Origin of the sequence: Streptomyces lincolnensis (genome assembly GCF_021173675.1) — a bacterium.
GTDB lineage: Bacteria > Actinomycetota > Actinomycetes > Streptomycetales > Streptomycetaceae > Streptomyces > Streptomyces lincolnensis_B.
On record NZ_JAIHON010000015.1, the window covers coordinates 109,017 to 166,687 of the forward strand.

At 72.0% G+C, this 57,671-nt stretch carries 45 protein-coding genes and 1 riboswitch (2 of these 46 cut by a window edge); of the genes, 27 read left to right on the forward strand and 18 right to left on the reverse strand.

The window, feature by feature from the left end:
* Positions 1-836, forward strand: partial view of a tetratricopeptide repeat protein gene (locus tag K4B79_RS37500; RefSeq protein ID WP_232031878.1) — the final stretch only. The gene continues 2,761 nt to the left of window position 1, outside the view; only the last 836 of its 3,597 coding nucleotides appear in the window; its start codon lies off the left edge, out of view; it ends in the stop codon at positions 834-836.
* On the opposite strand, the gene K4B79_RS37505 is transcribed toward K4B79_RS37500, so the two are convergent.
* Positions 799-1,572 carry an SDR family NAD(P)-dependent oxidoreductase gene (locus tag K4B79_RS37505; protein ID WP_232031879.1) on the reverse strand — a complete coding sequence of 258 codons (774 nt, stop codon included), beginning with the start codon at positions 1,570-1,572 and terminating at the stop codon, positions 799-801. The genes K4B79_RS37500 and K4B79_RS37505 overlap by 38 nt on opposite strands.
* A 107-nt stretch (positions 1,573-1,679) precedes the next feature.
* Positions 1,680-2,348 carry an MOSC domain-containing protein gene (locus tag K4B79_RS37510; RefSeq protein ID WP_232031880.1) on the reverse strand — a complete coding sequence of 223 codons (669 nt, stop codon included), beginning with the start codon at positions 2,346-2,348 and terminating at the stop codon, positions 1,680-1,682.
* A gap of 81 nt (positions 2,349-2,429) precedes the next feature.
* Between K4B79_RS37510 and K4B79_RS37515 the strand changes: the two genes are divergently transcribed.
* On the forward strand, positions 2,430-3,332 hold the full coding sequence (locus K4B79_RS37515; RefSeq protein ID WP_232031881.1) for a LysR family transcriptional regulator: 903 nt from the start codon (positions 2,430-2,432) through the stop codon (positions 3,330-3,332).
* 85 nt (positions 3,333-3,417) lie between these two features.
* Here K4B79_RS37515 and K4B79_RS37520 read toward each other — a convergent pair whose 3' ends face one another.
* Positions 3,418-3,747, reverse strand: a complete 330-nt coding sequence (locus K4B79_RS37520) for a WhiB family transcriptional regulator (protein WP_232031882.1) — start codon at positions 3,745-3,747, stop codon at positions 3,418-3,420.
* A gap of 381 nt (positions 3,748-4,128) precedes the next feature.
* Here K4B79_RS37520 and K4B79_RS37525 point away from each other — a divergent pair, with 381 nt between their 5' ends.
* The 4 genes from K4B79_RS37525 to K4B79_RS37540 all read left to right on the forward strand — a co-directional run bounded on the left by K4B79_RS37525 (position 4,129) and on the right by K4B79_RS37540 (position 8,487).
* Positions 4,129-4,740 carry a response regulator transcription factor gene (locus tag K4B79_RS37525; protein WP_003948568.1) on the forward strand — a complete coding sequence of 204 codons (612 nt, stop codon included), beginning with the start codon at positions 4,129-4,131 and terminating at the stop codon, positions 4,738-4,740.
* 285 nt (positions 4,741-5,025) lie between these two features.
* The gene (locus K4B79_RS37530) at positions 5,026-5,613 is read left to right on the forward strand and encodes a sigma-70 family RNA polymerase sigma factor (RefSeq protein ID WP_067438054.1); all 588 of its coding nucleotides are present in this window, start codon (positions 5,026-5,028) and stop codon (positions 5,611-5,613) included.
* A 141-nt stretch (positions 5,614-5,754) separates the two neighbouring features.
* Entirely contained in the window at positions 5,755-7,257 is a 1,503-nt protein-coding gene (gene guaB / locus K4B79_RS37535) for an IMP dehydrogenase (RefSeq protein ID WP_232031883.1), read from the forward strand.
* 105 nt (positions 7,258-7,362) lie between these two features.
* Positions 7,363-8,487, forward strand: a complete 1,125-nt coding sequence (locus tag K4B79_RS37540; protein WP_232031884.1) for a GuaB3 family IMP dehydrogenase-related protein — start codon at positions 7,363-7,365, stop codon at positions 8,485-8,487.
* Between the two features lie 66 nt (positions 8,488-8,553).
* Here K4B79_RS37540 and K4B79_RS37545 read toward each other — a convergent pair whose 3' ends face one another.
* Positions 8,554-9,108 (reverse strand): hypothetical protein, encoded by a 555-nt coding sequence (locus K4B79_RS37545; protein WP_232031885.1) that lies wholly within the window; start codon positions 9,106-9,108, stop codon positions 8,554-8,556.
* Positions 9,109-9,298: 190 nt separating this feature from the next.
* The gene (locus K4B79_RS37550; RefSeq protein ID WP_232031886.1) at positions 9,299-10,507 is read right to left on the reverse strand and encodes a nucleotide sugar dehydrogenase; all 1,209 of its coding nucleotides are present in this window, start codon (positions 10,505-10,507) and stop codon (positions 9,299-9,301) included.
* A gap of 312 nt (positions 10,508-10,819) precedes the next feature.
* On the opposite strand from K4B79_RS37550, the gene K4B79_RS37555 reads away from it, so the two are divergent.
* Positions 10,820-12,526 (forward strand): glycerol-3-phosphate dehydrogenase/oxidase, encoded by a 1,707-nt coding sequence (locus tag K4B79_RS37555; RefSeq protein ID WP_232031986.1) that lies wholly within the window; start codon positions 10,820-10,822, stop codon positions 12,524-12,526.
* 59 nt (positions 12,527-12,585) lie between these two features.
* Here K4B79_RS37555 and K4B79_RS37560 read toward each other — a convergent pair whose 3' ends face one another.
* Positions 12,586-12,807: a hypothetical protein gene (locus tag K4B79_RS37560; RefSeq protein WP_232031887.1), complete on the reverse strand. Its 222-nt coding sequence runs from the start codon at positions 12,805-12,807 to the stop codon at positions 12,586-12,588.
* Positions 12,808-13,003: 196 nt separating this feature from the next.
* On the opposite strand from K4B79_RS37560, the gene K4B79_RS37565 reads away from it, so the two are divergent.
* The 8 genes from K4B79_RS37565 (at position 13,004) to K4B79_RS37600 (ending at position 28,934) form a co-directional block, all read left to right on the forward strand.
* On the forward strand, positions 13,004-15,439 hold the full coding sequence (locus tag K4B79_RS37565; RefSeq protein WP_232031888.1) for a serine/threonine-protein kinase: 2,436 nt from the start codon (positions 13,004-13,006) through the stop codon (positions 15,437-15,439).
* Between the two features lie 185 nt (positions 15,440-15,624).
* Positions 15,625-18,378, forward strand: a complete 2,754-nt coding sequence (locus K4B79_RS37570; protein WP_232031889.1) for a protein kinase — start codon at positions 15,625-15,627, stop codon at positions 18,376-18,378.
* Positions 18,379-18,549: 171 nt separating this feature from the next.
* Positions 18,550-20,340, forward strand: coding sequence for a serine/threonine-protein kinase (locus K4B79_RS37575; RefSeq protein ID WP_232031890.1), 1,791 nt, complete (start codon positions 18,550-18,552; stop codon positions 20,338-20,340).
* Positions 20,341-20,435: 95 nt separating this feature from the next.
* Positions 20,436-22,058, forward strand: coding sequence for a serine/threonine-protein kinase (locus K4B79_RS37580; RefSeq protein ID WP_232031891.1), 1,623 nt, complete (start codon positions 20,436-20,438; stop codon positions 22,056-22,058).
* Between the two features lie 100 nt (positions 22,059-22,158).
* Complete coding sequence (locus K4B79_RS37585) at positions 22,159-23,769, forward strand: serine/threonine-protein kinase (protein ID WP_232031892.1); 1,611 nt, start codon at positions 22,159-22,161, stop codon at positions 23,767-23,769.
* A gap of 32 nt (positions 23,770-23,801) precedes the next feature.
* Positions 23,802-25,358 carry a serine/threonine-protein kinase gene (locus tag K4B79_RS37590; RefSeq protein WP_232031893.1) on the forward strand — a complete coding sequence of 519 codons (1,557 nt, stop codon included), beginning with the start codon at positions 23,802-23,804 and terminating at the stop codon, positions 25,356-25,358.
* A gap of 136 nt (positions 25,359-25,494) precedes the next feature.
* A complete protein-coding gene (locus tag K4B79_RS37595) occupies positions 25,495-27,108 on the forward strand; it encodes a succinic semialdehyde dehydrogenase (RefSeq protein ID WP_232031894.1) in 1,614 nt (537 codons plus the stop codon).
* Positions 27,109-27,152: 44 nt separating this feature from the next.
* On the forward strand, positions 27,153-28,934 hold the full coding sequence (locus tag K4B79_RS37600) for a GMC oxidoreductase (protein ID WP_232031895.1): 1,782 nt from the start codon (positions 27,153-27,155) through the stop codon (positions 28,932-28,934).
* Positions 28,935-29,039: 105 nt separating this feature from the next.
* On the opposite strand, the gene K4B79_RS37605 is transcribed toward K4B79_RS37600, so the two are convergent.
* On the reverse strand, positions 29,040-29,699 hold the full coding sequence (locus tag K4B79_RS37605; protein WP_308280580.1) for an LAETG motif-containing sortase-dependent surface protein: 660 nt from the start codon (positions 29,697-29,699) through the stop codon (positions 29,040-29,042).
* Here K4B79_RS37605 and K4B79_RS48405 point away from each other — a divergent pair.
* Both K4B79_RS48405 and K4B79_RS37610 read left to right on the forward strand, forming a co-directional pair.
* Positions 29,668-29,943, forward strand: coding sequence for a hypothetical protein (locus K4B79_RS48405; RefSeq protein ID WP_308280581.1), 276 nt, complete (start codon positions 29,668-29,670; stop codon positions 29,941-29,943). The two genes, K4B79_RS37605 and K4B79_RS48405, sit on opposite strands and share 32 nt — an antisense overlap.
* 299 nt (positions 29,944-30,242) lie before the next feature.
* Entirely contained in the window at positions 30,243-31,385 is a 1,143-nt protein-coding gene (locus tag K4B79_RS37610; protein ID WP_232031897.1) for a hypothetical protein, read from the forward strand.
* A gap of 464 nt (positions 31,386-31,849) precedes the next feature.
* Here K4B79_RS37610 and K4B79_RS37615 read toward each other — a convergent pair whose 3' ends face one another.
* Positions 31,850-32,173: a chorismate mutase gene (locus K4B79_RS37615; RefSeq protein ID WP_269464442.1), complete on the reverse strand. Its 324-nt coding sequence runs from the start codon at positions 32,171-32,173 to the stop codon at positions 31,850-31,852.
* A 277-nt stretch (positions 32,174-32,450) separates the two neighbouring features.
* Here K4B79_RS37615 and guaA point away from each other — a divergent pair, with 277 nt between their 5' ends.
* The gene (gene guaA, locus K4B79_RS37620) at positions 32,451-34,028 is read left to right on the forward strand and encodes a glutamine-hydrolyzing GMP synthase (RefSeq protein ID WP_232031899.1); all 1,578 of its coding nucleotides are present in this window, start codon (positions 32,451-32,453) and stop codon (positions 34,026-34,028) included.
* Positions 34,029-34,061: 33 nt separating this feature from the next.
* Here the strand turns inward: guaA and K4B79_RS37625 are convergent, their stop codons facing one another.
* Entirely contained in the window at positions 34,062-34,529 is a 468-nt protein-coding gene (locus tag K4B79_RS37625; protein ID WP_232031900.1) for a pyridoxamine 5'-phosphate oxidase family protein, read from the reverse strand.
* Positions 34,530-34,682: 153 nt separating this feature from the next.
* Between K4B79_RS37625 and K4B79_RS37630 the strand changes: the two genes are divergently transcribed.
* Complete coding sequence (locus K4B79_RS37630) at positions 34,683-35,492, forward strand: class II aldolase/adducin family protein (protein WP_232031901.1); 810 nt, start codon at positions 34,683-34,685, stop codon at positions 35,490-35,492.
* A gap of 45 nt (positions 35,493-35,537) precedes the next feature.
* Here K4B79_RS37630 and K4B79_RS37635 read toward each other — a convergent pair whose 3' ends face one another.
* Positions 35,538-36,449: a DUF4429 domain-containing protein gene (locus tag K4B79_RS37635; protein ID WP_232031902.1), complete on the reverse strand. Its 912-nt coding sequence runs from the start codon at positions 36,447-36,449 to the stop codon at positions 35,538-35,540.
* Positions 36,450-36,625: 176 nt separating this feature from the next.
* Here K4B79_RS37635 and K4B79_RS37640 point away from each other — a divergent pair, with 176 nt between their 5' ends.
* Both K4B79_RS37640 and K4B79_RS37645 read left to right on the forward strand, forming a co-directional pair.
* A complete protein-coding gene (locus K4B79_RS37640) occupies positions 36,626-37,933 on the forward strand; it encodes a hypothetical protein (protein ID WP_374208561.1) in 1,308 nt (435 codons plus the stop codon).
* Between the two features lie 436 nt (positions 37,934-38,369).
* Entirely contained in the window at positions 38,370-38,903 is a 534-nt protein-coding gene (locus K4B79_RS37645; protein WP_232031903.1) for a DoxX family protein, read from the forward strand.
* On the opposite strand, the gene K4B79_RS37650 is transcribed toward K4B79_RS37645, so the two are convergent.
* Positions 38,900-39,145 carry a hypothetical protein gene (locus K4B79_RS37650; protein ID WP_232031904.1) on the reverse strand — a complete coding sequence of 82 codons (246 nt, stop codon included), beginning with the start codon at positions 39,143-39,145 and terminating at the stop codon, positions 38,900-38,902. The genes K4B79_RS37645 and K4B79_RS37650 overlap by 4 nt on opposite strands.
* Positions 39,132-40,562 (reverse strand): PspC domain-containing protein, encoded by a 1,431-nt coding sequence (locus K4B79_RS37655; RefSeq protein WP_232031905.1) that lies wholly within the window; start codon positions 40,560-40,562, stop codon positions 39,132-39,134. The genes K4B79_RS37650 and K4B79_RS37655 overlap by 14 nt, the downstream gene beginning before the upstream one ends.
* 143 nt (positions 40,563-40,705) lie before the next feature.
* Between K4B79_RS37655 and K4B79_RS37660 the strand changes: the two genes are divergently transcribed.
* Together K4B79_RS37660 and K4B79_RS37665 are read left to right on the forward strand one after the other, a co-directional pair.
* Positions 40,706-42,031: an ATP-binding protein gene (locus tag K4B79_RS37660; protein ID WP_232031906.1), complete on the forward strand. Its 1,326-nt coding sequence runs from the start codon at positions 40,706-40,708 to the stop codon at positions 42,029-42,031.
* The gene (locus tag K4B79_RS37665; RefSeq protein ID WP_232031907.1) at positions 42,031-42,750 is read left to right on the forward strand and encodes a LuxR C-terminal-related transcriptional regulator; all 720 of its coding nucleotides are present in this window, start codon (positions 42,031-42,033) and stop codon (positions 42,748-42,750) included. The genes K4B79_RS37660 and K4B79_RS37665 overlap by 1 nt, the downstream gene beginning before the upstream one ends.
* Before the next feature lie 45 nt (positions 42,751-42,795).
* On the opposite strand, the gene K4B79_RS37670 is transcribed toward K4B79_RS37665, so the two are convergent.
* On the reverse strand, positions 42,796-43,860 hold the full coding sequence (locus K4B79_RS37670) for a C40 family peptidase (protein ID WP_232031908.1): 1,065 nt from the start codon (positions 43,858-43,860) through the stop codon (positions 42,796-42,798).
* A gap of 451 nt (positions 43,861-44,311) precedes the next feature.
* On the opposite strand from K4B79_RS37670, the gene K4B79_RS37675 reads away from it, so the two are divergent.
* On the forward strand, positions 44,312-44,665 hold the full coding sequence (locus K4B79_RS37675) for a hypothetical protein (RefSeq protein WP_232031909.1): 354 nt from the start codon (positions 44,312-44,314) through the stop codon (positions 44,663-44,665).
* Between the two features lie 7 nt (positions 44,666-44,672).
* On the opposite strand, the gene K4B79_RS37680 is transcribed toward K4B79_RS37675, so the two are convergent.
* Complete coding sequence (locus K4B79_RS37680; protein WP_232031910.1) at positions 44,673-45,824, reverse strand: C40 family peptidase; 1,152 nt, start codon at positions 45,822-45,824, stop codon at positions 44,673-44,675.
* A gap of 8 nt (positions 45,825-45,832) precedes the next feature.
* Positions 45,833-46,001, reverse strand: a riboswitch (cyclic di-AMP (ydaO/yuaA leader).
* A 289-nt stretch (positions 46,002-46,290) separates the two neighbouring features.
* Between K4B79_RS37680 and K4B79_RS37685 the strand changes: the two genes are divergently transcribed.
* On the forward strand, positions 46,291-47,409 hold the full coding sequence (locus K4B79_RS37685; protein WP_232031911.1) for a ScyD/ScyE family protein: 1,119 nt from the start codon (positions 46,291-46,293) through the stop codon (positions 47,407-47,409).
* Between the two features lie 1,066 nt (positions 47,410-48,475).
* Complete coding sequence (gene pcrA, locus K4B79_RS37690; RefSeq protein WP_232031912.1) at positions 48,476-50,977, forward strand: DNA helicase PcrA; 2,502 nt, start codon at positions 48,476-48,478, stop codon at positions 50,975-50,977.
* Positions 50,978-51,039: 62 nt separating this feature from the next.
* Here the strand turns inward: pcrA and K4B79_RS37695 are convergent, their stop codons facing one another.
* Together K4B79_RS37695 and K4B79_RS37700 are read right to left on the reverse strand one after the other, a co-directional pair.
* Positions 51,040-52,524 (reverse strand): M23 family metallopeptidase, encoded by a 1,485-nt coding sequence (locus tag K4B79_RS37695; protein WP_232031988.1) that lies wholly within the window; start codon positions 52,522-52,524, stop codon positions 51,040-51,042.
* 260 nt (positions 52,525-52,784) lie between these two features.
* A complete protein-coding gene (locus tag K4B79_RS37700; RefSeq protein ID WP_232031913.1) occupies positions 52,785-53,654 on the reverse strand; it encodes a lipase family alpha/beta hydrolase in 870 nt (289 codons plus the stop codon).
* Positions 53,655-54,184: 530 nt separating this feature from the next.
* Here K4B79_RS37700 and K4B79_RS37705 point away from each other — a divergent pair.
* Positions 54,185-54,601, forward strand: coding sequence for a cobalamin B12-binding domain-containing protein (locus tag K4B79_RS37705; RefSeq protein WP_232031914.1), 417 nt, complete (start codon positions 54,185-54,187; stop codon positions 54,599-54,601).
* Between the two features lie 29 nt (positions 54,602-54,630).
* Here K4B79_RS37705 and K4B79_RS37710 read toward each other — a convergent pair whose 3' ends face one another.
* Both K4B79_RS37710 and K4B79_RS37715 read right to left on the reverse strand, forming a co-directional pair.
* A complete protein-coding gene (locus K4B79_RS37710) occupies positions 54,631-56,253 on the reverse strand; it encodes a DUF5691 domain-containing protein (RefSeq protein WP_232031915.1) in 1,623 nt (540 codons plus the stop codon).
* Positions 56,254-56,476: 223 nt separating this feature from the next.
* Positions 56,477-57,671 carry the 3' portion of an SWIM zinc finger family protein gene (locus K4B79_RS37715; RefSeq protein WP_232031916.1) on the reverse strand. Its footprint extends 161 nt past the window's final position, so the window shows 1,195 of its 1,356 coding nt (coding positions 162-1,356); the start codon falls outside the window, past its right edge; the stop codon is at positions 56,477-56,479.

Below are 57,671 nucleotides of genomic sequence, written 5' to 3' on the forward strand. Positions count from 1 at the left end.
TGAGCGGCCACCACACCAGGGCGAAGGCCCTCGCGGAGTCCTACGTCCGCAAGAGGGCGGACGACCTCCTCATGGCGTACGAGGTGCGCGGCGCGCTGGTGGACGGCCTCGCGCGGGCCGGCGACTTCGACCGCGCCGAGAAGGTGCTCCGGGAGACGACGGACGGCCATGCCCGCTCCACCTACCGCGCCGCCCTGGCCCTGGCGATGGCCAGGGCGGGCCTGCACACGGTGGCGAGGGCGCATGTCACCCTGCTGGCCAGGACCGCGCCGTTCGTCGACACCGACACCGTGGCCAGGACCCTGATCGAGATCGGCGAGCACGACCGGGCCCTGGCCCTGGCCGCCGAGGCAGAGTCGCACGACGAGGGGAGGGCCGAGGACCACGAGGAACGCCACTGGACCTCGGTGATCAGGATCGCCGAGACCCTGGTCGCGGTCGGCCGCCACGAGGACGCCGTCGACCGCGTCGAGCGGCTCCTGCCCGACGTCGACGAGCACTCCGCGCGCGGGGTGGTGCGGCTCGTGCGGTCGCTCGCCGAGGCGGGTGCCCTCGACCCCGCCGAACGGCTCATCCGTCTCCTGGTCGCCCCCGCCCATGCCGCCCGGGCCCACGCCGCCGTCGCCGGGGCCACCGCGGATCCGGTGCGCGCCCGCCGGTCGATCGCCCACGCCCTGAGGACGGGCGGCTGGGCACCGGCCCTCCCCGCCCTGCTCCGGCACGCTCCCGAGACGGTGCCCCTGGTGATCGAGGCGGCGAACGAGATCAGGTCGGCCTGCCGCCGCCACATCGGACCACCTACTGAGGCCCGTACTTCCGCCCCGTCTTCGACGTGATCCCGCCCAGCAGCGACCGCGGCGCCACCTTCGCCAGGCCCATCAGGGTCTTGTAGCGCGGGTCGGGGATGGAGAGGGACTTGCCGCGGGCGAGGTCGGTCAGTGCCGCGGCCACCAGCTTGTCCGCGTCGAGCCACATCCACCCCGGGATGTTGTCCGTGCCCATCCCGGCCCGCTGGTGGAACTCGGTGCGGACGAAGCCGGGGCACAGGGCCATCAGCCGTACGCCGCTGCCCGCGAGGTCGCGTGCCGCGCCCTGGGTGAACTGCACGACCCACGCCTTGGAGGCGCCGTAGGTGCCACGGGGGACGAAGGCCGCGACCGAGGCGACGTTGACGACACCGCCCCGGCCCCGCGCGCGCATCGCCTCGGTCGCCGCCGAGGTCAGCCGCAGCACCGCCTCGCAGTGCACCTTGAGCATCGCCAGCTCGTCGGCCATGGCCACGTCGAGATAGCGGCCCTTGTTGCCGAAGCCCGCGTTGTTGATCAGCAGGTCGACGGGGTTCTTGCGGTCGCCGAGCCGGGCGGCCACCGCCTCGATGCCGTCGTCGGTGGCGAGGTCCGCGGTGAGGACCTCCGCCTCGATGCCGTGCCGGTCGTGCAGCTCGGTCGCCTGTTCGCGCAGCCGCTTGGTGTCGCGGGCGACCAGGACGAGGTTGTGCCCGTCCGCCGCCAGCCGCCGCGCGAACGCGGCGCCGATGCCCGCGGTCGATCCCGTGATGAGAGCCGTTGTCATGGCGCAAGGTTAATGACCCGGACCGGGCCCGTCCGCTCCCTGCACAGGGCCTCCTCATGAGTCCTCATGAGGAAGAACGGACCGACCGCGGGCCTGCTGACGAGGTGTCAGGAACCGTGCTTCTCCACGTACTCCAGCGCCCACTTGCGCACCTCCGGATGCAGCGCCTCGCCCGCCGCCAGCAGCCGCGGCTGGAGCTCGCGCCCGGTGGTCATCGCGCGGAACGCCAGGGCGACCGTCACGTCGTGGTCGGGGCGGTGGACGATCTCGACCGGGTCCCCGGCCTGGATCTCCCCCGGCTCGATCACCCGGAGATACGCCCCCGGCGCGCCCTTCTGAGTGAACCGCTTCACCCACCGCTTCTCACCCATGTGGCCCTGGAACGTGCCACAGGGGATGCGTCCGCTGCTGATCTCCAGCACCACCTCGGACCCGATGCGCCAGCGCTCGCCGATCAGCGCGCCGGAGACGTCCAGTCCCTCGGTCGTGAGGTTCTCCCCGAAGGCGCCGTTGGCCAGCGCGCGCCCCAGCTCGCCCTCCCAGTCGTCCAGATCCTCGCGGGCCATCACGTACACGGCCTGGTCGTCGCCGCCGTGGTGCTGCTTCTTGCACACCGCGTCCCCGGCCAGCCCGCTCCCGCCGATCCCCTTGGGGCCGGGAGCCGCCACCCGCACCGGCCCCTCGACCGGTTGCTTGTCGATGCCCGTCACGCCTTCGGGGTTGTCCGTGTAGGGCACGGCCGTCGCGCGGCCCAGGTTCACTGACAGAAGCCTCATGTCCCGCACGGTAGGCGACCGGCCATCAAAGCGTCGACGGATTTTTCGGCGACCGCCCCAAGGTGCACTTATGCTCGAAGGGTGATCGAGGCCCGTCATCTCCGTGTGCTGCGCGCCGTCGCCACCACCGGTTCCTTCTCGGCGGCGGGGCGCGAACTGGGCTGCACCCAGCCCGCCGTCAGTCAGCAGATGAAGGCCCTGGAGGCCTCCGTCGGCACTCCTCTGCTGGTCCGCAGCGGCCGCGAGATGCGGCTGACCCAGGCCGGCCAGACCCTCGTACGGCACGCGGCGGGCATCCTCGCCGGACTCACCGCCGCCGAGGAGGAGGTCGCCGCGATCGCCGGTCTGCGCGCGGGCCGCGTCCGCCTGGTCTCCTTCCCCAGCGGCAGCTCCACCCTGGTCCCCACCGCCCTGGCCGCCCTGCGCGCCGAACACCCCGGCACCCGCGTCTCGTTGGAGGAGGCCGAGCCGCCGCAGTCGGTCCGGCTGCTGCGCGAGGGCGACTGCGACCTGGCCCTCGCCTTCCGGTACGAAGGCGCGAGGGGCGGCCAGGAGGGGGAGTGGGACGACCTCGTCGTACGGCCCCTGCTGAGCGACCGGCTCGTGGCGCTCGTACCGGAACGGCACCGGCTCGCGCACGCGCCGTCCGTGGCCATCGGCGACCTCGCGCGCGAGCCGTGGATCGCCGGCTGCCCGCGCTGCCGCGGCCAGCTCGTCGAGGTCTGCGAGAGCGCCGGCTTCACCCCGCGCATCGACTTCGCCACCGACGACTACCCGGCGGTGGTCGGCCTGGTGGGCGCGGGCCTGGGCGTCGCCGTCCTGCCCCAGCTCGCGATCGAGTCCGTACGGCCACGGGGCGCGCGCACGGTGACCCTGGAACCGGCGGTCCGGCGCGAGATCGTCGCGCTCACCCTGCCCGACCTCGCCCAGGTCCCGGCGGTGGCGGCGACGCTGGACCAACTCGCCCGCGCGGCCACGCGATAGGCGCTCGTACAGGCACCCACACACATGGGGAAGGGCACGCGCGCGTGCCCTTCCCCATGTGAGACGTTCCCGCAGAAACGTTCCTTCAATTGTTCGAGGAGCTGCCTCCGGCGCCGGCCGACGCCGACACCAGCCGGTGCCGCGCCCGCCCCATGAGCTCCTCGCGCTCGTCCTCGGTCAGCCCGCCCCACACGCCGTACGGCTCTCTCACCGCCAACGCGTGCGCCGCGCACTGCGCGCGCACCGGGCACCTCATGCAGACCTCCTTGGCCGAGTTCTCGCGAGCACTCCGGGCCGCACCGCGCTCGCCCTCCGGATGGAAGAAGAGCGAGCTGTCCACGCCGCGACAGGCAGCCAGGAGCTGCCAGTCCCACAGGTCCGCGTTCGGTCCGGGAAGGCGGGAGAAATCTGCCATTACGTGACCCCTTGTAGCCGTTCTGTGGCGGATCCGGTGTCCACGACCGCATATCTACGATCTAAGGAGATGAAAATATGACTCATTGCGAATCTAGCCTTAGACACCAGGAAAAGGGAAGAAAAGGGTCTGAATGGGGCATGGGTTGTGATGAAACGTTGTGGGTCCGCAGCTCATGTCTGCACCGTGTCCGCACCCTCACGTAGAGTGCCGAAGATGGCACACGGCCCCGTAACTCTTTCGAGTGACCGTCGTTGAGAGTGCGAGGCGGTTGAAACAACAAGTGCTCGGGCAGGCGTCCGAGACGGTCGACCGCACAGGTGACGATTTCGTACCAGCCTGGAGGCTCAAGGTGACGTGCATCAGCTGCGGAGGGCGGCCATGACATCCGTCCTCGTCTGCGACGACTCCCCGCTTGCCCGAGAGGCGCTCCGCCGCGCGGTCGCGACCGTGCCCGGCGTCGAGCGTGTGACGACGGCGGCCAACGGCGAGGAAGTCCTCCGCCGCTGGGGTGCCGACCGCTCGGACCTGATTCTGATGGACGTACGCATGCCCGGTCTGGGCGGCGTCGAGACCGTCCGGCGGCTGCTGTCCGCCGACCCCGGGGCGCGCATCATCATGCTCACCGTCGCCGAGGACCTCGACGGGGTCGCTCTCGCGGTGGCGGCGGGGGCACGCGGGTACCTCCACAAGGACGCCTCCCGGGCCGAGTTGCGCGCCACCGTCACGCAGGCGCTCGCCGACCCGACCTGGCGGCTCGCCCCGCGGCGGCTGCGGTCCGCCGAGATGGGCGCGGCGCCGACGCTCACGGCGCGTGAGATCCAGGTGCTCGAAGGGATGAGCCACGGGCGGTCCAACGCGGAGATCGGGCGTGAGCTGTTCCTGTCCGAGGACACGGTGAAGACGCATGCTCGGCGGTTGTTCAAGAAGCTGGGTGCGTCTGACCGGGCGCATGCTGTCGCTCTCGGGTTCCGGTGGGGTCTGGTTCGCTGAGAGCTCGGTCGTCGTAGGTCGTCGTTCTGGTGCGGGCTGTTTGTGGCTGGTCGCGCCCCGCGGCGGCAGCCGCATATGGACGCAGCCCCGCGCCCCTTTGGGGCGCGGGCGCTTGTTTCGCGGCGGATGCCGCATCCTTGAGGTGTGGAGTTCCTCGGGGACGAGTCGGTCGAGCGGAAGGGGAGGGCGCAAGGGATGAGTTCCGGCGCACCTGCTCATAACGCTTCGGTGCACAACGACCAGGGCGATGCCGCGCATCCGATGCCGTCAGGGCACCATGGACCGATGCGCGACGACGAGGCGGGCACTGCCCCAGGGGCGATCGGTGCGCTCGTCCACCGCGCCGTCGACGGGGACGAGCAGGCCACGCACGACCTGCTCGCCCATGTCCACCCCCTGGCGCTGCGCTACTGCCGCACCCGTCTGTCCCGCCTGCCCGGCGACGCCCGGCACTTCGTGGAGGACCTGGCCCAGGAGGTCTGCGTGGCCGTCCTCCTCGCCCTGCCGCGCTACAAGGACACCGGACGGCCCTTCGAGGCGTTCGTCTTCGCCATCGCCGCGCACAAGGTCGCCGACCTCCAGCGGGCGGCGATGCGGCACCCCGGCTCCACGGCCGTCCCCTCGGACGAGATGCCGGAGCGGCCCGACGACTCGCTCGGCCCGGAGGAGCGCGCCCTGCTCAGCAGCGACGCCGCCTGGGCCAAGAAACTGCTGGCCAACCTCCCCGAGAACCAGCGCGAACTGTTGCTGCTGCGCATCGCGGTGGGGTTGACGGCGGAGGAGACGGGTCAGATGTTGGGAATGTCACCCGGTGCGGTCCGAGTGGCCCAGCACAGGGCGCTGAGCAGGCTGCGGGCGCTGGCCGAGCAGTAGGCCGCGTTCCCTGAACGGACGCGGCACCGATTCCGTATGAACATACGAAGCCCGGAGTGGGTCCGAACCGTGGAATGTGAGCCCCTCGCTTCCCGTTAGCATGGACATCCGCACCGATCAAGGCCATTTGGGGAAGGTGTCATGACTGCGAACGTCGACGGAGTGCCCGGAAAATTCGCGACACTCGGGCTGACCTACGACGACGTGCTGCTGCTGCCGGGAGCCTCCGAGGTGCTCCCCAACGCGGTCGACACCTCGTCCCGCATCTCCCGCAACGTCCGGGTGAACATCCCGCTGCTCTCGGCGGCCATGGACAAGGTGACCGAGTCCCGCATGGCCATCGCGATGGCCCGCCTGGGCGGCGTCGGCGTGCTGCACCGCAACCTCTCCGTCGAGGACCAGGTCAACCAGGTCGACCTGGTGAAGCGGTCCGAGTCCGGCATGGTCACCGACCCCATCACGGTGCACCCGGAGGCGACCCTCGCCGAGGCCGACGCGCTGTGCGCCAAGTTCCGCATCAGCGGTGTCCCGGTCACCGACCCGGCCGGCAAGCTGCTCGGCATCGTCACCAACCGCGACATGGCCTTCGAGACGGACCGCAGCCGTCAGGTGCGCGAGGTCATGACGCCGATGCCGCTGGTCACCGGCCAGGTCGGCATCTCCGGCAGCGAGGCGATGGAACTGCTGCGCCGCCACAAGATCGAGAAGCTTCCCCTGGTCGACGGGGCGGGCGTCCTCAAGGGCCTCATCACGGTCAAGGACTTCGTCAAGGCGGAGAAGTACCCCAACGCCGCCAAGGACTCCGAGGGCCGGCTCCTGGTCGGTGCCGCCGTCGGCGCCAGCCCCGAGGCCCTGGAACGCGCCCAGGCGCTCGCCGAGGCCGGCGTGGACTTCCTGGTCGTCGACACCTCGCACGGCCACAACAGCAACGCCCTCAGCTGGATGTCGAAGATCAAGTCGAGCGTCGGCGTCGACGTGATCGGCGGCAATGTCGCCACCCGCGACGGCGCCCAGGCGCTCATCGACGCCGGTGTCGACGGCATCAAGGTCGGGGTCGGGCCGGGCTCCATCTGCACCACCCGCGTGGTCGCCGGCATCGGCGTCCCGCAGGTCACCGCCATCTACGAGGCCTCCCTCGCCGCCCGCCCCGCCGGCATCCCGCTGATCGGCGACGGCGGCCTGCAGTACTCCGGCGACATCGGCAAGGCGCTCGCCGCCGGTGCCGACACCGTGATGTTGGGCTCGCTGCTCGCGGGCTGCGAGGAGTCGCCCGGCGAGCTGCAGTTCATCAACGGCAAGCAGTTCAAGTCGTACCGCGGCATGGGCTCGCTCGGCGCCATGCAGTCCCGGGGCCAGGGCAAGTCGTACTCCAAGGACCGCTACTTCCAGGCCGAGGTCTCCGCGGACGACAAGCTCGTGCCCGAGGGCATCGAGGGGCAGGTGCCCTACCGGGGCCCGCTGTCCAGCGTCCTGCACCAGCTCGTCGGCGGGCTGCGCCAGACCATGGGCTACGTGGGCGCGGCCACCATCGACGAGATGGAGTCCAAGGGCCGCTTCGTGCGGATCACCTCGGCGGGTCTGAAGGAGTCGCACCCGCACGACATCCAGATGACGGTGGAGGCCCCGAACTACAGCCGCAAGTGACGGCCACGCGCGCGTGAGGGCGGCCCCGGGGCATCCGGGGCCGCCCTTGTCGTACCCGTCGGGGATACTGGAAGACGCTGAAACGCATCACGAAAGGCCACCCACGTGACTGAGATCGAGATCGGGCGCGGCAAGCGCGGCCGCCGGGCGTACGCCTTCGACGACATCGCCGTCGTCCCCAGCCGTCGTACGCGCGACCCGAAGGAGGTCTCGATCGCCTGGCAGATCGACGCCTACCGGTTCGAGCTGCCCTTCTTGGCCGCCCCCATGGACTCGGTCGTCTCGCCGGCCACCGCGATCCGCATCGGCGAGCTCGGCGGCCTCGGCGTGCTCAACCTCGAAGGCCTGTGGACGCGGTACGAGGACCCGCAGCCGCTGCTGGACGAGATCGTCGGCCTGCCCGTCGAGGCGGCCACCCGCCGGCTCCAGGAGATCTACGCCGCTCCCATCAAGGAGGAGCTCATCGGGCAGCGCCTGAAGGAGGTGCGCGACTCGGGCGTGGTCACCGCCGCCGCGCTCTCCCCGCAGCGCACCGCCGAGTTCTCCAAGGTGGTCGTGGACGCGGGCGTGGACATCTTCGTCATCCGCGGTACGACGGTCTCGGCGGAGCACGTCTCCGGCTCGCACGAACCGCTGAACCTGAAGCAGTTCATCTACGAGCTCGACGTCCCGGTGATCGTCGGCGGCTGCGCCACCTACACCGCGGCCCTGCATCTGATGCGCACCGGCGCCGCGGGCGTCCTGGTCGGCTTCGGCGGCGGCGCCGCGCACACCACGCGCAACGTCCTGGGCATCCAGGTCCCGATGGCGACCGCGGTGGCCGATGTGGCCGCCGCCCGCCGCGACTACATGGACGAGTCCGGCGGCCGGTACGTGCACGTCATCGCGGACGGCGGCGTCGGCTGGTCCGGCGACCTGCCCAAGGCGATCGCCTGCGGCGCCGACGCGGTCATGATGGGCTCCCCGCTGGCCCGCGCCACGGACGCGCCCGGCAAGGGCAACCACTGGGGCATGGAGGCCGTCAACGAGGAGCTGCCGCGCGGCAAGAAGGTCGACCTCGGCACGGTCGGCACCATCGAGGAGGTCCTCACCGGCCCGTCCCACACCCCGGACGGCTCGATGAACCTCTTCGGCGCCCTGCGCCGCGCCATGGCCACCACCGGCTACAGCGAGCTCAAGGAGTTCCAGCGCGTCGAGGTGACGGTCGCGGACTCCCAGCACCGCCGCTAGGCCGTACGACGTCGAAGGGGCCGCTCACCATCGGGTGGGCGGCCCCTTCCTGCTGGGTGTGCGCTCTTACGACGCGGCCTTCTTCGCGCCCGAGAACGCGGCGAAGGCGCCGATGGCGAAGAAGAGGAAGGTCATCGCGTCGACCGTCTCCTTCCAGCCCTTGGCGAGGTCGCCGAAGTGGTCCATGAGGACGGTGGTGACGGACATGTCGAACTCGTCGGCGAAGATCGCGGCGATGCCGATCAGCTGGCCGAGGTAGATGGCGCCCAGGGCCAGCAGCGCGCTCACCACGGGCACCACCGGGTTGGGGCCGCCGATCTTGCCGGCCGCGAGGCCGACGAGGAAGCCGACGCCGATGGCCGCGTAGCCGATCTCGCGCTCGGTGGCGCCGATGATCGCGCCGTAGATCCCGGCGGTGACCAGCGCCGCCACGACGGCGGCGACGATGCCGAGGGCGAGGTTGCCGCGGGCGGGGGCCGGGGTCGTGACGTAGGCCGGGGGCGGGGGTACGGCGCCGGGCTGCTGGGCGAAGGGGTTGCCGCCGGTGGGCTGGGGAGCGGTGCCGGGCTGCGGGGCGTACGGGTTGCCCTCGGCGGGCTGCGGCGGAGTTGGCTGGGTCATGACAGGAAATCCCCCCGAGTCCCTCGCGGGACCGATGCATGAAATGAGCGGTGTGGGCACGCGCACGTGGGTGCGGCAGGATTCGCGCACGTTTGTGCGACGAGTCGCCGAAGAGTAGCAGGCGCCCCCGAGCGGTCCACCAGTGATTTCGTGTCTCGATTTCGCCGCTGTTCGCCGCTGTTCGGCGGGGTCAGAGCCGGTGGGCCGCGCCCGTCGGTGTGGCTCCGCGTGTGTCCAGGAGCAACTGGGCCTTCACGGACAGGCCTTGGAGGTCGTACGTGCGGTGCTGCTGGAGCAGGATCGTCAGGTCGGCGTCGGCGGCGGCCTCGTAGAGCGAGTCGGCGCGCGGCACCGGGCGGTCCAGGACGTTCCAGGACGGGATGTGCGGGTCGTGGTAGCTGACGGAGGCGCCGAGTTGCATCAGCCGGACGGCGATCTCCTGGGCGGGGGTGGCCTGCTGGTCGGCGAGGTCGGGCTTGTAGGTGACGCCGAGGAGCAGCACCCGGGCGCCGCGCGCGGACTTGCCGTGCTCGTTGAGGAGGGCCGCGGCGCGCTGGATGACGTAGCGCGGCATCTGGTGGTTGACCTGTTGGGCGAGCTCGACCATGCGCAGGCTGCGGCCGGTGTGGCCGGTCAGGTCCCGCGCGGTGGCGTGGCCGCCGACGCCGGGGCCGGGGCGGAAGGCCTGGAAGCCGAACGGCTTGGTCTCGGCGCAGCGGATGACGTCCCACAGGTCGACGCCCAACTCGTGGCACAGCACGGCCATCTCGTTGACCAGGGCGATGTTGACGTGCCGGTAGTTGGTCTCCAGGAGCTGGACCGTCTCCGCCTCTCGCGGTCCACGCGCGCGTACGACCTTGTCGGTGAGCCTCGAGTAGAAGGCCGCGGCCGACTCGGTGCACGCCGGAGTCAGGCCGCCGATCACCTTGGGGGTGTTGGCGGGGGTGAAGTCGCGGTTGCCGGGGTCGACCCGGCTGGGGGAGTAGGCGAGGTGGAAGTCGCGGCCCGCGCGCAGGCCCGAGCCCTCTTCGAGGAGCGGGCGCAGGAAGTCCTCGGTGGTGCCCGGGTGCACCGGCGACTCCAGGATCACCGTGGTGTGCGGGCGCAGGCGCGCGGCCAGGGTGCGGGCGGCCGCCTCCACCTGGCCCAGGTCGGGGCCGCCGTCCGCGCCGGGTGGCGTGGGGGCGCAGATGACGGCGGTGCGCACCCGGCCGAGTTCGGCCGGGCTGGTGGCGTGCCGGAAGCCCCCCGAGAGCATCCGGCGCAGTTCGGCGGGGCTGAGCGAGCCGGCCTCGGGTCCCGTGCGGTAACCGAGCGTGGGGATGCCGGCGGTGACGGCGGCCTGGGCCAGCGGCAGTCCGTAGGGGCCGAGTCCGATGACGGCGAGATCTGCGGGCATGGCGTGGGCCGTCCTTCCCAGTAACCGAAGCGGGACAGGTGCGCAAGCCCTGTGGACAGGATGGGCGAGCGCAATGTCAGACTAGGAGTAAATATGACCGAAATACGGGATTGATTCCGTGTGTCTTTCTGCGGGTGTGTGAGCGTGGGACCACGCGTCCGTGAAAGTTGTCCACAGGCTGGGGGTGACTGGTGGCTGAAGTCGGGCAAGCCGGTCAGAATTTGGGCATGGGGGAAACGGACCGGGCCACTCCCCAGGAGTGAGCCGGTGCGACAGGAGCGCGACCGGCGCGCCCTACAGCGGGAGGCAGCGGTGAGGACAGCGACACTGGGACCGGCGCAACGCGCCGAGTCACTCGCATCAATGGCCGAGCGTGAGCTGGACGTGCTGGTGGTGGGAGCGGGTGTGGTCGGTGCGGGCACCGCCCTCGACGCCGTCACCCGAGGGCTGTCCGTGGGCCTGGTCGAGGCGCGTGACTGGGCGTCCGGCACCTCCAGCCGCTCCAGCAAACTGATCCACGGCGGCCTGCGCTATCTGGAGATGCTCGACTTCGCGCTCGTCCGCGAGGCGTTGAAGGAGCGCGGCCTGCTCCTGGAGCGGCTCGCACCCCACCTGGTGAAACCCGTGCCGTTCCTGTACCCCCTTCAGCACAAGGGCTGGGAGCGGCTCTACGCCGGCTCGGGCGTCGCGCTCTACGACGCCATGTCGATGGCCCGCGGCCACGGCCGGGGCCTGCCCGTGCACCGGCACCTGAGCCGCCGTCACGCCCTGCGGGTCGCGCCCGCCCTGAAGAAGGACGCGCTGGTCGGCGCCCTGCAGTACTACGACGCCCAGATGGACGACGCCCGCTTCGTGGCGACCCTCGTGCGCACCGCGGCGGCCTACGGCGCGAAGACCGCCAACCGCGCGCGGGTCACCGGCTTCCTGCGCGAGGGGGAGCGGGTGGTCGGCGCCCGGGTGCAGGACGTCGAGGCCGGCGGGGAGTACGAGATCCGTGCCAAACAGGTCGTCAACGCCACCGGTGTGTGGACCGACGACACCCAGGCGATGGTCGGGGAGCGCGGCCAGTTCCACGTCCGGGCGTCCAAGGGCATCCACCTCGTCGTCCCCAAGGACCGCATCACCTCCTCGTCCGGCCTGATCCTGCGCACCGAGAAGTCCGTCCTCTTCGTCATCCCCTGGGGCCGGCACTGGATCATCGGGACCACGGACACCGACTGGGACCTCGACAAGGCGCACCCGGCCGCGTCCAGCGCCGACATCGACTATCTGCTGGAGCACGTGAACTCCGTGCTCGCGGTGCCGCTGACCCGCGACGACGTCCAGGGCGTGTACGCCGGACTGCGGCCGCTGCTCGCCGGTGAGTCGGACGCCACCAGCAAGCTCTCGCGCGAGCACACCGTGGCGCATCCCGCGCCGGGGCTCGTGGTCGTGGCGGGTGGCAAGTACACGACCTACCGGGTGATGGCCAAGGACGCGGTGGACGAGGCGGTGCACGGACTCGACATGCGGGTCGCCGAGTGCGTCACGGAGGACGTCCCGCTGCTGGGCGCCGAGGGATACCGGGCGCTGTGGAACGCGCGGGCGCGGATCGCCGCCCGCACCGGCCTGCACGTGGTGCGCGTCGAGCATCTGCTGAATCGGTACGGCGCCCTGGCGGAGGAGGTGCTCGACCTCGTCGCCGCGGACACCTCGCTGGGCGAGCCGCTGCACGCGGCCGACGACTATCTGCGGGCCGAGATCGTCTACGCCGCCTCGCACGAGGGGGCCCGGCATCTGGACGACGTACTGACCCGGCGTACCCGTATCTCCATCGAGACCTTCGACCGCGGCACCCGCAGCGCCCGCGAGGCCGCGGAGCTGATGGCGCCGGTGCTCGGCTGGGACAAGGACCAGATCGAGCGCGAGGTCGAGCACTACGAGAAGCGGGTCGAGGCGGAGCGGGAGTCGCAGCGGCAGCCGGACGACCTGACGGCGGACGCGGCGCGGTTGGGGGCGCCGGACATCGTGCCGCTGTAGGAACCGGCCCCGCCCGGCCCCGCCCGGCCCCGCCCGGCCCCGCCCGGCCCCGCCCGGCCTCAGCCGGCCTCCGCCGGATGGAAGTAGACGGTCCCCGACCGCCAGGGGCCGTGCTCGGTGATCTCCGACTCGATGACGAGGTGCTGGACCTCGACCGGGCCCAATGCCTCGATGGAATCCGCCAGCCGGCGCAGGAGATCCGGCACGCTGTCGCAGCCCGGGCCGGAGGGATTGGCCTGCGAGAAATGGTGCACGGTCCAGTGCGAGGGCGTCTCGGACATGGGTAGATCGTAGAGCTCACTCGAACGGGTGTCGTAGGCCGGGATCTTTGAGCGGGGCCCGGCCGTTGGGTGGGGTGCGGGGCGGAACACGACGAAGAGCAGGGCCGACATGCTCCCAGGGGCACCCTGGGCGCTGGGCACTTGTCGGGTGAGGGACAATGGAGGCTCTGTCAGGGCGGGTTGCATGAGGGGACGCATGTCGGAGGCGGAGCGGGCGGGGACATCCCGTCAGGACACTCGTCAGGACGACGGCGAGCGTCTTCTCGCCGGGCGGTACCGCCTGGGAGGGGTGCTCGGTCGCGGAGGCATGGGCACGGTGTGGCGTGCCGAGGACGAGACCCTGGGCCGGACGGTCGCCGTCAAGGAACTGCGGTTCCCGTCCAACATCGACGAGGACGAGAAGCGCCGGCTGATCACGCGCACACTGCGCGAGGCCAAGGCGATCGCACGGATCCGCAACAACAGCGCGGTGACCGTCTACGACGTGGTCGACGAGGACGACCGGCCGTGGATCGTGATGGAGCTCGTCGAGGGCAAGTCGCTCGCCGAGGTCATCCGCGAGGACGGCCTGCTGGAGCCGAAGCGCGCGGCGGAGGTCGGCCTCGCCGTCCTCGACGTCCTGCGCTCCGCGCACCGCGAGGGCATCCTGCACCGCGACGTGAAGCCGTCCAACGTGCTGATCTCCGAGGACGGCCGGGTCGTGCTCACCGACTTCGGCATCGCCCAGGTGGAGGGCGACCCCTCCATCACCTCCACCGGCATGCTCGTCGGCGCGCCCTCCTACATCTCCCCGGAGCGGGCCCGCGGTCACAAGCCCGGTCCCGCCGCCGACCTGTGGTCGCTGGGCGGCCTGCTGTACGCCGCGGTCGAGGGCGCGCCGCCCTACGACAAGGGGTCCGCGATCGCGACCCTGACCGCGGTGATGACGGAGCCGCTGGAGGATCCGAAGAACGCCGGTCCGCTGAAGGACGTCATCTACGGCCTGCTGACCAAGGATCCCGCCAAGCGGCTCGACGACACGGGCGCGCGGACGATGCTCAACGCCGTGATCCACGCGCCGGAACCGAAGGCCGAACCGGAACCGGCCATGGACGCCACGAAGGTGGTGCCGCTGCCCCCGCAGCCCGACGAGCGCGCGGGCAGGAGGAGTTCGGGGGACAAGAGGAGTTCCGGGAGCACCGGAGGCAAGCGCGGCGAGGAGGCGGGCGACCGGCTGCGCGGCGCGTTCCGCTCCGTGCGGAAGGCCGCAGGGGCCGCGGCCACGTCCGCGGCCGCGTCCCGTACCAAGTCCGGCGGGACCGGGGCCGGTTCGGGCTCGGGCTCGGGCTCGGACGAGGGCTCGTCCGGCTCGGGGTCCGGTGGCGGGGCGACGGCTCCCTCGGGTACCGCGGCCGGCCGGGGGACGGCCGAGGCCGGGGCCGCCGGTGCGGCGGGTCCGGGAGCGGTCGGTGCGTCGGGTGCGCGCGGTGGCGCGGCCGGTTCGGGTGCGGGCGGTGCGGAGCCCTCCGGGAAGACGACGAAGACCGCGCAAGCCGCGCAGACCCCGAAGACGGCGAAGGCGGCCGAGACGGCGAAGACGGCGGCGGGTTCGTCCGCCGCGGCCTCGTCCGCCACCGCCGCTGCGGCCTCACCTTCGTCTTCGGTCTCGTCCAAGTCCTCGCCCGCCTCGACTTCTTCGCCTGCCTCCGCCGCTTCCGGATCCCCCTCCGCCACGGCTTCGGGCTCGGCGGCGGCCGGTGTGCCCGGTCCCCGCGACGGCTCCGCGCAGGGTGCGAGCGGTGGGTCCGCGGGCCGGAGTTCCGGGTGGCCCGTGATGACGCCGCCGGACCTGCCGCCGCGGCCCGTGCCCAGGGCGCCGCTCACCGACGTGGTGCCGAAGCGGACCCTGGTGATCATCGCGGTGGTCGTGGTGCTCGCCGTGCTCGGCACCGTGCTGGCACTGACGCTCGGCGGTGACGACAACCCCGAGGGGGCCAAGGGCGGCGGGACCAAGGTGACCGCAGGTCCCAGCGCGAGCGCCGACACCAAGGACGACGACAACGGCGGCGCCCACACGGACGGCTCGGAGAGCAAGTCGCCGACGGCCGGATCGGGTTCGCAGGTCACGCCGAGCGGCGGGGCGAGCGCGTCCGACGGCAGCGGTGCGGGCGCGGGATCCGGCTCGGGCTCGGGCGACTCCGGTACCGGCTCCGGCGACAGCACGGCGCAGTCGACGCACAAGGGAAGCCAGGGCTACTCGATCGGGCTGCCCGCGGGGTGGAAGTACAGCTCCTCGGGTGGCGCGGGGGACCGTTTCTCCGGGCCCGACGGGCAGCGGCTGCTCGTCGCCTGGACGTCCACGCCCAAGGGCGACCCGGTCACGGACTGGAAGAACCAGGAGTCCGGCATGCGGCGCGCTCAGTACGAGCGGATCCGAATAGAGGCGGTGAGCTACCGCGGCTGGAACACGGCCGACTGGGAGTTCACCTACTCGGAGGGCGGGACGACGTACCGGGTGATCGACCGGGGATTCGTCGTCAACGACAGCCTCGGATACGCGCTGATGTACACGGCGAAGGCCGCGAACTGGGACACGGGCCTGCGCGAGAGCACCTGGAAGACGCTGACGGAGACCTTCACGCCGAAGTCCTGAGGGACCGCGCGATGATCGACTACGTGTTCGATACCGGGTTTGCCGCGTGAGATCTGGCATCCCCTCTCTGCGGGTTGCCTCCGGCACGTATCGTGAATGATTGCGGACCGTACGCATCCGGGAACGGGTACGAACGGGTCGCAAGGCGAACGGAATTGACCAACCGGGCGGCCGGGGGAGGCAACGTGGACGACTATGCGGGACGGGTACTCGCCGACCGCTACCGCCTGCCGCTGCCGCCCTCCGACGAGTACGAACTCACCGACACCCGGGCCTTCGACACCTACAGCGGGCAGGAAGTCCTGGTCCGGCAGGTGCCGTTGCCGGAGGTGGTCGAGGCGGAGGTCCTCGACGCCGAGGGGCTGCCGGACGGTTTCACGGCGCGTGACCCCCGAGGAGCGCGGCGCTCCCCGGCGGGCTCGGGCGCGCGACGGCCGGCGGATCCCGCCGTACGCCGGGCCGTGGAGGCCGCGCAGGCCGCCGCCCGGATACCCGATCATCCACGGCTCGACCAGGTCTTCGACGTGTTCGCCGAGGGCGGTTCGCTGTGGGTCGTCAGCGAGTTCGTGGCCGCGCGTCCACTGGCCGCGCTGCTCGCCGAGAAGCCGCTGACGCCCTACCGGGCGGCCGAGGTCGCCGCCGACGTCCTCATGGCCCTGCGCGTCCTGCACGCCCACGGCTGGGTGCACCGCAATGTCACCGCGCGCACGGTGATGGTCTGCGACGACGGCCGGGTGATGCTGACCGGTCTCGCGGTGGGCGCGGCGGAGGAAGCGCTGTGCGGGTACGACCCGGTCCCGGCCGAGGACGGGGACTGGGGCCATGGGAGCGACGGCTCCGGCGCGGCCGGGGGAGGCGGAGAGCCGGGCCCGCACGCCGGTTCCGGCGCGCCCCAGCCCCACGGCCCGGGTGCGATGGGCACGCAGCGTGCGCAGGGTGGCCCTGGCGCGCTCAGTGGTTCCGGGGTGGTCGGCAGGCCCGGCGGCGGTGCCCCTGCGGGTGGCGGTGGCGTCACGTTCGGCGGGGGTGACCCCGAGGCCGCCCGGCGGGCCGCCATCGAGGCCCGGGAGAACGGCGCGCTGCCGGCGGTCGGGGCGGACCAGGCGAACGGGGCGTCGGCCGCGATCGCGCGCAACCCCGTCGACACCGGTACGGACATCAGGGCGGCGCGGGCCGGTGCCATCGCCGCGTATCGCGCGGGTGCGCGGGCCGCGGCCCGGGTCCAGGAGGCGCAGAACGGACGGGCGGCCCTGCCGGGAGCGCGTCCCGCCCCCGAGGACGACCCGGGCTCGCAGGCCGACGGCTCGGCACAGCAGCCCCCGCTGGGCCCCGCCGCCCCCCACGGCGTCCAGCACGTCCAGCAGTCGCCGTACCCCACGGCGAACGGTGTGCAGCACGCGCCCGGGACCGTGCCTCCGGGGCAGATAGCCGACCCCTACGGCGTGCGGGGCCCCGCCTGGCACGGAGCCGCTCCGCGGAACGCGCCCGGGGGGACGCTGCCGCCGGCCGGGAACACCCACGCGGACGCGACCGGCCGTACGGCGACGGCACTTCCGCAGCCTCAGTATCCTCAGCCTCCGCATCCTCCGCAGGGCGGCAACGGCGTCGCGCCGGCCGTCCAGGACGCGGCGGGCCCGCGGCCGAGCCGTTGGGACGAACTCGCCGCCGAGGCGCCGGTGCGCCGGGGGCCGACCACCGCGCTGGCCGCCGAGCGGGCGCGGCAGGCCCGGATGGCCGTGGTGGGACCGGTGACCGAGCGCTGGGCACCGGAGCAGGCCGGGCCCGTGCACGAGAACTGGCAGCTGGCGGCGCCCATCGGGCCCGCGACCGACCTGTGGGCGCTCGGCGCGCTGCTCTTCCGTGCCGTGCAGGGGCACGCGCCCTACCCCGAGGAGTCGACCGCCGAGCTGGTGCAGCTGGTGTGCGCGGAGCCGCCCGCCTTCGCCGAGGAGTGCGGGCCGCTCAGGCCGGTCGTGGAGTCACTGCTGCGGCAGGACCCGACCGAGCGCCTGGACTTCGAGGAACTGCGCGGCTGGCTGCGCTCGTTGGTGCGGTCGGCGCCCGAGCCGGACGCCGGGGTGCATGTCGTCGCGGCGCCGCCCGCGGACACCAGCCGGCTGCCGATCGTGCGGCGGCGGGGCGAACTGGTGCGCAGGCGGCGCGCCGGGCTGCCCGCGCACCAGGGACGGCACAAGCGGGCTCGGGAGGAGGTCCGTTCGCCCAGGCGGCTCGGGCGGACCCTGCTTCTGCTGATCCTGCTCCTGCTGGCCGGCGCGATCGCGTACGCGATGCTGTTCATGCCGAAGTCGGGGGCCGACGGGGAGGACGCCTCGCAGTCCACCGGTTCCGGCTCGGTCGGCACGGCGCCCGAGCGGTCCGCGGAGCCGAGCAGCGAGCCCCGCCCCGACCAGACCTCGCCGGGACCCCAGGACAGCAGCCCGTCCTCCGCCCCGTCCACCGAGACGCAGACCAGCGGACCCGAGGTCGCCGACGGCTTCACGCTGCGCAAGGACCCCGGGGGCTTCCAGGTCGCCGTGGCCAACGGCTGGGACCGCACCGCGGTCAACGGCCGCGGGCAGATCGTGTACACGCACGGGAACTTCGAGCTCATCGTCGTACCGGGCCGGGACAGCGCGGCCCAGGACGGCGGCGACCCGATGGTGTACCAGCGGGAGAAGGAGCCCGAGCTCCAGCCGTACCGGGACTCCAGCTGGGCCACCGCGACCGGGCTGAAGTCGATCCAGGTCGGTGAGCGCTCGATGGCCGAGGGGCAGTTCACCTGGACCGACGGTGACGGGCGCGAGCTTTTCGTGCGCAACCTGGCGCTGCTGATCGACGGCAAGTACCACGTGGTGCAGGTGCGCGGCCCGGAGGCCGAGCGGGACGAGGTGACCCGGCTGTACGAGCAGGCGTCGGCGACGTATCAGGTCACCGGGTAGCAAACCGGACGGCGCTCGTCCGGACGCGGTTCGGGTGCGGCGGGTTCACTCGCGTTCCCGAAAGCGACAACCGTCACAGTGAGGTCTCCTTGACGCCCCCAAGGTTCCTTTAGGTGACCGCCGGTCCTTAGGCTGACTCCGTCAAGAGCATTGCGGGGCAACGTGAATCAGATGCAGGGCCAGCTCCTCGCGGGCCGTTACCGGCTCGCCGACCCGATCGGCAAGGGCGGCATGGGGCGGGTGTGGCGTGCCCACGACGAGGTGCTGCACCGGGCCGTCGCGATCAAGGAACTGACCGCCGCGCTCTACGTCTCCGAGAGCGATCAGGCCGTCCTCCTCGCCCGCACCCGGGCCGAGGCGCGTGCCGCCGCCCGGATCAACCACTCCGCCGTCGTCACCGTGCACGACGTGCTCGACCACGACGGCCGACCGTGGATCGTGATGGAACTGGTCGAGGGCCACTCGCTGGCCGACGCGGTCAAGGAACAGGGCCGGGTCGAGGCGCGGGAGGCCGCCCGCATCGGGATGTGGGTACTGCGGGCCCTGCGTGCCGCGCACACCGCCGGAGTGCTGCACCGCGACGTCAAGCCCGGCAACGTCCTCCTCGGCCGGGACGGCCGCGTCCTGCTCACCGACTTCGGCATCGCCCAGATCGAGGGCGACACGACCATCACCCGCACCGGCGAGGTCGTCGGCTCGGTCGACTACCTCGCCCCCGAGCGGATCCGCGGCCACGACCCGGGTCCGTCCTCCGACCTGTGGGCGCTGGGCGCCACCCTCTACACGGCCGTCGAGGGCAGATCGCCGTTCCGCCGTACGACACCGCTGACCACCATGCAGGCCGTCGTCGACGAGGAACCCGCCGAGCTGCGCAACGGCGGCGCGCTCGCACCCGTCATCGCCGCGCTGCTGCACAAGGACCCCGCCGTGCGGCCCGACGCGGCCGCCGCCGAGCAGATGCTCGCCGAGGCGGCCGAGGGCCGGCGGTCGAGCGCGGCCCAGGCGTACGTCACGACGCGGCACATCGGCCACGGTGGTCAGGGCGGCTACGGCAACCAGGGCGGCCACGGCGGTCACGGTGAGCCGGAGGCCCGTACCGGCTCGGAGACGGGGGGCGGGACGCCGTATCCGTCGAGCCCGACGCCGTACGCGAGCGGGGGAACGCCGTATCCGGGGAGCGGTACGTCGTATCCGAGCGGGGGCACGTCCTATCCGTCGAGTCCGTCGGGTGGTGTGCCGTATCCGCCGGGGACCGCGGCGACGACGATCGGCCGGGCGGGGGCGCACACCGGCGCCGTCGAGGCGCCGCCGAAGCGCCGACGGCTGCGGTCGCTCGTGCTCGTGGTCGTCCTGGCGGCGATCGTCGGCGGCGGTACGGCCGTAGCGTTCCAGAAGTGGGACGAGGGGCGCGGGACCCCCGCGGCCGCCGCGCCCACCCCCACGGAGACGGGCGGAAGCAGCACGCAGAGCGCCGAGGACGGGACCGTTCCGGCCACCTGGGTGCGCTACGACGATCCTCTCGGCTTCACGCTCTACCTGCCCAAGGGCTGGAAGCGGTCGGTCTTCGGCATCGAGGGCGACCTCTCGCAGATCGACTACTCGCCCGACGGCGGCAAGCACTTCGTCCGTATCGCCGTCGACACCTCACCGGACTTCAGCGACCCGTACGCCCACCAGATCGATCTGGAGCAGCAGCTCCTGCGGCTGCGCGGCTACGAGCGGGTGAGCCTGGAGCGGAACACCTACCGGGACCGCAGCAGCGCCCGGTGGGAGTACACCTGGACCGCGCTGCCCAAGGACACGAAGTTCCCCGGGCCGCGCCGGGCCGTCGAGGAGACGTACATGTCCCGGGAGGGCACCGAGTACGCGATCTACATGTCGGCGCCGGCCAAGAGCTGGGGCACGACGGCCAAGCAGTTCAAGGCGGTTCTCCAGGGCTGGCAGGAGAAGACCTCCTCCTGACGGCGGCGCGAACGGCCTGAACGGCCCGGTGGCCGTGCCGTTTTGGCCGGTCGCCGCCCCGGAGGGGGTCCGTCCGGTGCGGCATGATGAGGCGCATGGGGACCGAGGGGGCGAACGTCCGTGTGATCGCGGGCCGTTACCGGCTGGAGGCGCGCCTCGGCCGCGGCGGCATGGGAGTGGTCTGGCGGGCGACCGACCGGCTGCTCGGACGGCAGGTCGCCGTCAAGGAACTCCCCCTCGACGAGACCCTCTCCGCGGACGAGGCCCGACGGCGGCGGGACCGCACCCTGCGCGAGGCGCGCGCGGTCGCCCAGCTGCGCCACCCGCACATCATCGTCGTCCACGACATCGTCGAGCACGACGAACGCCCTTACATCGTCATGGAGTTGATCGAGGGCGGCTCCCTCGCCGACCGGATCGCCGCGCACGGCCCGGTCGACGCCGCCGAGGCTGCCCGGATCGGCATCGCCCTGCTGGGGGCGCTTCGGGCGGCCCACGCGGCGGGGGTGCTGCACCGGGACATCAAACCGGCGAACGTCCTGATGGAGGAGAGCGGTGACGGGGGCGGCGCCGGCCGGGTCGTCCTCACCGACTTCGGCATCGCCCAGGTCTCGGGCGCCACCACCCTCACCGAGACCGGGTCCTTCGTCGGCTCGCCCGAGTACACCGCCCCCGAGCGGATGTCCGGGTCCAGGACCGGTCCGGCCTCCGACCTGTGGTCGCTGGGGGCGCTGCTGTGCACCGCGCTCAGCGGCGAATCACCGTTCCGGCGCGACTCATTGGGCGGCATCCTGCACGCGGTGGTCTCCGCGGAGATACGGCCGCCCGCGCAGGCCGGGCCGATCCTCCCCGTCGTACGGGGACTCCTCGAACGGGATCCGGAGCGGCGCCTCGACGCGGCACGGGCCGAGCGGATGCTGCGGGCGTTCCGGGAGACGGGCCGCACGCCGAATCCGCCGGAGGACCACGTGCCGGAGGGGTACGCGCCGGAGGGATACGCACAGCCGGGGTACACGCCGACGCGGGCCGACCTGTCCGGGCGGCCGCCGGCGGGGCGTGCCACGGGGCGTTCCACGCGAGGTGTGCTGGTGAGCGCGCTGCTGGTCGCCGCGATGGCGGGTGCGGGGGTGTCCGCGGCGGCGCTGCTGATGGACCGGGACGGTACTCCGGGCGTCGCGCCGACGAGTTCGGCGCCGGGTTCGCCCAGTCCTCCGGTGAGCCCCTCGCGCGAGGAGACCCCGGCTCCCTCCGGATCCCTGCCGTCCGCCCCGTCCGGCTACCGTCTCGCCGAGGACCCGGCCGGCTTCGCGCTCGCCGTACCGGACGGCTTCACCCGCGAGGCGCAGGGGGAGCGGGTCTTCTACACGTCCCGGGGACGGACCTTCCGGCTCGGCGTCAAGGTCACCGACGCCGGAGCCGAACAGGGCGGCCCGCTCGGGGCGCTGCGCCGCTCGGCCGCCGAGGGGGCCACCAGCAACCCCGGTTACCGCGACGACCGGATCACCGCGACCCGGCACCGCGGACATCCCGCCGCCCTCTGGGAGTTCACCTGGGACGGCTTCACCGCGGCGGAGGGCCCCCGGCACACCTACGACCTGTGCTGGGAGGCGGACGGCCGGCTGTACGACGTGTGGGTGTCGGCGCCGGTCGGGAAGGTGCGGGAGGCGCGGGAGTACTTCGACGTGGCGGTCGACACGTTCGTGGACACGAGCACCTAGCCGCACAAAGGGCGCGTACGTGACGATCCGAGTCACGGCTCTGTGACCGGTTCACGTTCCCTGTGGCTGCGGAGGCGCATGGCGCGATATGGATGGAGCCATGAGCAGCAACGGGGGCGTCGGCCACGAGCCCGACGAGACGACGAGTTTTGTTCTGCAACCACCAAACCCGAACGGGGTTCCCACCCAGGTGGCCCCGCAGGCAACCACGCCCCAGGAGCCCGGCATCGGACGCCTCATCGCGGGCCGCTACCGGCTGCTCGCCAAGCTCGGGCACGGCGGCATGGGGACGGTCTGGCGGGCCAAGGATGAGACCGTGGACCGCGAGGTCGCCGTCAAGGAGCCCCGCGTACCGGACCATCTTCCCGAACGCGAACGTGCCAATGCCTTCGAGCGGATGCGTCGCGAGGCGCGCGCCGCGGCCCGGCTCGACCACCCCGCTGTCGTGAATGTCCATGATGTGGCGGTCGTCGACGGCCAGCCGTGGATCGTGATGGAGCTGGTACAGGGCCGTTCCCTGGGCGCCGCGCTCCAGGAGGGCACCCTCGCGGCGAGAGAGGCGGCGAGAATCGGCCTCGACGTGCTGGGCGCCCTCGAGGCCGCGCACGCGGCCGGCATCCTGCACCGTGACGTCAAGCCGGACAACGTGCTCCTCGGCCGCCACGACCGGGTCGTCCTCACCGACTTCGGCATCGCGCAGATCGAGGGCGAGACGAACCTGACCGACACCGGCGGCTTCGTCGGCTCACCCGAGTACATCGCGCCGGAGCGGGTGCTCGGCCAGCGGCCCGGCCCCGCCTCCGACCTGTGGTCGCTCGGGGTCGTCCTGTACGCGGTGACGGAGGGCGTCTCCCCGTTCCGCCGCAGCAACACCCCGGCCACCCTCCAGTCCGTCCTCAACGCCACCCCCGCCCCGCCCGCCGCGGCGACCGGGCCCCTCGCCGAGGCCATCAACGGCCTCCTGCAGAAGGACCCGGCCCGCCGTCCGAATGCGGCCCAGGTCCGAGCCCTCCTGGAACACACCGCGAACCCGCCGGCCCCCGCCCCCACCCAGGTCGTCCAGCACGTCACGGCCCCGCCGAAGGGCCTGCGACTCGGCCGCAAGAGCCTCCTCGGCCTCGGCGCGGCGGTCGTCGCGGCAGCGGCGGTCGGGTACCTGCTGGTCGCCGACCCGTTCGCGGGCCCGCTGCCGGACGGCTGGAAGAAGCACGACCTCGACGCGAGGATCGGGATGAGCGTCGCCGCGCCGGCCGCGTTCAAGCAGGAGAAGCTGGACCCCGACACCACGGACGGCACCGACGCGGCCTTCAGCGATCCGAGCGGGATGATCCGGATCCACGTCGACCGCGACATCAAGAAGGACGACACGGCCAAGGAGATCCCCGCCACCGCCCTGGCCAAGGCCTTCGCCGACTGGGAGACCCTCAAGGACGGCGAGTACACCTTCGACATCGGCACCGAGCCCGCCCCCACCGGCGATCCGCGGGAGGCCAAGTACCAGGGCCGGGACGCCGCCACGAACACCCTCGTCTACAGCACCACGGACTCGGAGAACCCGCGCCCGCGCGAGTCCCAGCTCTTCTACTACCGCGCCACCAACGGCGACATGTGCCGCATCTGGGTCGACTACCCGGGCAAGGGCTACTTCACGGAACAGGGGCGGGAGATCGCGAAGACGGCCATCGCGAACTGGGAGATCAAGGAGAGCTGACAAGAACCCGTCCCGCAGGGTACTGATGGGACATGAGTTACGACGGGGGCGACACAGACCCCAAGGGCCTTCTGCTCGGCGGGCGTTACCGCTTGGTCGAGCGGGTGGGGGCCGGGGGGACGGACACCGTCTGGCGGGCGCGTGACGAGGTCGCGGAGCGCGAAGTCGCCGTCAAGCAGCCGGGGTTGCCGGGTGATCCGGAGGACGAGGAGTACCGGCGGGCCGTTCACCGGCTGCAGCACGAGGCGCGGGCCGTCGCGCGGGTCGGGCATCCCGCCGCCGTCTCCATCCACGACGTCGTCGTGGAGGAGGAGGACGGACTGCCCTGGATCGTCATGGAGTTGATCCGCGGCGAGTCGCTCCACGAGGTGCTCGGACGCGGCCCGGTGCCGCCCGTCGAGGCCGCCCGTATCGGCCTCGCCGTCCTCGGCGCCCTGCGCGCCGCGCACTCCGTCGGGATCGTGCACCGGGACGTGAAGCCGGCCAACGTCCTGCTCGGCCCGGACCGCCGTGTCGTCCTCACCGACTTCGGCCTCGCCCACGTGCACGGCGAGGAAGCCCACCCGGAGGGCGGCAAGCCCGCCGGAACCCTCGACTTCGTCGCCCCCGAGCGCATGTCCGGCGCGATCGCCGGACCCGCCTCCGACCTGTGGTCCCTGGGCGCCCTGCTCCACACCGCCGTCGACGGCCGCTCCCCCTTCGGCCGTACGACGCCGGAGGCCACCCTCGCCGCGATCCTCACCGAGGACCCGCCCCCGCTGAGGGACGAGGCCGGGGGACTGGGACCGCTGATCCAGGGACTGCTGGCCAAGGATCCCGAGCGGAGGCCGGACGCGGAGGAGGTCGCCCGGGTACTGGCGGGGGTGGCGGGAGAGCCCGAACCCGAGCCGGAGCCGGAGCACGACGCCGAACCGGAACCGGAACCAGAGGCAGAGGCGGGCGCAGAGGCCGCCGTACCTCCGCCCCCCGCCCCCGAGACACCGGCCCAGTCCGCGGCTCCTCCCCGCCACCGCACCCTCAGCCGAATATCCGCGGCCCTCCTCGGCGCCCTGCTCGCCGGAGGCATCTGGCTCGGGACGTCCTTCGCCGACGGGACGCACCCCACGGCAGCGGAGAAGAGCGGGAGTGGGAACGAGTGGGTGGCCCACCGTGTGCGGGGTATGGACGCCCGGCTGAGCCTGCCTCCGCAGTTCGAGCCGGACAAGACCAGTGACGCGGACGCCGACCCCCAACAGGCCCTCTACAGCGACAACCGCGCGATCTCGGTCCGATTCACCGAGTGGGACAGGACATCGAGCTCCCTCATGGACCAGGCGCGGGCCCAGGAGAACAAAGGCGCCACGGCGGGCCGCGAGCCCACCGTCAGGGTCTTCACCTCCACCACCCTCCACGGCCGCGAGGCCTTGCTCACCGATCTGACCTACGACGCCCCGGGCGCCCCGACCCACGTGCTGCGCCTGCTCGTCCGCGCCGACCCCGACCGTATGTACGAACTCGCCGTCACCATGCCCAGGGGAACCCCGGACGAGAAGAAGGGCACCGCGCTCTTCGAGGGCGCCCGGGACCGGCTGGAGATCGGGGAAAAGTAAGAGGAGGGTGATCGTCGTCACACAACGCCCTGATCAGCGTATCCTTGCCAGTGATCGCTGGCGTCGTGTGCGTACTCGGTGAATCCGCGTTACTGACGGGTACCCAAAGCCTCCGCGCGGGCATACCCTGCGGCTCATGACGGACGCGCAGGCCCCGGCCCAGACCGGCACGAACCCTCTCGCCCCCGCCCCGGCGGGCGCCCGTACCGCCGCCGACGTGGTGACCCCGGAGCTGATAGCCCAGCTCACCAAGGGGGTGACCGGCTCCGGCCGGACGGCCAACCACACGCCGTTCACCGGCGAGAGGCTGGCGGACCTGCCCGAGTCGACGCCCGAGGACGTACTGAAGGCGTTCGAGGCGGCCCGCAAGGCCCAGGACGTCTGGGCGCGGACGCCGGTACGGCAGCGCGCCGCCGTGCTCCTGCGCTTCCACGACCTGCTCCTCGAACGCCAGGCCGAGGTCCTCGACCTGGTCCAGCTGGAGACCGGCAAGGCGCGCCTGCACGCCCACGAGGAGGTCCAGGCGGTCGCCGTCGCGGCCCGCCACTACGGCCGCCGGGCCGGCGCCTACCTCAAGCCGAAGCGGCACGCGGGCGCCATGCCCACGCTCACCAAGGTGACCGAACTGCGCCACCCGCGGGGCGTGGTCGGCCAGATCGCTCCCTGGAACTACCCGCTGGAACTGTCGGTCGGCGACGCGCTCCCCGCCTTCGTCGCGGGCAACGCCGTCGTGATGAAGCCCGACACGGAGACCTGCCTGACCGCCCTGTGGGCGCGCGACCTGCTCATCGAGGCCGGGCTGCCCGCCGACGTCTTCCAGGTCGTCATCGGCGACGGCCCCGTCGTCGGCCCCGAGGTCGTCAAGCACGCCGACTACGTCTCCTTCACCGGCTCCACCCGCACCGGCCGCGAGGTCGCGCAGGGCGCCGCCGCCCGGCTGATCGGCGTCTCCCTCGAACTCGGCGGCAAGAACGCCATGCTGGTCCTGGACGACGCCGACATCGAGAAGGCCGCCGCCGGCGCCGTCCGCGCCTGCTTCTCCTCCGCGGGCCAACTCTGCATCTCCATCGAGCGGTTGTACGTCCACGAGTCGATCGCCGACGCCTTCGTCGAGCGCTTCGCCGCCCGCACCAAGGCCATGCGCCTGGGCACCTCCCTGGCCTACGGCGCCGACATGGGCTCGCTGGTCGGCGAACGCCAGCTGGAGACCGTCACCCGGCACGTCGAGGAGGCCGTCGCCAAGGGCGCGACGGTCGTCGCCGGCGGCGTCGCCCGCCCCGACATCGGCCCGTACTTCTTCGAGCCGACGATCCTGGAGGGCGTCGAGGCCCCGATGGCCGTCTGCGGCGAGGAGACCTTCGGCCCGGTCGTCTCCATCTACCGCTTCTCGTCCGACGACGAGGCCGTCGAGGCCGCCAACTCCACGGCGTACGGCCTGAACTCCTCCGTCTGGACCAAGGACGCCCGCCGCGGCCGCGAGGTCGCCTCCCGCCTGCGCACCGGCACGGTCAACGTCAACGAGGGCTACGCGCCCGCCTACGGCAGCGTCCAGTCGCCCATGGGCGGCATGAAGGACTCCGGCCTCGGCCGCCGCCACGGCTCCGAGGGCATCCTCAAGTACACCGAGGCCCAGACGGTCGCCCAGCAGCGCCTGCTGCCCATGGCCCCCTCGCTCGGCATGGACGACGAGAAGTACGCCCAGTTCATGAGCCGCAGCCTCCGCCTGATGAAGGCGTTCCGCTTCCGCTAGACGACACCCGTTTGGACGACACCCGTTCTCAACGAGGAGAGCACGTGCCCCAGGACACCTACGACTACGACGTCATCGTCGTCGGATCAGGCTTCGGTGGTTCCGTCACCGCCCTCCGCCTCACGGAGAAGGGCTACACCGTAGGCGTCCTGGAGGCCGGCCGCCGCTTCACCCGCGAGTCCCTCCCGAAGAACTCCTGGGACCTGAAGAACTACCTCTGGGCGCCCAAGCTGGGCATGTTCGGCATCCAGCGCATCCACCTGCTCGGCAACGTCATGGTCCTGGCCGGCGCGGGCGTGGGCGGCGGCTCGCTCAACTACGCCAACACCCTCTACGTACCGCCGAAGCCATTCTTCGAGGACCCGCAGTGGCGTGACATCACCGACTGGCAGGAGGAGCTGAAGCCGTACTACGACCAGGCGCGGCGGATGCTCGGCGTACGGCTCAACCCGACGATGACCCCCTCGGACGTCCACCTGAAGGCGGCGGCCGAGCGGATGGGCGTGGGCGACACCTTCCACATGGCCCCGGTCGGCGTGTTCTTCGGGGACGGCGACGACGCCGACGGCAGTGCGAAGGCGAAACCGGGCGAGCAGGTGCCCGACCCGTACTTCGGCGGCGCGGGTCCCGCCCGGCGGGCCTGCAACGAGTGCGGCGAGTGCATGACCGGCTGCCGGCACGGCGCGAAGAACACCCTCAACGAGAACTACCTCTACCTCGCCGAGAAGGCGGGCGCGGTCGTCCACCCCCTGACGACGGTCGTCTCGGTCACCGACGACTCACAGGGCGGCTACGCGATCGCCACCCTGCCGACCGACCGCAGGAACAAGAAGGGCGCGGGCCGCACCTTCAAGGCCCGCAGAGTCGTCCTCGCCGCCGGCACCTACGGCACCCAGACCCTGCTGCACCGCATGAAGGCGGGCGGCCAACTCCCGTATCTCTCCGACCGGTTGGGCGAACTCACCCGTACCAACTCGGAGGCGCTGGTCGGCGCCCAGACGGACAACCGGCGCTACCGCAAGGTGACGGGGGAGAAGAAGGTCGACTTCACGCAGGGCGTCGCCATCACCTCGTCCATCCACCCCGACGCCAACACCCACATCGAGCCGGTCCGTTACGGCAAGGGCTCCAACTCGATGGGCGGCCTGTCGATCCTCCAGGTGCCGTACGTGGAGGGCTCGTCGAGGACGCTGGCCTGGCTCGGCAACGCCGCCCGCCACCCGCTCCAGGTCCTGCGCTCCCTGTCCAACCGCCGCTGGTCGGAGCGGACCATCATCGGCCTGGTCATGCAGTCGCTGGACAACTCCCTGACGACGTACCTGAAACCCGACGGCGTCGGCAAGGGCCTGCTCACCGCCCGCCAGGGCCACGGCTCCCCCAACCCCAAGCAGATCAAGGCGGCCTCGGAGGGCGCGTCCGCCATCGCCGCCGAGATCAACGGCTTCGCCGGCTCGAACGTCGGCGAGCTCATGGGCACCCCCCTCACCGCCCACTTCCTCGGCGGCTGCCCCATCGGCGCCTCCCGCGAGACCGGCGTCCTCGACCCCTACCACCGCCTCTACGGCCATCCCGGCATCTCCGTCGTCGACGGCGCCGCGGTCTCCGCGAACCTGGGCGTGAACCCGTCCCTCACCATCACCGCCCAGGCCGAGCGCGCGATGTCCTACTGGCCCAACAAGGGCGAGGCCGACCCCCGCCCCGCCCAGGGCGGGTCCTACGTCCGCCTCCAGCCCGTCGAGCCCAAGTCCCCGGCGGTCCCGGCCGACGCCTTCGGCGCGCTGAAGCTGCCGCTGCTGGGGATACCGGCGGTGCCGCCGAAGAAGTGACGGCGAGCGGAACGCCGTAAACAAAGAGAAGGACCTGCGCCCCCCTCCGAGCGCAGGTCCTTCTCCGTTGTGCGATGAGCCTCAGCGGGCCCGGGTCATGACGACTTACGCCTCGACCCCGGCCTTACGACGACGCACCACGAACACGGCACCGGCACCGGCGACGACCGCGACACCACCCACGAGACCGATCATCGGCAGCGCGGAGCTCGAACCGGTCTCGGCGAGGCTGCCGGTGACCTCGGGGGTGTTGCCGGCCGGCTTCTGGTCGGTCACGGGAGCCTTGCCGCCTTCCTGCGGCTCGGTGCCGTCCGTGTCCGTACCGGCGGCCACGATCTGGAACTTGTACGAGACGTCACCGAAGCCGGTGCACTCGCCGTCGGTGTCGCCGTAGATGGTCGCGCCGAGCGAGAAGCCGGCGCCGACGGGGGCGTTGGCCTTGACGTTGACGCGCAGCGGGACGTTGACCTCGTAGTCGGGCTTGAGCTCGTCGGTGTAACCGACGTAGCCGACCGCGTAGCCCTCCTCGTTGAGGTCCTCCCAGATCTTGTCCTCGGGGTTCCAGGCCTGGAGCTGGACCTGCTTGCTCAGGAACAGGTCGGCGCCGTCCGCGTCGGAGGAGGCCCCGGCGAAGAAGTCGAGGTCCGTGAGCGTGGAGTCCGAGGAGTTCAGGACGTTCAGCGAGAACTTGTGCCAGCCGCTGCCGGCCGCGATCTTGCCCGGCAGGCCGCCGATGCTGACGTCGACCTTGGAGTCCTCGCACACCGACGGCTCGGGGTCGGGCGTCTCCGACGGCTCGGGAGCGGAGGTGGTCGGCGCCGGAGCGGACCCGGTGGGCGAGGTGCTCGGCGCGGGAGAACTCGCCGGCGGGGACGACGCCGGCGGCGTGGTGGTCGCGGGGGCGCTCTCGGTGGTGGACGTGCTCGGCGACGGCGACGTGGTGTCGTCGGCCGGCGTCTCGGTCGCGGAAACGCTCGGCGACGCGGTCGACGGGTCGTCGGTCGCGTAGGCGGCCGGTGCCGCGAGCAGGGTCAGCGGAGCTATGACGGTGGTCGCGGCCGCTGCCACCATGGCACGACGAAGCTTCATGAAGACCTCGGGAATCCGGTGTGCCACCGTTCGGCGGCACGCTTGGGGGAGGCCTCCGCGTGTGGGGCGCGGGAGTGGCCCTTGGTTCGCAGGGTTTGATTCGTGAAGGGTGTGAATGGTTGTGCGGGGCTTCACAGGATTCTTATGTGGCCTGAGTCACAACACGGATCTCCGTATCTCCTTGTGAAGGCGCTTTCCCACCGCTTAGAACTGTGCGACGTGTCTGAAAAGCCGCCCGAGGATCCGTCCTCGTCCCCCCAACTCCCCGAACAGATCCCCGACGAGGTCTGGGAACAGTTCGCCCGCGACTCCGAGCGGAACATCCGCGACTCCGCCGTGAAGGAGCCCTCCGCCCGCGCCCGCATGGTGACCGAGAGGTTGCGGCAGCAAGAGGCGCGGGGTGAGCTGCCCGAGGGCTGGCGCACGGGGCCGGTCCGGCCGGAGCAGGACAGGCGGGCCAGGCGCCGCCGCCTGTGGGCGTTCATCGGCCTGCCCGTCGCCGTCGCGGTGGCGATCGTGGCGATGAAGCCGTCCCTGCTGCCCGGCGATCCCTTCGGTTCGGGCAGCCCGGACGTCACGGCCTCGCCCCTGGGCGAGGAGACCGCCGCCCCCACCGCGCCCCCCGGCGCCACCGACCCCGAAACCCCCACCCTGGACGCCCCGTTCGCCGGTTCCCCGGCGCTGCGCTGGGCCGACGGCGCGGCCGGCATCGTCCCGCCCGAGGCGAAGGCCGTCGGCGGGCTGCCGAAGGAGCGCGTCGAACTCGCCCTCCGGCTGACCAAGAAGCTGCTGGTCGCGGCCAACCTGGACCCGAGGACCGTACGCGGCGAACGCCCCGAGGCCGCCTTCGCCGTCCTCGACCCCAAGCAGCCGAAGCTGTTCGACGACCTGAACCGCTCCCTGCGTGCGCCCAGCGACGCCGACGACCCGCTGCGCCTGTTCAGCCGCTTCGACCCCAAGGACGTACGGCTCGTCGGCGAGGTGATCAAGACGCGCGGCCGGATGACGTTCGAGAAGGGTGAGCAGGGCGGGGTGGCGGTCCACGCCGACTACACCTTCGTCTACCCGCTCGTCCCCGCCGACGGCAGGACCGAGGTCGCGCGCACCATCGTGCGCCGCGCCATCGACGTCGAACTCCTCGACCCCGCCCGCTTCGTGGCCACCCCGAACCGCCTGAACGTCCTGCGCTACGACCGGGACGTCGGCAACACGTCCTGTGACGTCCACGACGGCTATCTCCACCCGGAGTTCCCGTCGGACACCGCCACGGACGGCCCGGGGAACGGCCCGGTGCGGGACCCCTACGACCGCAGCCGCGAGATCGGCACCGGCGGCGACTGCGGGACGGCGTCCCGGACCTGAACGAAGGGCCCCGCGGGACGCATCCCGCAGGGCCCTTCTTCGGTCAGCACCGACGTCAGGGCAGCGCCGGTGCCTGGGGAGCGGCGCCGGGGGGTTGCGCCGCGCGATTGGTCTCGACCTTTGGCAGTAGGACCGTAAAAATCAATGCAGTTGTCCACGGGGGGACTTGGGAGGGCTTTCTACGCATCGTGCTGGATGGTGGCGGGCTCCGCAACCGTCTGACCCAGTCTTGTACGTCTTCTTGAACTTCTCCTTGTACTTCTCTTTGTCTCTTCCGCCGGTCGGCCCCGGGCGTCCCCGGAGCCGACCGTTCTCTTGGGTGACCGGGCTGCTGTCCCCTGCCGTCCGGTCACGCGAGCCACGCGTGGTTCTGTCGGGCCCGCCCCTGGCTGGCACGGACACCCCCACCAACGAAGCTCTCCGCGGCACGGTCACGCGCCGTACGGGTGAGAGCGGGCCCGAACTCAGATACGACCCCGGCACAGTTCGAGCAGGGTCATGGCGAGGGACGTGCCCGGCTTCCCGAGCGCCTCGCTGTAGTGGGTGAGGACGTCCATCTCGCGGGAGAGGTTCACGCGCCGGCCGCCGGAGGAGATCCGCGCCTCCTGGATGACGGCGGACACGGCCATCCGTTCCTGGATCAGCCCGATGATCCGGTCGTCGAGCGCGTCGATGCGTTCACGGGCTCCGGAGATCAGGTCGGCGGCCTCGGGGGTGCGGGCGCCGGTCACGTCGGTGGCGGTCATGGGGGCTCCTCGGTCTGTCGGTGAGGTGCCCCGGAGCGGCAGGACCCGGAAAGCGACAGGCGCCCCGGACCTTGTCGGCCCGGGGCGCCTGGGAAGTCGCTCGTCAGTTGCTCAAGCAGCACGACCATGGCAGCCGGTGGGCCGGTTGCCATAGGTAAAGAGGTAGGCCGGGTGCGTGAGCATGGCGCCAGTATGCCGTGCCCTCCGGGGGCGTCCAACCCGGTTCGCATCCTGAGACGGGGCTCGTCCACCGGGCGGCCCCGCCGCGCCCGGTAGACTCGGCCCCACACTCACCTCGCTCACCGCCGGAAGGCAACCCGTGTCATCAGCGACCCCAGCCGCCGCCCCCGACACCGTCCTGGTCGTCGACTTCGGCGCGCAGTACGCCCAGCTCATCGCCCGCCGTGTCCGCGAGGCCCGGGTCTACAGCGAGATCGTGCCGAGCACCATGCCGGTCGCTCAGATGCTCGCGAAGAACCCGGCGGCGATCATCCTCTCCGGCGGCCCGTCCTCGGTCTACGCGGAGGGCGCCCCGCGCCTGGACCGCGAGCTCTTCGAGGCCGGCGTCCCCGTCTTCGGCATGTGCTACGGCTTCCAGCTGATGGCCACGACCCTCGGCGGTACGGTCGACAACACCGGCGCCCGCGAGTACGGCCGCACCCCGCTGCACGTCTCGAAGTCCGGCTCCACCCTCTTCGAGGGCACCCCCGACGAGCAGTCCGTCTGGATGTCCCACGGCGACGCCTGCTCCGCCGCCCCAGAGGGCTTCACCGTCACGGCCTCCACGGACGTCGTCCCGGTCGCCGCCTTCGAGAACGACGACAAGAAGCTCTACGGCGTCCAGTACCACCCCGAGGTCATGCACTCCACGCACGGCCAGCAGGTCCTGGAGCACTTCCTGTACCGGGGCGCGGGGCTCACGCCGTCGTGGACCACGGGGAACGTCATCGAGGAGCAGGTCGCGGCCATCCGCGAGCAGGTCGGCGACAAGCGGGCCATCTGCGGTCTGTCCGGCGGCGTCGACTCCGCGGTGGCCGCGGCCCTCGTCGCACGCGCCATCGGCGACCAGCTGACCTGCGTGTACGTCGACCACGGTCTGATGCGCAAGGGCGAGACCGAGCAGGTCGAGAAGGACTTCGTGGCCGCGACCGGCGTCAAGCTGGTCGTCGTCGATGCCGAGGAGCGCTTCCTGAGCGCCCTCAAGGGCGTCTCGGACCCCGAGGAGAAGCGGAAGATCATCGGCCGGGAGTTCATCCGGGTCTTCGAGCAGGCGCAGGCGGAGATCATCGCGGACGAGGGTCCGGCGGTCGAGTTCCTCGTCCAGGGGACCCTGTACCCCGACGTGGTCGAGTCCGGTGGCGGTACCGGCACGGCCAACATCAAGTCCCACCACAACGTGGGCGGGCTGCCGGAGGACCTCGAGTTCCAGCTGATCGAGCCGCTGCGCAAGCTCTTCAAGGACGAGGTCCGGATGGTCGGCCAGGAGCTCGGCCTGCCGGACGAGATCGTCCAGCGCCAGCCCTTCCCCGGCCCGGGTCTCGGCATCCGGATCGTCGGCGAGGTCACCAAGGACCGCCTCGACCTGCTCCGCGAGGCCGACGCCATCGCCCGCGAGGAGCTGACCGCGGCCGGCCTCGACCGGGACATCTGGCAGTGCCCGGTGGTCCTGCTCGCCGACGTGAGGTCCGTCGGCGTCCAGGGCGACGGCCGGACCTACGGCCACCCGATCGTCCTGCGGCCGGTGTCGAGCGAGGACGCGATGACCGCCGACTGGTCGCGACTGCCGTACGACGTGCTCGCGAAGATCTCCACGCGGATCACGAACGAGGTGCGGGACGTGAACCGGGTCGTTCTCGACGTGACCTCGAAGCCGCCGGGGACCATCGAGTGGGAGTGAGCCCTTTGAGGGGCTGGTGAGCCCTTTGGGGGCTCAGGTCCGTTTGAGCGTGCGCACCGGCTCTCCGGGCTTCCAGACCTGGACGACGAGGTACTTGTCGTCCTCGACGTAGGTCCGTACGACCTCCGTCAGCTCGGTGCGGAAGAGGTGGAGCGGCTCCGGCGGCTCCACCTCTTCGGTGTATCCGGCCTTCACCTCCGGGTCGTCCACCTCGATCGCCCGGCCGCTGATCCGGACGTCGCCGCCGCCCATCGTCTGCCCCTCGCCGGGATTCGCCTGCAGCGCGAACCGCGGGTCGCGGCGCAGGTCGAGCGCCTTGAGTGAGTTCGGCATCATGCCGAGCCAGAGCTCGCCGTTCAGGAAGCGCACCTCCAGGCCTGTGGTGCGGGGGGAGCCGTCCTTGCGGAGGGTCGCGAGGGTGTGGTGGGTGAAGGCGCCGAAGCGATCTTCGACGGTCCTGGCGAGATCGGGTTCCGCCGCGGAGAAATCTGCCCAGTTCATGGAGTCCAGTTTTCCTCCGATACCCGACACCTTCTGTCGGGTATCGAGGCCCGGCGCCGATCGTGTCGGCCATCTTTACGAACCAGCGCTGTTCTCTCGCGCTGACCGACGGTAACTTCCGCCCCGTAAAGCCCCCCAGTGCCGGAGGACCACATGCACGGGACGCCCGACGCCGGGCCCACACCGCCGGCGCCGCTGCCCACCGACCGGTTGCGGTTCGCGATGCCGCCCATGCACGAGTCGGTCGAGGACGAGCGCCGGCACCGCAAGGAGCGGCTCGCGGGCGCGCTGCGGATCTTCGGACGGCTCGGCTTCGAGGACGGGGTCTCCGGACACATCACCGCACGGGACCCCGAGTACAGCGACTGCTTCTGGGTCAATCCCTTCGGGATGCCGTTCAAACACGTCACCGTGAGCGACCTGGTGCTCGCCAACTCCGGCGGGCAGGTGATCGAGGGGCGCTACCACGTCAACCAGGCCGCGTTCACCGTGCACTCGCAGGTGCACGCCGCCCGCCCCGACGTCGTCGCCGTCGCCCACTGCCACTCGGTGCACGGACGGGCGCTGTCCGCCCTCGGCGACCTCCTCGACCCCATCACCCAGGAGAGCTGCGCCTTCTACCAGGACCACGCCCTCTACGACGCCTACAGCGGCGTGGCCGTCGACGCCGACGAGGGCCGGCGTATCGCTGCGGCTCTGGGGACCCGGAAGGCGCTCGTCCTGCGCAATCACGGGTTGCTGACCGTCGGGGACTCGGTGGACGCGGCGGCCTGGTGGTTCCTGTCCCTGGAACGGTCCTGCCAGGTGCAGCTCACCGCGAAGGCCGCGGGGCGGCCGATACTGATCGACCACCGGATGGCGGTGGCGACGCGCGAGCAGTTGGGCGGGGATCTGGTGGCGTGGATCAACTACCAGCCGATGTGGCAGGACATCAGCCGGAGTGAGCCGGATCTGTTGAGTTAGGGCCGGCTCCCATGAGTTGGGGCCGGCTCCGATGCGGTTCTTGCTTCAGAAACCGCGGAGTACCGCTGCCTTTGTCATCGCGAACTCCTCGTCGGTGAGTACGCCGTCGCGGTGCAGTTCTCCCAACTCCCGCAGCCTGCGCAGGAGTACGTCGTGGTGATCCGCCGGGGGCGGTACGGCCGGCGCGCGCCGGGGGCGGGGGGTGAGGTGTCTGGCCGGGGGGTCGTCGCCCGCTTCGACGGCGGTACGTGTCGACGGGTGCGGCAGGCGGGCCGTGACCGCGGTGGCGACGAGGGCCGTGAGCAGGTCGCGGCGGGCGCTGCCCCACAGGTCCAGGGCGTACGGGTCCTTCTCCGGCGGCAGCTTGGAGAACACCGTCTCGCGGGTCACGAACCGCATGAAGCCGTCCTCGTAACCGGAGTTCGGCAGCCACTCGACCTCGACGAGGTCGCCGATGTTGACGATCCGCGGCCCCGTGGCCCGCTTCACCCGGTCCGAGGTGTCGGACCAGTCGATCCGCACCTGTGTGCCGTCGAAGGAGACCGTGCCGTCCGAGGACCGCACCGAGACCGGGACCGGTGGTCCGGGCAGGAGAAACGCCTTGGTGGGTTCCTTGGGGATCTGGTCCAGGAGGAGGGCGTGGCGGATCTCCTCCGCGATGTACTCGGCGACCCCCGCCCGGTCGAGGTCCACCAACAGCCGGTACGGGTCCGCGGAGTCCGGCAGCCGGCCCCCGGTCGCCTGGAGAAGGGGGTCGGCGCCCTCGCGCAGCCGTATGCGCAGTCGGCCGCGCTTGCGTTCGGGCTCGAAGACGATGCCCGCGATGGCCTCCAGGGGCACGGCCACCTCTCCGTACGTCTGCCGGAACAGCGGCACGGAGCGGTGCAGGCCCGGTGTGATCCGCACCGTGCTGCCGTCGAAGGCCCAGGTCCCGTCGCGCTGGATGATCTCGGCCATGGGGAAATTCTCGCAGCCGGGTCAACACGGCGGCCGGTGCTTCCCTCCCGCTGACCGGACGTGACGGACGCGGACGGTGTGCTGTAGGGCACAATGCGCTGTCATCGTGGGGGCGTTGCGTTGTGTCGTGGGTGTCGTGAGTGTCGTGGGTCTTGTGGGGAAGGTGGGCGTCGGGCGTGGCTGTGCAGGAGGCTGGGCAGGGCTTGGAGCCGGGAGCGCGGCGGAGTGCGGGGAGTGCGGGGAGTGCGCACGCGGGTGGTTGCGCCTGTGGGGACTGTCCGCACGGGGCCCGTGCGGGACACCGGCGGGCGGTGGCCGAATTCCTGCTCAAACGGGACGAGTTCGCGGCCGGGCAGGGGTTGCCCGCCGCCGTCGCCCACTCGGCGTCCGCCTCCCGGCAGTGGGTCTCCGAGGAACTCACCCAGTCCGCGGATCTCGTCGCGGAGCGGGGGCGCGCGGAGGGTGCGGCCTGGTTGGGGCGGCTGTGGTGGCGGACGGCGTGTGTCGTGTGGGCGGCCGTCGTGCTGCTGCTCCTGGGGCAGGCCCTGACCGCGATCGGGGCGGGGTGGACCTCGGCCCGGACGGCCGGATTGCTGGCCGCCGTCGTGGTGGCGGGGGCGTTGACCGCGGCGTCGTGGTTCCACCGGGCGCGGGGTGGTGCGCTGGCGCCCGTGATCGGCGAGGACAACCGGCTGTCGACGTCCAGGGTCGTCGCGGGTGTGTGGGTGCTGTTCCTCGCCTACGCCGTGCTCGTGCTGGTGGGGCGGCTCGCCGCGGCGTCCTCCCACGGTGAGCGGGATGCTCTGATCTCCGGGCTCGAACTCGGGCGGGGGGCCGGTGTGGTCACCGTCCTCGCCGTGGTGTGCGGGATCGGTGTGCTGGTGCGGCGGGTGGTGGGGGTGCGAGTGCTGGGGCAGCGCTTGCAGAAGGTGCGGGCGGATCGGCCCCGGGCGGCGGATGTCCTGACGGACGATTCCGGGCGGGGGGCCTTCTCCGACATCCAGTACGTCGTGATCAGCGGGGTCGCCGTGCTGTTCGCGGCGGTGCGGTTGGCTCGGCGGCCGGATCAGTTGCCCGATCTGCCGTGGGGGCTGGCGGTGGTGGTGCTCGTGTCCGCGGGGACGTATCTCGCCGGGAAGTACGCGGAGGGTGGGCGGCCGGTGATCCTCTCCGTGGTGCGGGCCCGGGAGGCGGGGGATCTCGACGGGCCCATCCGGACCGGTGACGACGTGGAGATCCGGGGGGCCGGGTTCGTGCCGCCGGGGGCGGGCGGGGCGGATCGGTTGTCCCGGATGGTGGTGCGGGTGGGGGCGGTGAATGTGCGGGTGCCGTTGGTGCCGGTGACGGGGGGATTCCGTAATCCGACGGATGCGGTGCTGACTGTGCCTGTGCCGGTGGATGTGGAGCCGGGGAGGGTGGAGGTGCAGGTGGTCACCGCGGCGGGCGTGGAGACGAACGCGTACGCGATTGAGGTGACGGAGTAGGCCTGCGGCGCGCTGTGCGGCCCCGGTGGGGGTGCGCGTAGCGCCTACGGGTGCGTTGTGGGTCGGGGCCGGGGCGGGGGGTCTCCGTCCTCGGTCCGGCGGAACTGTGGCTTTTGGCTGTGCTGCGTGTCGGACGCCGGCCGCTGCGTGCGGACACCCCCCGCCCCGTCCCCTCACCGCCGTGGGCGGCTGGGGCGCCCACGGCAGTCGGTGCGTCATCTCGCCGGGCGACCACAGCTCGCTCAGGGGCGCGGGGCTGTATCGATGTGCGGCTCCGCCGCGTGGGCGCGACCAGCCCCCATGCACCCGCAGCCGCCCCACGACCTCACCGCCCCCTTCGGAGCGAAACTGGTCCGGCATGAGGTGAGCGTGGTTCCGTTGTCGTGCGTATCGTCTTTTGGGGGGTCACGGCGCGGCGCGAGAGGCGGCTAGAGCGATGACTCACGGGATCCGTACGGACTCGCACTCCCCTTATGTGGAGGGTGGGGGTGACTGGCGGGACACGGCTGTTCGGTACGCCCTCGTTCCGCTGCGGGTGTTTCTCGGGGTGACCTTCATCTACGCGGGGCTGGACAAGCTGACCGACAGTGCGTTCATGAAGGACTCCGGGTCGGGATCGATCGGTGATCTCATGCGGACCGTGCGGGATTCGTCGGCGATCCCGGCCATGGTCGATCTGGCGGTGAAGAATCCCGTGGGCTTCGGGTACGCCATCGCCTTCGGGGAGCTCGCCGTGGGGATCGGCACGCTGATCGGGCTGTTCACGCGGTTGGCGGCGCTCGGCGGGGCGTTGATCTCGCTCAGCCTGTGGATGACGGTGAGCTGGGCCACCGAGCCGTACTACTACGGCAATGATCTCGCCTATCTGATGGCGTGGCTGCCTCTCGTGCTCGCGGGTGCGCCGGTGTGGTCGCTGGACGCGGTGCTTCGGTCGCGGCGACGACAGCGGGCGGGGGGCTACGGCTACTAGCCGTTGGGGCGGGCGTCCGCCTCGGGTGCGGTCAGGGGGCGGGTCTTTCCTCGGCGTCTGCGGATGACGCCGGTGATCGTGCCGACCGTGCCCGCCAGGAAGAGGCCGGCCACGACCAGGGGGATGACGGCGAACCACGGGGTGTCCCAGAGGCCGCCCGCGTCACCGGCGTAGATGACGCCCGTGAGGGTGAGGAACGCGCCGGCGACCAGCTTTCCGGGCTGGAACTCATGACGTAGCACGGGTCACCTCCGCCTGTCCGATGCCGACCCGGAGATCGAGGTCGAGGGTGGCGGTGTCCTTGCCGCCGGTCGTCGCGGGCAGGGTCACCTCCTGCCGCTTGTCCGGTGCCACGTCCACGTCCTTCTCGTCGTCGCCCGGGAGTTGGATGTCGCCCACGCCCACGTTGATGCTCAGCTTCACGGTCGCGTCCTGGGGGACGAGGATCCGCAGTCGGCCCATGCCGACGTCGGCCTGGGTGGTCACCGTCTGGTTCTTGGTCAGGTCGAGCCGGGTCAGGTCCAGGGTGGCGACGCCTGTGCCCAGTTCGTAGTGCGGGCGTATGTCCGTGGTCGCGGCGGGACGCCAGGTCGTGCGTTCCCAGTGGGTGGTGATGTCCCCGGGGAGGGACGCGGAGGCGGCCAGCAGGGCCGCGGTGACGATCGCCAGGAAGATCGAACCCGCTCCTGTGCGGCCCAGGAACGCGCTGACGGCTATGCCCAGGCCGAAGACCATGAGCGCGCAGGCCAGGCCGGTCTGGAGACTGGTGCCGAGGGTGTGGTCGTCCCAGGTGAGGCGGGTGCCGAGGAAGCCCGCGAGGAGGGCGAGGAGGAAGATCCAGCCGCCGATCCAGCGGGGGCCTCGGGGCTTGGGCCGCGGGGTGTACGGGGTGCGGGCGTCCGGGCGGGCCTGCCACGGTGTGCCGAGGCTGATGTTGACGGCCGCCGCGATGTCCCGGTCGTGGGAGTCCCGGGGGCCCCACAGGTAGCCGGTGCCGCCGACATGCGTGCCGTCCTTGACGATGGGGTCGCGCCACCAGGACGGATAGGCCGTCGGAACCGGCGGCGCCTGGGCCTCCGGCGGGGCGTCGGCGACGGCCTGGGCGGCCAGCGGGTCGGTGTCGGGGGCGCCGCGCTGACGCGACCAGTAGCCGGCGCCCGCGAGGAGCACGGAGAGGACGACGGCGAAGGTCATCACCCCGCCGTTGTTCAGCAGGGTCAGGAAGACTCCGCAGCCGACCAGCGCGAACAGCACCGCTGTCAGGGCCTGGCCGTCGACGCGGCCGGTGAACAGCTTGCGCACCTCGTTCTCGTCCTCGTCGTCGTACGGGACGAAGAGCCAGACGAAGCCGTAGAAGATCAGGCCGATGCCGCCGGTCGCGGAGAGCACGGCGAGGGTGATGCGGAAGATCACCGGGTCCATGTCGTACTGCCGGCCGAGCCCCGCGCACACTCCGGCGAGCATCTTGTGCCGGCGGTCGCGCCGGAACCTGCGGGGGAGTTCGGCGAGGTCCGTCTCGCCGGGCGCGGCCGGCGCCTCCGTCCCCGCACCCGCCCCGGCAGCCGCGGCGGGCACGGCATCCTGCGGCCCGGCGCCCGGTCGGGGGCGCGGGCCGGAGCCGGGTCCCGGACCCGTCGCGGCGTGCTCGTGATCTGTCATGGGTCCATGGTGACGGGCGCGGCGGGGCTAGGGCAGTCGGAACGACCCTGGACGGACCCTGATATTCGCCCTGAGGCGGAGTGCGGGGAGCGTTCGACGGACCGGCCCGGTGAAGATCAGGGGAGCCTCAGGGGCCGACCCTGATGCCTGGGTCCGCCGGTCGTGTGACCATCAGTGGCATGCCGGAAGCCGCAGCAGCGCCACTCGTCGAACCGCGGCCGCCGCGCAAGCTCTACCGCAGCAGTGACGGACGCTGGCTCGGTGGTGTGGCGCGGGGGCTCGCCGGGCATCTCGGGCTGCCCGTGATCTGGGTGCGGCTGGTCTTCGTCGGTCTGTTCATGGCGGACGGCCTCGGTGCCCTGCTGTATGCCGCGTTCTGGTTCTTCGTACCGCTCGGCGTCGGCGGCGTCGGCGGTCAGCGGCCCCCGTCCCTGGTGAGCACGGAGACGTCCGCGGACGGCCGGCGCCGACTCGTCGCGCGCAAGCCGGACAAGGGCCAGATCGTGGCCCTGCTCCTCATGGTCGTCGTGGCGATGGTCTTCGTCGGCAATGTGAACCTGGGCAACGGCGCGAAGGCGTACCTCTGGCCCGTCGTCCTCGTCGGCGCGGGTGTCGCCCTGGTCTGGCGCCAGGCGGACAACGCCCGGCGGGCCCGCTGGGTCGAGGCCGGCCGGCAGCGGCGGACCCTCACCCTGCTGCGCGCGGTGGGCGGTGTCCTGCTGGTCGCCGCGGGCGTCTCCGGCATCTTCGTGCTCCAGGGCTCGGCCGCCCACCTCGGCTCGATCCTCCAGGCGGCCCTCGCGGTCCTCGTCGGGATAACGCTCCTGGCCGGTCCCTACCTGGTCCGCATGACCCAGGACCTCTCCGAGGAGCGCCTGATGCGCATCCGCGCCCAGGAGCGCGCGGAGGTCGCCGCCCATGTCCACGACTCGGTGCTGCACACCCTGACCCTGATACAGCGCAACGCGGAGAACGCGAACGAGGTCCGCCGCCTCGCCCGCGCCCAGGAGCGCGACCTGCGCACCTGGCTCTACAAACCGGAGGGCACCGGCAAGGACGAGGCCGACGAACCCACCCACCTCGCCGACGCGGTGCGCCGCAACGCCGCCGAGGTCGAGGACAAGCACGGCGTCCCCATAGAGGTCGTGGTCGTCGGCGACTGCCCCCTCGACGACGGAATCGGCGCACAGATGCAGGCCGCGCGCGAGGCGATGGTGAACGCCGCCAAGTACGGTGGCGAGGGCGGCGCCGTACAGGTCTACGCCGAAGTCGAGGGCAGGACGGTCTTCGTGTCCGTCCGGGACCGCGGCCCCGGCTTCGACCTCGACTCGATACCCGCCGACCGCATGGGCGTCAGACAATCGATCATCGGCCGCATGGAGCGCAACGGGGGCACGGCGCGGCTGCGCGCGGTGCCGGACGGCGGCACGGAGGTCGAGCTGGAGATGGAGAGGGCGGAGAAGACGTGATGAGCGACCCGACCGAGGGGACCGCGGAGCCCGTGGAGCCGACCGGAGGCGCGGGCGAGCGGCATGTGCGCGTGGTCCTCGTCGACGACCACCGCATGTTCCGTACGGGAGTCCAGGCCGAGATCGGCCAGACCGAGCAGACCGGCGTCGAGGTCGTCGGCGAGGCGGCGGATGTCGACCAGGCGGTCACCGTCATCACCGCGACCCGGCCCGAGGTGGTCCTCCTCGACGTCCACCTGCCGGGCGGCGGCGGTGTCGAAGTGCTGCGCCGCTGCGCCCCGTTGATGGCCGACGCCGACCAGCCCGTGCGCTTCCTCGCCCTGTCCGTCTCGGACGCGGCGGAGGACGTGATCGGGGTGATCCGCGGGGGCGCGCGGGGCTATGTGACCAAGACGATCACGGGCTCGGACCTGATCAACTCCATCTTCCGGGTCCAGGAGGGCGATGCCGTCTTCTCGCCGAGGCTCGCGGGCTTCGTCCTGGACGCCTTCGCCTCCACGGACGCCCCGCCCGTCGACGAGGACCTCGACCGCCTCACCCAGCGGGAGAGGGAGGTGCTGCGGCTCATCGCCCGTGGCTATGCCTACAAGGAGATCGCCAAGCAGCTCTTCATCTCCGTGAAAACGGTCGAGTCCCATGTCTCGGCGGTGCTGCGCAAGCTTCAGCTGTCCAACCGGCACGAGCTGACCCGGTGGGCGACGGCACGGCGCCTGGTGTGAGCATCCCGTCCCGGGCGGTCGTACCGGCACCGGCGGCCCGGTCGGTCACACCACCCGGGTCGCCCCCGCGAACGGCATCTCGCTGATCGGGGCCACGCGGACCGGGGCCGAGGGGTTCGGGGCGTGGACCATCCGGCCGTTGCCCACGTAGAGGCCGACATGGCTGATGCCGGAGTAGAAGAACACCAGGTCACCGGGGAGCAGTTCGGAGCGGGAGACGCGCTGTCCGGCGCCGATCTGGGCGTAGGTGGTGCGGGGCAGGGAGACGCCCGCGGAGCGGTAGGCGGCCTGGATGAGGCCGGAGCAGTCGAAGGCGTCCGGGCCGGTGGCGCCCCAGACGTAGGGGCTGCCGAGCTTGGAGTAGGCGTAGGAGACGGCCGCCGCCGCACGGGAGTTGGGCGCCCGGGTGGTGGCCGAGGCGGGGGCCGTCAGGGCGTCCCGGGCGTCACCGGACCCCCGTGAGGCGCGGGCCGTGTCGCCCTCGGTGAGCCGGGCGCGTTCCTCGGCCGTCAGTCGGGACAGCAGGCGGCGTGCCGAGTCCAGCTTGCCGGTGATCGTCGTCCTGTGCTTCCTCAGTTCCGCCTGACGGGACTTCAGCGAGGTCAGCTCGATGTGCGCGGCCCCGCGCAACTGCTCGATCTCCCGCAGCTGTTTGCGCACGCTCGCGACGGACGAGGCCTGCCGGGTTCCGGCCCGCTCGACGAACTCGGCGCCGTCCAGGTAGCGGTCGGGGTCGGAGGAGAGCGCCAGGTGCAGGGCGGGGTCCAGACCGCCGTCGCGGTACTGCGCGGCGGCCATCGAACCCAGGGCCTCCCGCGCCGAGTTGAGCTTCTCGGTCCTGCGCGCCGCCTCGTCCTGGAGCGTGGCCAGGCGGGTCTCGGCCGTCTTCGCCTTCTCCTTCGCGCCGTTGTACTTCTCGGTGGCGGCCTCCGCCTCCTGGTACAGCTTGTCCACCTTCGCCTTGACCTGCGTCGGCGTCAGGTTCGGCTCGGCGTGGCCGGTTCCGTCGAAGCCCGTGGCGGTGGCCGCGCCCGCGAGGGCGATCGTCGCCGCGGTGCGGGCCGTGTTGCCGCCGGTGGAACGTTGTCGGGGCTTGCGGTGCGCTGCCAACTGGGGAGCACGTCCTTTCGTACGACCGCCACATCCGTACGGACGCCAAGCGGAAGCGACGTACGGCCGCCCCGGTGGGCGGATCACGCGTCCGGCGGCGGCCCGCACAGGGGGAGCGGGACGCCGCCGGACCTTCTCGGCGGAGGTGGCCGACTGCCGCCCCTGGCCCGGGCGGCGGTGGGGAGCCGGTCACCTGGTGGAGGACGCTAAACCTGACGGTGACGGCGGGGTAACGCGTTGTGCGGAAGTGCCGTGAGGAGGCCACCGGGTGACCGGTTGCGACCGTGATCCCGTATCGATGCCGTCGGCTTCACGCGGCGCGTTGACCGATGTGCGCAATGCCGGACGCACGGGGCTCATGGGCTGCTATGGGCCGCATATATGCAAGATCCGGGTAAGGGGGGCGGGGCGGTGTCGGTGCCCCACGCGCCCCTGATTAGGCTCCGGCCTCATGGACGTACTCATCCATCTCTTCGTCGGCCTGCACATCATCGGCATCGCCTCGCTGCTCGGCGGCTTCCTCACCCAGATGAAGGCGATGGGCGAGGGGACGGCACGGTTCAGCCCGGCCATGCTGCACGGCGCGCTGACGATGCTGATCACCGGCGCGGTGCTGGTCGGCCTCAACCAGGCCGACGACCAGACCGTCAACAACGTCAAGATCGGCGTGAAGCTGGCCCTGCTGGTCGTGATCCTCGGCCTCGTCTACGTGAAGCGGGACGACGAGAAGGTGGACAAGAGCCTGTTCGGCCTGGTGGGCCTGCTGACCACGGCGAACATCTTCATCGCGGTGCTGTGGACGTGACCGTGGCTCAGGCGGGCCGCACCACGCTGTGGATCGCCGACTCGCCGTCGTAGTAGATCGACTCCTCGCGGACGTACGCGCCGGGCTTCGGGGCGTGGATCATCATGCCGTTGCCGATGTAGAGGCCGACATGGGTGACGTCGTCGTAGAAGAAGACCAGGTCACCGGGGCGGGCGGCGGAGAGGGAGACGGTCGTGCCGGCGTTGACCTGGTCGTAGGTGGTGCGCGGGAGGGAGATGCCGGCGGCGTTCCAGGCGGCCTGGGTGAGGCCGGAGCAGTCGTAGGACTCGGGGCCGGTGGCGCCCCAGACGTACGGCTTGCCGATCTGGGTGCGGGCGAAGGCGAGCGCCTTCTCGGCCTTGGTGGCGTAGGAGGGGTCCGTGACGGTGGTGGGGGAGGAGGGGCTGGGCGCGCTGGTTTCCTGTGGCCTCGCCTCCTCCGCGGCCTTCTGGTCCGCCGCCTGCTGCCGGGCCAGCTCCGCGGCCTTGCGGGCGGCCTCCTCCTGCCTCTCCCGCTCGATCGCGGCGAGCCGCGCCTTCTCCTCGGCGGTCAGCTTCGACAGCAGTGCGCGGGCGTCGGCGAGCTTGGTCTGGACGGTGGCCTTGGCCGTCTTCAGGTCGCTCTGCGTCTCGGTGAGCGTCCGAAGGCTCTCCGTGGCCTCCTGGCGCTTCTTCATCGTCGCCGACTGCTCGGTGACGTAGTCGTCGACCGCGCTCTTCTGGCGGGTCGTCATGCGGCCCATCAGCTGCGTCTGGTCGAAGTAGTCCTGGGGTGAGTCCGCGAGCAGGAAGGTCGCCGTGTCGGGCGCGGCGGCGCCGGAGCGGTACTGGGCGGCGGCGAAGGAACCCAGTTCCTCCCGCGCCTCGTTGAGCTTCTGGGTGCGCTCGGCGACGTCGTCCAGGAGGGTGTCGACCTGCTTGCGCTGCTTGGCGGTCTTCTCCTTGGCCCCGTTGTACTTCTCGGTCGCCGACTCCGCCTGCCGGTAGAGGTCGTCGACCTTCTTCTCGACCTCTTCGAGGCTCGGTTTGTCGTCGGCCGGGGCGGCGGTGGCCGTCTGGGACAGCAGGGCCACGGAGGTGAGGGCCGCCGTGGCGAGGGCGGGGGTCCGTATGCCTGCTACGCGCGTACCCGAAGGACGCGACTTGCGGTGCGACGCCAAGGGAGGCGACTCCTTCCGTGTACCGCCTACCGAGTTAGCTGTCGGGTTCGGGCGAGTGCTTCGGAAGGTGTGCCCTACGGCCGTGTCCTGAGCGGGGGACGGGCCGATTCACCCCGGGTTCGGTGGGTCCCCGGTTCCGGTCGCGCGGCGGCGCTGCGGATTCGGCGGAGGCCGTGCGGCCCGGCGAGGTTCGCCGGTGGAGGTCGTACGGCCTGTCCGGCACGGTAGCCAACGCGTGTGGCGGCTGTGAAGGTTGATGTTCGATATGCCCGATACATTTTCGTGACCTGGCGTCAGGGCTTCGCGCTCCGTGGTCAATCCGGAGTGATCTGCCACGACTTGGGCGTATTTTCGCCGGAGTCCGCCTGAGTCTGCCGGAGTGACGACGTCCGGGCGTTTCGGGGCGCTAGCTTCCAGCCAGCCACGGTCCGCTGCCGTGGCGGGTGAGAGGGGTAAGGCCATGGTCATGAGGAAGCGCACGTCACTCGTCGTAGCCACGGGGCTCACCGCGGGAGTGACCCTCGCCGCCACCGCGGGCATCGCGCCCGCGTCCGCCTCGGGAGAGCACGCCGACGCCGTCGGGGGCTCCGGCGGCGCGGGGCGGAAGCCGGTCGTCCGCGTGATCGCGAACGGTCTCGACAACCCGCGACAGCTCTCCTACGACCACGGACGGCTGTACGTCGCCGAAGCCGGGCGCGGGGGCAAGAAGTGCGTCGGGCAGGGACCCGAGGGCGAGACCTGTATCGGCCTGAGCTCGGCGCTCACCAAGATCTACTGGGACGGGGGCGCGTGGAAGCACCACCGGGTGGTGAAGGGGCTCCCCTCGGGCGCCGCCCCCGACGGTGGCTTCGCGACCGGCCTGGACGGTGTCTCCGCCCTGCACGGCAGCGTCTGGGGCGCGATGACCTACGCCCCGCCGGAGGCCGGCATCCCCACCGCCCCGCCCTGGAACACCCTCGGCAAGCTGCTGCGCCTCGGGCACGGCAAGGCGAGGATCGCCGCGGACATCGCCGCCGTCGAGTTCCGGTACAACCCGCACAAGGCGAACCTGGAGTCCAATCCGTACGGCGTCCTCGCCCTCCCCGACGGCCGCCGCATCGTCGCGGACGCGGCCGGCAACGACCTGGTCGTCGTCTCCCCGAACGGCCGGGCCCGCCCCTTCACGGTCTTCCCGAACCACGACGCCAACGAGTCCGTCCCCACCTCCCTCGCCCTCGGCCCCGACGGCACGCTCTACGTCGGCGAGCTCAACGGCGAGGCCGCCCGGCCCACCGCGCGCGTGTGGAAGGTCGACCCCCGGACCGGCAAGATCCTCGGCTGGACCTCCGGCTTCGGCTCCATCACCGGCATCGCCCTCAACGACGACGGCGACCTCTACGTCAGCCAGCTCTTCGCGGGCCGCGTGACCAAGGTCTCCGACGGCCGGCGGACCCACGTGAAGGTGCCGTTCCCGGCGGGCGTGGCCGTCGATCCGCACGACGGCAAGGTCTACGTCTCGGCCTGGTCGATCGCGGACCGGGACGGGACGGTGCTGGAGGGGAGGCGGACGGCGGGGGGTCAGGTGTGGAAGATCCTGGGGTTTTGAGGGGGAGGGGGTGCGGTTCGGGGGTGGGTTGGTCGGCTGGGGTCGGCTCCAATGGCCGGGGCCGGGGCCGGGGCCGGGGCCGGGGCCGGGGCTGAGGCCGGCGGCCGGGTCTGGGGCTTGGGGTTGAGTTCGGGGTCGGGTAGCCGGGTCTGGCTCGGAGTCGGGTTCGGGGTTCGGGGGTGGAGCCGGGGCCAGCTTGTGGTCGGCGGGTCGGCGGGTCGGCGGGTCGGCGGGTCGGCGGGTCGGCGGGCCTGGCGGGCCCGTCGTAGGACTTGCTGAGCCCGCCGCCGGACGCGATCGCGCTCGGCGCGGGGACTGTCGCGGTACGCCGGGTCGGGGCCAGCCTGGTGGTCTGGTACGGGGCTTTGGCCCGGGGGCGGGTGGCCGGGCTTGAGATCCGGGCCCTGCGGTCCGGGCCTGGGGAAGTGCCCGCTGGTCGAGGGGTCGAGGGGTCGGTGGGCGTGGCGGGCCCGTCGTAGGACTTGCTGAGCCCGCCGCCGGACGTGATCGCGCTCGGCGCGGGGACTGTCGCGGTACGCCGGGTCGGGGCCAGCCTGGTGGTCTGGTACGGGGGCCTCGGTCCGGGGTCGGGCGGCCGGGCTTGAGGGCCGGTCCCGGGGAGGTGTCCGCTGGTCGTGGGGCGTGGCGGGCCCGTCGTCGGACTCGCTGAGCCCGCCGCCGGACTTGATCGCGCTCGGCGCGGGGACCGTCGCGAATGCCGGTCCCGGCCGGCCCGGGCGGTCAGGTACGGGGCCTCGGCCCGAGGTCGGGTGCACGGGCTGGAGGTCCGGGCCCGAGGAGGTGCCCGCTGGTCGGGGGTCGAGGGGGCGGCGGGTCGTGGCGGGCCCGTCGCCGGACTTGCCGAGCCCGCCGCCGGACTTGATCGCGCTCGGCGCGGGGACCGTCGTGGAATGCCGGTCCGGGGTCGGGCCCGGTGGTCTGGTGCGGGGACTCGGCGCCGGGTGGGGCGCCGGGGCTTGAGATTTGGCCCCGGGGGGTGTCGATTTCGGCGATGTTCCCGGGGCGGCGGCAGGGTGTCAGTGGGGCGCCCTAGACTCGGAGAGCGATGAGCAGCCTCTTTGACGACAGCTTCCTGGCGAACCTCCAGACCCCCCGGGGCCACGACGAGGAACCTCCGCCGCCGCCCGAGGACGATCACGTGCCGGAGCCCGTGCCGGACGATCTGTTCGGCGGGAAGTTCGACGTGCCGCCGGACCGGGACGCCTACTACCGTGACGGCGCCCCGCGCCCGGCGGTGGATCCGGCCGCGCTCCTGGACGGGCTGAACGAGAACCAGCGCGCCGCCGTCGTGCACTCGGGCACGCCCCTGCTCATCGTGGCCGGCGCCGGCTCCGGCAAGACCCGTGTGCTCACCCACCGCATCGCCCACCTGCTCGGCGAGCGGAACGTCCACCCGGGCCAGATCCTCGCGATCACCTTCACCAACAAGGCCGCGGGCGAGATGAAGGAGCGCGTGGAGCAGCTCGTCGGCCCGCGCGCGAACGCGATGTGGGTGATGACCTTCCACAGCGCGTGCGTGCGGATCCTGCGCAGGGAGTCGAAGAGGCTCGGCTTCACGTCCTCCTTCTCGATCTACGACGCTGCCGACTCCAAGCGCCTGATGGCCCTGGTCTGCCGCGACCTCGACCTCGACCCCAAGCGCTTCCCGCCCAAGTCCTTCAGCGCCAAGATCAGCAACCTGAAGAACGAGCTGATCGACGAGGAGGACTTCGCCGCCCAGGCCACCGACGGCTTCGAGAAGACCCTCGCCCAGGCCTACGCGCTCTACCAGTCCCGCCTGCGTGAGGCCAACGCGCTCGACTTCGACGACCTGATCATGACGACGGTCAACCTGCTCCGCGCCTTCCCCGACGTCGCCGAGCACTACCGCCGCCGCTTCCGCCATGTCCTCGTCGACGAGTACCAGGACACCAACCACGCGCAGTACACGCTGGTCAGGGAGCTCGTCGGCACGGGCTCGCACGATGAGGACGTCCCCCCGAACGACTACGACGTCCCGCCCGCCGAGCTCTGCGTCGTCGGTGACGCCGACCAGTCGATCTACGCCTTCCGCGGCGCGACGATCCGCAACATCCTCCAGTTCGAGGAGGACTACCCGGACGCGACGACGATCCTCCTGGAGCAGAACTACCGCTCCACGCAGACCATCCTCACCGCCGCCAACGCGGTCATCGAGCGCAACGAGTCCCGCCGCCCCAAGAACCTGTGGACCAACGCGGGCGCGGGCGCGCGCATCACCGGCTATGTCGCCGACACCGAGCACGACGAGGCGCAGTTCGTCGCCGAGGAGATAGACCGTCTCACGGACGCGGGCGACGCGAAGGCCGGCGATGTCGCCGTCTTCTACCGGACCAACGCGCAGTCCCGTGTCTTCGAGGAGATCTTCATCCGCGTCGGCCTGCCCTACAAGGTCGTCGGCGGTGTCCGCTTCTACGAGCGCAAGGAGGTCCGGGACGTCCTGGCCTACCTGCGGGTGCTGGCCAACCCGGAGGACTCGGTGCCACTGCGCCGCATCCTCAACGTCCCCAAGCGCGGCATCGGCGAGCGCGCCGAGGCGATGATCGACGCCCTGTCCCAGCGGGAGAAGATCAGCTTCCCGCAGGCGCTGAAGCGCGTCGACGAGGCGTACGGCATGGCCGCGCGGTCGACCAACGCCGTGAAGCGGTTCAACGTGCTGATGGAGGAGCTCCGTACGATCGTCGAGTCCGGCGCGGGCCCGGCGACCGTCCTGGAGGCGGTGCTCGAACGCACCGGCTATCTCGCCGAGTTGCAGGCCTCCACCGACCCGCAGGACGAGACCCGGATCGAGAACCTCCAGGAACTCGCCGCCGTGGCCCTGGAGTTCGAGCAGGAGTCCGGGGAAGCCGCGGAAGGTGAGGCGGCGGCTCCGGTCGGTCTCGCCGCGTTCCTCGAGCGGGTCGCGCTCGTCGCCGACTCCGACCAGATCCCCGACGAGGACGAGGACGGCTCGGGCGTCATCACCCTGATGACCTTGCACACCGCCAAGGGCCTGGAGTTCCCGGTCGTCTTCCTCACCGGCATGGAGGACGGCGTCTTCCCGCACATGCGCGCCCTCGGCCAGACCAAGGAGCTGGAGGAGGAACGGCGCCTGGCGTACGTCGGCATCACGCGCGCGCGGGAACGGCTGTATCTGACGCGGTCCTCGATGCGCAGCGCGTGGGGGCAGCCGTCGTACAACCCGCCCTCCCGCTTCCTGGAGGAGATCCCCGGGCAGCACGTCGACTGGAAGCGGACCGGCGCCACCGCGCCCGTGTCCGCGGGCCCGGTGTCCGCGGTGGCGTCCTCGCTGTCCTCGTCCCGCTCCCGCTCGTCGGCCTCGGGCGCGAACGGCTTCGCCACGCGCCGCGCCTCCGAGAAGCCGGTGGTGTCCCTGGCCGTCGGCGACCGGGTCACCCACGACCAGTTCGGGCTCGGCACCGTGACGGGCGTGAAGGGCACGGGGGCGAACGCCGAGGCGACGATCGACTTCGGGGACACCAAGCCGAAGCGGCTGCTGCTGCGGTACGCGCCGGTGGAGAAGCTGTAGCGCGACGAGCCCCCGTCGAAGGGCGGGGGCTCACGTCGGGAAGTGCCTACGTCGGGAAGTGCCTACGTCGGGTCGATCCCGTGGCTGCGCAGCCACGGAAGCGGGTCGATGGACGAGCCGCCCGCCGGGTGCACCTCGAAGTGCAGGTGCGGGCCGGTCGAGTTGCCGGAGTTGCCGCTGTACGCGATCGGGTCGCCGGCCTTCACCGTCGTACCCGAGGCGACCCGGTAGCTGGAGAGGTGGCAGTACCACGTCTCCGTGCCGTCCTTCGCGGTCACGATCATCATGTTGCCGTAGGCGCTGTTCCACTGCGTCCGCACGGTGCCGTCGGTCGCGGCCATCACGGTCGTGCCGTAGGAGACGGGGAAGTCGATGCCGGTGTGCACGGACATCCAGTTGATGCCGGACTGGCCGTAGTAGGCGCTGAGGCCGTGCTGGGCGACCGGGAGCGCGAACTTCGGGCGCAGCCGCTCCTTGCGGGCCGCCTCCTCCGCCGCCTTCTTGCGCTCGGCCTCCTGCTGGGCCTTGAGGTCGATACGTTCCTGCGTCCGGCTGACCCGGTCGCTGAAGTCGTCCGCCTCGGCGGAGAGGTTCTCCAGCTGGGTGTCGAGCTTGTTGTTCGCGGCGGATGGTTTCACCGCGGTCGCGTCCGCGGCCATCGTCGACGCGTCCTTGCTGTCCTCGGTGAGGGTGCCGACGGAGGCGGCGGCGATGCCCGCGACCCCCATCACGCACGCCGAGGGCACGGCCACCGTCAGCAGGGCGGAACGCCTGGGGGGTGTACGGCGCCGGGAGCGGGCCGCGTTGCGCGTCGCCGCGCGGCCCAGCGGAGCGGGAGCGGCCTCTTCCTGGCCGTCCAGCAGCGGTGTGTCGGCGATCGCGATCGAGGGCAGCACGCCCGTGGCGGCCAACTCACCGTCGGGTGAGGACGCTTCGTGCGGGTGCGGCTCGTGGAGTTGTGCCTCGTGCTGGTCCGGCCCGTGCGGGGTGTCGTACGACTCGCCGTACGGGGCCTGCGGTTCGTACTCCTCGGCGGCCGGTGCGGCGGGGCCGTCGGAGTTCCACTGCGTGGCGTCGTACGCCCCGGTGTCGAAGGCCTGCGTGCCCCATTCCCAGTGCTGGGTCTGGTCGGCCGGGACGCCGGACTGGTCGGGCTGGAGCCAGGCGCTCGCATCCCACTGTCCGCTGGTGTCGGAGCCGTTGTGCTGCGCCGGGATCGCGGAGAGCTGCTGGTCGCCGCACCAGGCGGTGGCGTCGTACGCGCCGGTGTCGTAGGCGGCGTGGTGCTGGGCCGCGTACATGTCGTAGTTCAGGGGCTGCTGGCTGCCGGTGGACCAGTCCGAGGAGTCGTACGTGCCCGTGTGCTCGCCCGGAAGGCTGCCGAAGAGGGGATCCGCGTCGAAGGTCGCGGTGGCGTGGGCGCCGGTGTCGAAACCGGTGGCGTCGTAGGCGTGCTGCGTGGTGAAGTCGCCGTACTGGGCTTCCTGGGTGCCGTAGGACGCGTAATGCGCGGGGTCGGCGTCGGAAGCCGGAGCCGGGGTGGTCATGGTCCCCGACGGGTGACGGTCGTTCACCAACTTCTCTTTCGCCTCGACAACAGGGGCTGCCAGAGCAGTGCGGTGACTGTACCCGGCGGTACGCGGGCGCGACAATCTTCAACCTGTTTCGGGCGCGCAGGAAACGGGCATTCGGCTGTGTTTCGGGGGACTGCGGGCGCGGGTTTGGCCTTGGGTTCGAATGTCGTTCGATATCGGTGAGCTGTCCGACGGCTGTCGCGCCCTTGTGTGAGGGAGGGGCGGGGCGGTGATCAGGCCACCGTCAGACCGCCCGCGCGCGCCGCGGTTTCCTCCCCCGGAAGGGCCGTGTCGAGTGCTCGGCGTATCCCGGCGGCGACGGCCGGGTGCACCGGCAGGGCGAGGTGTCCGATGCCGCTGACCCGCACGTTCTCCACGGTCAGGTCCGGGTGCTCGACGCAGGCGGTCTCCAGCGGGTCCATCAGATGGTCCAGATCGCTCCAGAAACTGACGAAGTGCGTACGGCAGCCCGGCGCGGGCAGAGTGAGCTCCTCGAGCACCTCCGAGCCGGGGCGCATCTGGCGCACGATGGGGTGCGCGTTGGCCAGGGGCGCCACCCGGGTGCCCGAATGCGGTGTGCCGAGTGTCACCAGTGTGCGTACGCGCGTGTCGCCGCCGAGTCGCTGCACGTAGTACCGCGCGATCAGGCCGCCCAGGCTGTGTCCGACCACGTCGACCTGCCGGCTGCCCGTGCGCTCGCAGATCTCCTCGATGTGCCGGCCGAGCAGTGCCGCCGCGGTACGGATGTCGCAGGTCAGCGGGGAGTAGTTCAGCGACTCGATCTGCTGCCTGCCGTGCTGGGCGAGGCTGCGGCGCAGCAGCACGAAGACCGAGCGGTTGTCGATGAACCCGTGCAGCAGCACGACCGGGGGCTTGGCCTCCCGGGGCAGCTGGGTCGCGCTGTCCTCCGGCGCGGGGAGCGGGGGCGCGGGGGCGCGGCGCTCCTGTGCGATGCCGGAGGGATAGAGGAGGAGGTGGCCGGCGAGGATCGCGATCTCCAGGGCGGTCGCTTTGAGAAGGGCCAGGGAGAGGCCCGCCAGCTTGCCCGGGAGCAGGCGCTGACAGAGCGGAAGAATGGGCAGTGCTGCCCCGGTGACCTTCATGGCCGACCTCCTGTCGGCACACAGGAGGACGGCTCCGTCCCCCGTGTGCGCTCATGGGGAGGCGCGGCGGAGGTCCTGATCGACGGAGCGCGAGTGGAGCGCGGGGGGTGGGTGCGGCGAGTGGCGCGTGCTGGTGGGGCTGCCGGCCGGGCCGGCGGTGAGGGTGGTGCGGTGGTTGGGGCCAGTGGTGCCGGTGGTGCGGATGGTGCTGGTGGTGCGCCAATGACGTGACGGGGTTCCCTGTCGATGAGGCGACGAGACTCCCCGCTGTCGTGCCTTACCTGTCCTGCGTGCCCTTCGTGCCGGTGTCGATGCGTCGCACCGCCGCGGCGCGTGGACTGCGGCGCGGCGGTGCGACGACCTCGTTGCGGCTCCCGAACGTGTCCCACCGTGTGATTTCCCCCTCGGTATCCACCGCGAAACTGCCGGTTGCGGGATGCTGGCGATAACGTTCGTTCACTTTCCCGGCCGGTGCGGGTACTCGTGTACTTGTCGGTACGGATGGATGCAGTCGCTTCATGGAGGCAGTGATGGGTGTGGCAGCCGGTCCGATCCGCGTGGTGGTCGCCAAGCCGGGGCTCGACGGCCACGATCGCGGAGCCAAGGTGATCGCCCGCGCGTTGCGGGACGCCGGGATGGAGGTGATCTACACCGGGCTTCATCAGACCCCCGAGCAGATCGTCGGCACCGCCATCCAGGAGGACGCCGACGCGATCGGTCTGTCCATCCTGTCCGGCGCGCACAACACCCTCTTCGCGGCCGTCATCGACCTGCTCAAGGAGCGTGACGCGGCGGACATCCTGGTCTTCGGCGGCGGCATCATCCCCGAGGCGGACATCCGCCCGCTCAAGGACAAGGGCGTCGCCGAGATCTTCACGCCGGGGGCCACGACCCAGTCGATCGTGGACTGGGTCAGGGAGAACGTGCGGCAGCCGGCGGGCGCGTAGGACGGCTTCGCGCGGCCAGGGCCCGGAGGTCAGGCCGCCCCCAACTCCTCGGCCATCGCCGCCCGCAACCGCAGCGTGGACACCAGGCGCTGGAACGCCTCCGCCCAGTAGCCGCCGGCACCGGGACTCGCGTCCTCCGTCTCGTCCGGCACCGCCATCAGCCCGTCGAGGCGCCTGGCCTCGGAAGGGTCGAGGCAGCGCTCGGCCAGTCCCATCACGCCGCTGAAGCTCCATGGGTAACTCCCCGCGTCCCGTGCGATGTTCAGCGCGTCGACGACGGCCCGGCCGAGCGGTTCGGACCACGGCAGCGCGCACACTCCGAGCAGTTGGAACGCCTCCGACAGCCCGTGGGCCGAGATGAACCCGGCGACCCAGTCGGCCCGTTCGGCGCCGCCCAGCGTGGCGAGCAGCTTGGACCGCTCGGCCAGGGACACCGCACCGGGACCGCCGGCCTCGGGAGCCCCGGGCGCCCCGAGCAGGGCCCGTGCCCACGCGGCGTTCCGTTGGCGCACCGCGGCCCGGCACCAGGCCGCGTGCAGTTCGCCCTGCCAGTCGTCCGCCACCGGCAGCGCCACGATCTCCTGGGGCGTACGGCGACCGAGCCGGGCGGGCCAGGTCGCGAGCGGCGCCGCCTCCACCAACTGGCCGAACCACCAGGACCGCTCGCCCCGGCCGGCCGGAGCCTTGGCCACGACACCGTCGCCCTCCATGCCCGCGTCGCACTCGTGGGGCGCCTCGACCACGAGGGTCGGGGTGCTCCCGGTGTGGTCGACGGCCACGCACGCCCCGGCCCTGACCGCCATCCGCGCGGCGAGCGCCGAGCTGGGCAGGGACGACAGCAGCTCCGCCGCCGTGGCCCGGACGTTCCGGCTCCGGTCCGTCAGCGCCTGTTCGAGGAACGGCTCGTCGTCCGGGGCCAGGCCGGTGCGCAGGGAATCGAGGAACATCAGCCGGTCCTCGGCCCGCTCCGTCGCCCAGGTCGTCGCGAGCAGCTCGCGCGCGGCGGCCGGCTCACGGGCGCGTATCGCGCCCAGCAGGGCGACCCGCTCGGCGAACAGCCCTTCCTGCCAGAGCCGTCGGATCCGGTCCGCGTCGTCCAGGTGCGGCAGCGCCACGCCGCCGCCCGGCGTCGCGCGCAGGGCGAACCGCCAGTCGGGGTTCAGCCGGGCGAGCCACACCGCCCGCGGGCCCGCGAAGGCCAGCGCCGCCTGCCGCAGGTCCGTGCGTCCGCGGGCCGCGTCCAGGAGTGCGGGCAGCAGCTCCGGGGGCGGCGCGAACCCTTGGGCGTTCGCCGTCGCGAGCCACTGAGGCAGCAGTTCCATCAGGTCCGGTGCCGTGCCTCTGCGGCCCCCGCCGCCGGTGCCCGGACGGTCGGTCAGCAGCATCGCCAGCCTGCGCGCCGCGGCGGTGGGCAGCGGCGGTCGCGGGTCCTTCGCCGCCGGCTCCGGACGCGCGGCCGCCCGGCCCGGCCGCAGCCCGGCCCGGCGTCGTACGGTCTCCACGGCCGCCGCGTCCAGCAGCGCCGCCGGAGCCTGCGGGCCCGGCGGGCAGCCCGGTGGGGTGCGCCGCTCCGTGCCGAGCAGCGCCGCCGTGACGAGTTCCTCCCAGGCATTCGGCGCGGGTGCGTCCACAGGGGTGGGAGTCCCGTTCATGCGCTGCCCTCCGTGCGCTGTCGTGTGTGGCCTTGGCCTGCCGATGCTTCTCGTGCGGTCCCCAGGAGCGGTTTCCGCGCGGTCCCTGGACTGGTTCGGACTGGTTGAAGGCTCACTCGTCGCGGGTGTCCAGGGGAGCGCGAGGCATGCGTGGCGTGAGTGAGAGGAGGCGGGCCGTCGGCCGGACGAGCGGGGCGGACCGGCGCGGTGGACGCGGGGCGGTTCAGCACAGCGGCACCGCCTCGCCCGCGCCCTCCGGCCAGGCCGTCAGCGGGGTGAAGCCCTGGTGGCCGCACTCGCCGAAGACCTTGACCGGGGCGCCGCCCGACAGGGAGACCAGCTTCCACAGGCCCGGACGCGCACGGGCGGCGGGGGTCAGCGGCAGCGCCGTGTCCCCGTCGGCGTCCGCCAGCTGCCAGGAGTCACCGTCCGGCGTCGGGACGACCCGGTCCAGTGTCACCGGGACCGAGTCCAGCCAGGGATCGTCCCGCAGGGCCTCTCCGTAACGGGCCGTCGCTTGGGCCGTCGTCATCCCCGGTGGCCGTGTCGGCACCGGAACGGGCTGCGTGAACTGCTCGCCCAGAGCCACCCGGGGCTGCCCCGCGCCCGGGTAGGCGGACACCTCCGCGTCCAGGGTCAGGCCCACCGGCAGCGCGAGCTCCGGGGCACGGCCGGCGGCGCCGTAGGAGAGGAGAAGTACCGTACGGTCCGTCTCGGCGCCGTACAGCCAGGCCCGACGTGTCGTCAGACGGCTGTCCGCCGTGTCGAACTGGGCGAGGACCAGCCAGCGGTCCCGCACCGGCGTGCCGTCCGCCGAGGCGGGCAGGCCGATCCGGGAACGGACCGTGGCCGCCAGGGCGTCCGGCAGGCCCTCACGGTGCAGCCAGCCCCGGTCGAGGAGATGGAGGAGCGCGCACTCCTCCAGCAGCCGCACCGGCCAGCCGGGGCCGGAGGACGGTATCGCCCCCAACTCCCGCACCCGCGCCGCCAGCCCGGAGGCCTGCGCGTCGACCATGCGGGCCGCGGTCTCCTCCCACTGCCCGTACCCCGTCTGTTCCGCGCCCGCGAGACCGCCGCGCAGCAGATCGGCCAGCCGCTGCTCCAACTCCGTCGCCCCGGCGGTGATCCGCTCGGCCCGGCGCTCCGCCCTGCGCCGCGTCGCCTCGGGATCAGCCGAGCCGGAGGAGGAACCGGCGGCGCCCGCCGTGCGCTTGTCCTCCGCCCGCTTTCTTCTCCCCTCCATCCACTGCTCGGCCCACTCCGGCGGCTGCCCCTGCGGCACCGCGCCGTCCCCGCCCGCCCAGAGCAGCAGCAGCCCGAGCGCGTGCTTGCACGGGAACTTACGGCTCGGACAACTGCACTTGTACGCCGGGCCGGACGCGTCCGCGATGTCCACGACCGTTTGATACGGCTTGCTG

What these genes read in the sequence shown, in the direction of transcription:
- K4B79_RS37505 (WP_232031879.1), bottom strand. Translation starts at nt 1,572, where the DNA reads ATGACAACGGCTCTCATCACGGGATCGACCGCGGGCATCGGCGCCGCG.
- K4B79_RS37675 (WP_232031909.1), top strand. Translation starts at nt 44,312, where the DNA reads ATGGACGTACTCATCCATCTCTTCGTCGGCCTGCACATCATCGGCATC.
- K4B79_RS37660 (WP_232031906.1), top strand. Translation starts at nt 40,706, where the DNA reads ATGCCTGGGTCCGCCGGTCGTGTGACCATCAGTGGCATGCCGGAAGCC.
- K4B79_RS37710 (WP_232031915.1), bottom strand. Translation starts at nt 56,253, where the DNA reads ATGAACGGGACTCCCACCCCTGTGGACGCACCCGCGCCGAATGCCTGG.
- K4B79_RS37630 (WP_232031901.1), top strand. Translation starts at nt 34,683, where the DNA reads ATGCACGGGACGCCCGACGCCGGGCCCACACCGCCGGCGCCGCTGCCC.
- K4B79_RS37550 (WP_232031886.1), bottom strand. Translation starts at nt 10,507, where the DNA reads ATGCCCGCAGATCTCGCCGTCATCGGACTCGGCCCCTACGGACTGCCG.
- K4B79_RS37590 (WP_232031893.1), top strand. Translation starts at nt 23,802, where the DNA reads ATGAGTTACGACGGGGGCGACACAGACCCCAAGGGCCTTCTGCTCGGC.
- K4B79_RS37665 (WP_232031907.1), top strand. Translation starts at nt 42,031, where the DNA reads ATGAGCGACCCGACCGAGGGGACCGCGGAGCCCGTGGAGCCGACCGGA.
- K4B79_RS37510 (WP_232031880.1), bottom strand. Translation starts at nt 2,348, where the DNA reads ATGAGGCTTCTGTCAGTGAACCTGGGCCGCGCGACGGCCGTGCCCTAC.
- K4B79_RS37560 (WP_232031887.1), bottom strand. Translation starts at nt 12,807, where the DNA reads ATGTCCGAGACGCCCTCGCACTGGACCGTGCACCATTTCTCGCAGGCC.
- K4B79_RS37595 (WP_232031894.1), top strand. Translation starts at nt 25,495, where the DNA reads ATGACGGACGCGCAGGCCCCGGCCCAGACCGGCACGAACCCTCTCGCC.
- K4B79_RS37565 (WP_232031888.1), top strand. Translation starts at nt 13,004, where the DNA reads ATGTCGGAGGCGGAGCGGGCGGGGACATCCCGTCAGGACACTCGTCAG.
- K4B79_RS37685 (WP_232031911.1), top strand. Translation starts at nt 46,291, where the DNA reads ATGAGGAAGCGCACGTCACTCGTCGTAGCCACGGGGCTCACCGCGGGA.
- K4B79_RS37700 (WP_232031913.1), bottom strand. Translation starts at nt 53,654, where the DNA reads ATGAAGGTCACCGGGGCAGCACTGCCCATTCTTCCGCTCTGTCAGCGC.
- K4B79_RS37585 (WP_232031892.1), top strand. Translation starts at nt 22,159, where the DNA reads ATGAGCAGCAACGGGGGCGTCGGCCACGAGCCCGACGAGACGACGAGT.
- K4B79_RS37635 (WP_232031902.1), bottom strand. Translation starts at nt 36,449, where the DNA reads ATGGCCGAGATCATCCAGCGCGACGGGACCTGGGCCTTCGACGGCAGC.
- K4B79_RS37580 (WP_232031891.1), top strand. Translation starts at nt 20,436, where the DNA reads ATGGGGACCGAGGGGGCGAACGTCCGTGTGATCGCGGGCCGTTACCGG.
- K4B79_RS37545 (WP_232031885.1), bottom strand. Translation starts at nt 9,108, where the DNA reads ATGACCCAGCCAACTCCGCCGCAGCCCGCCGAGGGCAACCCGTACGCC.
- K4B79_RS37695 (WP_232031988.1), bottom strand. Translation starts at nt 52,524, where the DNA reads ATGACCACCCCGGCTCCGGCTTCCGACGCCGACCCCGCGCATTACGCG.
- K4B79_RS37625 (WP_232031900.1), bottom strand. Translation starts at nt 34,529, where the DNA reads ATGAACTGGGCAGATTTCTCCGCGGCGGAACCCGATCTCGCCAGGACC.
- K4B79_RS37525 (WP_003948568.1), top strand. Translation starts at nt 4,129, where the DNA reads ATGACATCCGTCCTCGTCTGCGACGACTCCCCGCTTGCCCGAGAGGCG.
- K4B79_RS37705 (WP_232031914.1), top strand. Translation starts at nt 54,185, where the DNA reads ATGGGTGTGGCAGCCGGTCCGATCCGCGTGGTGGTCGCCAAGCCGGGG.
- K4B79_RS37655 (WP_232031905.1), bottom strand. Translation starts at nt 40,562, where the DNA reads ATGACAGATCACGAGCACGCCGCGACGGGTCCGGGACCCGGCTCCGGC.
- K4B79_RS48405 (WP_308280581.1), top strand. Translation starts at nt 29,668, where the DNA reads ATGCTGACGTCGACCTTGGAGTCCTCGCACACCGACGGCTCGGGGTCG.
- pcrA (WP_232031912.1), top strand. Translation starts at nt 48,476, where the DNA reads ATGAGCAGCCTCTTTGACGACAGCTTCCTGGCGAACCTCCAGACCCCC.
- guaB (WP_232031883.1), top strand. Translation starts at nt 5,755, where the DNA reads ATGACTGCGAACGTCGACGGAGTGCCCGGAAAATTCGCGACACTCGGG.
- K4B79_RS37575 (WP_232031890.1), top strand. Translation starts at nt 18,550, where the DNA reads ATGCAGGGCCAGCTCCTCGCGGGCCGTTACCGGCTCGCCGACCCGATC.
- K4B79_RS37520 (WP_232031882.1), bottom strand. Translation starts at nt 3,747, where the DNA reads ATGGCAGATTTCTCCCGCCTTCCCGGACCGAACGCGGACCTGTGGGAC.
- K4B79_RS37645 (WP_232031903.1), top strand. Translation starts at nt 38,370, where the DNA reads ATGACTCACGGGATCCGTACGGACTCGCACTCCCCTTATGTGGAGGGT.
- K4B79_RS37530 (WP_067438054.1), top strand. Translation starts at nt 5,026, where the DNA reads ATGCGCGACGACGAGGCGGGCACTGCCCCAGGGGCGATCGGTGCGCTC.